The sequence below is a fragment of the candidate division KSB1 bacterium genome (genome assembly GCA_034521575.1).
Taxonomy (GTDB): domain Bacteria; phylum Zhuqueibacterota; class Zhuqueibacteria; order Residuimicrobiales; family Krinioviventaceae; genus JAXHMJ01.
Genome location: JAXHMJ010000002.1, coordinates 807,399 through 865,069, shown reverse-complemented (window position 1 = coordinate 865,069; position 57,671 = coordinate 807,399). Strand labels below are relative to the sequence as shown.

General features: G+C 44.9%; 52 protein-coding genes and 7 pseudogenes (2 of these 59 cut by a window edge). 37 read left to right on the top strand and 22 right to left on the bottom strand.

All coding sequences use genetic code 11. The features are described from left to right. The 5 genes and pseudogenes from U5R06_06870 to U5R06_06850 all read left to right on the top strand — a co-directional run. Nucleotides 1-1,012 carry the 3' portion of a sodium:solute symporter family protein gene (locus U5R06_06870; protein ID MDZ7722530.1) on the top strand. The gene continues 398 nt to the left of window position 1, outside the view, so only the last 1,012 of its 1,410 coding nucleotides appear in the window; the start codon falls outside the window, past its left edge; it ends in the stop codon at nucleotides 1,010-1,012. A 107-nt stretch (nucleotides 1,013-1,119) separates the two neighbouring features. Beyond that, nucleotides 1,120-1,869: pseudogene (ablB, locus tag U5R06_06865) on the top strand (putative beta-lysine N-acetyltransferase). An 89-nt stretch (nucleotides 1,870-1,958) separates the two neighbouring features. Then, on the top strand, nucleotides 1,959-2,831 hold the full coding sequence (locus U5R06_06860; protein ID MDZ7722529.1) for a DegT/DnrJ/EryC1/StrS family aminotransferase: 873 nt from the start codon (nucleotides 1,959-1,961) through the stop codon (nucleotides 2,829-2,831). Continuing rightward, nucleotides 2,828-3,187, top strand: coding sequence for a DegT/DnrJ/EryC1/StrS family aminotransferase (locus tag U5R06_06855; GenBank protein MDZ7722528.1), 360 nt, complete (start codon nucleotides 2,828-2,830; stop codon nucleotides 3,185-3,187). The genes U5R06_06860 and U5R06_06855 overlap by 4 nt, the downstream gene beginning before the upstream one ends. A gap of 441 nt (nucleotides 3,188-3,628) precedes the next feature. Beyond that, nucleotides 3,629-5,837, top strand: a pseudogene (locus U5R06_06850) (sodium-translocating pyrophosphatase). A gap of 66 nt (nucleotides 5,838-5,903) precedes the next feature. On the opposite strand, the gene U5R06_06845 reads toward U5R06_06850, so the two are convergent. The 5 genes from U5R06_06845 to U5R06_06825 form a co-directional block, all read right to left on the bottom strand. Further along, nucleotides 5,904-7,949: a HEAT repeat domain-containing protein gene (locus U5R06_06845; GenBank protein MDZ7722527.1), complete on the bottom strand. Its 2,046-nt coding sequence runs from the start codon at nucleotides 7,947-7,949 to the stop codon at nucleotides 5,904-5,906. A gap of 27 nt (nucleotides 7,950-7,976) precedes the next feature. Next, nucleotides 7,977-9,278, bottom strand: coding sequence for a Gfo/Idh/MocA family oxidoreductase (locus tag U5R06_06840; protein MDZ7722526.1), 1,302 nt, complete (start codon nucleotides 9,276-9,278; stop codon nucleotides 7,977-7,979). 10 nt (nucleotides 9,279-9,288) lie between these two features. Next, complete coding sequence (locus tag U5R06_06835; GenBank protein ID MDZ7722525.1) at nucleotides 9,289-10,485, bottom strand: Gfo/Idh/MocA family oxidoreductase; 1,197 nt, start codon at nucleotides 10,483-10,485, stop codon at nucleotides 9,289-9,291. A 33-nt stretch (nucleotides 10,486-10,518) separates the two neighbouring features. After that, entirely contained in the window at nucleotides 10,519-11,514 is a 996-nt protein-coding gene (locus tag U5R06_06830; protein ID MDZ7722524.1) for a sugar phosphate isomerase/epimerase family protein, read from the bottom strand. Nucleotides 11,515-11,576: 62 nt separating this feature from the next. Then, nucleotides 11,577-12,371: a ThuA domain-containing protein gene (locus U5R06_06825; GenBank protein ID MDZ7722523.1), complete on the bottom strand. Its 795-nt coding sequence runs from the start codon at nucleotides 12,369-12,371 to the stop codon at nucleotides 11,577-11,579. A 138-nt stretch (nucleotides 12,372-12,509) separates the two neighbouring features. Between U5R06_06825 and U5R06_06820 the strand changes: the two genes are divergently transcribed. After that, nucleotides 12,510-13,706, top strand: a complete 1,197-nt coding sequence (locus U5R06_06820; GenBank protein MDZ7722522.1) for a DNA-binding transcriptional regulator — start codon at nucleotides 12,510-12,512, stop codon at nucleotides 13,704-13,706. A gap of 140 nt (nucleotides 13,707-13,846) precedes the next feature. On the opposite strand, the gene U5R06_06815 is transcribed toward U5R06_06820, so the two are convergent. The 5 genes from U5R06_06815 to U5R06_06795 form a co-directional block, all read right to left on the bottom strand. Further along, the gene (locus tag U5R06_06815; GenBank protein MDZ7722521.1) at nucleotides 13,847-15,388 is read right to left on the bottom strand and encodes a DoxX family protein; all 1,542 of its coding nucleotides are present in this window, start codon (nucleotides 15,386-15,388) and stop codon (nucleotides 13,847-13,849) included. A gap of 173 nt (nucleotides 15,389-15,561) precedes the next feature. Beyond that, complete coding sequence (locus U5R06_06810; protein MDZ7722520.1) at nucleotides 15,562-16,104, bottom strand: FlgD immunoglobulin-like domain containing protein; 543 nt, start codon at nucleotides 16,102-16,104, stop codon at nucleotides 15,562-15,564. Then, nucleotides 16,043-18,610 carry a GEVED domain-containing protein gene (locus U5R06_06805; GenBank protein ID MDZ7722519.1) on the bottom strand — a complete coding sequence of 856 codons (2,568 nt, stop codon included), beginning with the start codon at nucleotides 18,608-18,610 and terminating at the stop codon, nucleotides 16,043-16,045. The genes U5R06_06810 and U5R06_06805 overlap by 62 nt, the downstream gene beginning before the upstream one ends. Before the next feature lie 101 nt (nucleotides 18,611-18,711). Continuing rightward, the gene (locus U5R06_06800; protein ID MDZ7722518.1) at nucleotides 18,712-20,214 is read right to left on the bottom strand and encodes an SdrD B-like domain-containing protein; all 1,503 of its coding nucleotides are present in this window, start codon (nucleotides 20,212-20,214) and stop codon (nucleotides 18,712-18,714) included. A 405-nt stretch (nucleotides 20,215-20,619) separates the two neighbouring features. Next, the gene (locus U5R06_06795) at nucleotides 20,620-22,053 is read right to left on the bottom strand and encodes a T9SS type A sorting domain-containing protein (protein MDZ7722517.1); all 1,434 of its coding nucleotides are present in this window, start codon (nucleotides 22,051-22,053) and stop codon (nucleotides 20,620-20,622) included. A 205-nt stretch (nucleotides 22,054-22,258) separates the two neighbouring features. Here U5R06_06795 and polA point away from each other — a divergent pair, with 205 nt between their 5' ends. The 15 genes from polA to U5R06_06720 all read left to right on the top strand — a co-directional run bounded on the left by polA (nucleotide 22,259) and on the right by U5R06_06720 (nucleotide 35,140). After that, the gene (gene polA / locus U5R06_06790; protein ID MDZ7722516.1) at nucleotides 22,259-24,967 is read left to right on the top strand and encodes a DNA polymerase I; all 2,709 of its coding nucleotides are present in this window, start codon (nucleotides 22,259-22,261) and stop codon (nucleotides 24,965-24,967) included. Between the two features lie 17 nt (nucleotides 24,968-24,984). Continuing rightward, nucleotides 24,985-25,410 (top strand): ATP-binding protein, encoded by a 426-nt coding sequence (locus U5R06_06785; GenBank protein MDZ7722515.1) that lies wholly within the window; start codon nucleotides 24,985-24,987, stop codon nucleotides 25,408-25,410. Next, the gene (locus U5R06_06780) at nucleotides 25,407-25,757 is read left to right on the top strand and encodes an STAS domain-containing protein (protein ID MDZ7722514.1); all 351 of its coding nucleotides are present in this window, start codon (nucleotides 25,407-25,409) and stop codon (nucleotides 25,755-25,757) included. The genes U5R06_06785 and U5R06_06780 overlap by 4 nt, the downstream gene beginning before the upstream one ends. Then, nucleotides 25,754-26,548 (top strand): ABC transporter permease, encoded by a 795-nt coding sequence (locus tag U5R06_06775; GenBank protein ID MDZ7722513.1) that lies wholly within the window; start codon nucleotides 25,754-25,756, stop codon nucleotides 26,546-26,548. The genes U5R06_06780 and U5R06_06775 overlap by 4 nt, the downstream gene beginning before the upstream one ends. A gap of 3 nt (nucleotides 26,549-26,551) precedes the next feature. Then, nucleotides 26,552-27,346: an ABC transporter ATP-binding protein gene (locus U5R06_06770; GenBank protein ID MDZ7722512.1), complete on the top strand. Its 795-nt coding sequence runs from the start codon at nucleotides 26,552-26,554 to the stop codon at nucleotides 27,344-27,346. Between the two features lie 18 nt (nucleotides 27,347-27,364). Next, nucleotides 27,365-28,264: an MlaD family protein gene (locus U5R06_06765; GenBank protein MDZ7722511.1), complete on the top strand. Its 900-nt coding sequence runs from the start codon at nucleotides 27,365-27,367 to the stop codon at nucleotides 28,262-28,264. Then, nucleotides 28,261-28,845 carry an ABC-type transport auxiliary lipoprotein family protein gene (locus tag U5R06_06760; protein MDZ7722510.1) on the top strand — a complete coding sequence of 195 codons (585 nt, stop codon included), beginning with the start codon at nucleotides 28,261-28,263 and terminating at the stop codon, nucleotides 28,843-28,845. The genes U5R06_06765 and U5R06_06760 overlap by 4 nt, the downstream gene beginning before the upstream one ends. A gap of 14 nt (nucleotides 28,846-28,859) precedes the next feature. Beyond that, nucleotides 28,860-29,465: a hypothetical protein gene (locus U5R06_06755; GenBank protein ID MDZ7722509.1), complete on the top strand. Its 606-nt coding sequence runs from the start codon at nucleotides 28,860-28,862 to the stop codon at nucleotides 29,463-29,465. A gap of 41 nt (nucleotides 29,466-29,506) precedes the next feature. Then, the gene (gene mutM / locus U5R06_06750; GenBank protein ID MDZ7722508.1) at nucleotides 29,507-30,328 is read left to right on the top strand and encodes a bifunctional DNA-formamidopyrimidine glycosylase/DNA-(apurinic or apyrimidinic site) lyase; all 822 of its coding nucleotides are present in this window, start codon (nucleotides 29,507-29,509) and stop codon (nucleotides 30,326-30,328) included. Nucleotides 30,329-30,345: 17 nt separating this feature from the next. Continuing rightward, nucleotides 30,346-30,939 carry a hypothetical protein gene (locus tag U5R06_06745; GenBank protein ID MDZ7722507.1) on the top strand — a complete coding sequence of 198 codons (594 nt, stop codon included), beginning with the start codon at nucleotides 30,346-30,348 and terminating at the stop codon, nucleotides 30,937-30,939. A gap of 28 nt (nucleotides 30,940-30,967) precedes the next feature. After that, nucleotides 30,968-31,969: a YitT family protein gene (locus U5R06_06740; protein MDZ7722506.1), complete on the top strand. Its 1,002-nt coding sequence runs from the start codon at nucleotides 30,968-30,970 to the stop codon at nucleotides 31,967-31,969. A 193-nt stretch (nucleotides 31,970-32,162) separates the two neighbouring features. After that, nucleotides 32,163-32,447, top strand: a complete 285-nt coding sequence (gene groES, locus U5R06_06735; GenBank protein MDZ7722505.1) for a co-chaperone GroES — start codon at nucleotides 32,163-32,165, stop codon at nucleotides 32,445-32,447. A gap of 35 nt (nucleotides 32,448-32,482) precedes the next feature. After that, nucleotides 32,483-34,129, top strand: a complete 1,647-nt coding sequence (gene groL, locus U5R06_06730) for a chaperonin GroEL (GenBank protein ID MDZ7722504.1) — start codon at nucleotides 32,483-32,485, stop codon at nucleotides 34,127-34,129. Nucleotides 34,130-34,229: 100 nt separating this feature from the next. Next, entirely contained in the window at nucleotides 34,230-34,679 is a 450-nt protein-coding gene (arfB, locus tag U5R06_06725) for an alternative ribosome rescue aminoacyl-tRNA hydrolase ArfB (GenBank protein ID MDZ7722503.1), read from the top strand. Continuing rightward, nucleotides 34,676-35,140 (top strand): QueT transporter family protein, encoded by a 465-nt coding sequence (locus U5R06_06720; protein MDZ7722502.1) that lies wholly within the window; start codon nucleotides 34,676-34,678, stop codon nucleotides 35,138-35,140. Before arfB ends, U5R06_06720 begins: the two co-directional genes overlap by 4 nt. Nucleotide 35,141: 1 nt before the next feature. On the opposite strand, the gene U5R06_06715 is transcribed toward U5R06_06720, so the two are convergent. The 6 genes from U5R06_06715 to U5R06_06690 all read right to left on the bottom strand — a co-directional run bounded on the left by U5R06_06715 (nucleotide 35,142) and on the right by U5R06_06690 (nucleotide 39,895). After that, nucleotides 35,142-35,438, bottom strand: a complete 297-nt coding sequence (locus U5R06_06715; protein MDZ7722501.1) for a hypothetical protein — start codon at nucleotides 35,436-35,438, stop codon at nucleotides 35,142-35,144. 292 nt (nucleotides 35,439-35,730) lie between these two features. Further along, complete coding sequence (gene istB / locus U5R06_06710) at nucleotides 35,731-36,471, bottom strand: IS21-like element helper ATPase IstB (protein ID MDZ7722500.1); 741 nt, start codon at nucleotides 36,469-36,471, stop codon at nucleotides 35,731-35,733. Further along, nucleotides 36,455-37,948, bottom strand: a complete 1,494-nt coding sequence (gene istA / locus U5R06_06705; GenBank protein MDZ7722499.1) for an IS21 family transposase — start codon at nucleotides 37,946-37,948, stop codon at nucleotides 36,455-36,457. The genes istB and istA overlap by 17 nt, the downstream gene beginning before the upstream one ends. Continuing rightward, nucleotides 37,938-38,369: a hypothetical protein gene (locus U5R06_06700; protein ID MDZ7722498.1), complete on the bottom strand. Its 432-nt coding sequence runs from the start codon at nucleotides 38,367-38,369 to the stop codon at nucleotides 37,938-37,940. Before U5R06_06700 ends, istA begins: the two co-directional genes overlap by 11 nt. 86 nt (nucleotides 38,370-38,455) lie before the next feature. Then, nucleotides 38,456-38,941 (bottom strand): hypothetical protein, encoded by a 486-nt coding sequence (locus U5R06_06695; protein MDZ7722497.1) that lies wholly within the window; start codon nucleotides 38,939-38,941, stop codon nucleotides 38,456-38,458. A gap of 417 nt (nucleotides 38,942-39,358) precedes the next feature. Next, entirely contained in the window at nucleotides 39,359-39,895 is a 537-nt protein-coding gene (locus U5R06_06690) for a hypothetical protein (protein ID MDZ7722496.1), read from the bottom strand. Nucleotides 39,896-40,287: 392 nt separating this feature from the next. On the opposite strand from U5R06_06690, the gene U5R06_06685 reads away from it, so the two are divergent. The 4 genes and pseudogenes from U5R06_06685 to U5R06_06670 all read left to right on the top strand — a co-directional run bounded on the left by U5R06_06685 (nucleotide 40,288) and on the right by U5R06_06670 (nucleotide 44,003). Then, the gene (locus tag U5R06_06685) at nucleotides 40,288-40,731 is read left to right on the top strand and encodes a hypothetical protein (protein MDZ7722495.1); all 444 of its coding nucleotides are present in this window, start codon (nucleotides 40,288-40,290) and stop codon (nucleotides 40,729-40,731) included. An 82-nt stretch (nucleotides 40,732-40,813) separates the two neighbouring features. Next, nucleotides 40,814-42,046 (top strand): annotated as a pseudogene (locus U5R06_06680) (S8 family serine peptidase). A gap of 102 nt (nucleotides 42,047-42,148) precedes the next feature. Next, complete coding sequence (locus U5R06_06675; GenBank protein MDZ7722494.1) at nucleotides 42,149-42,760, top strand: T9SS type A sorting domain-containing protein; 612 nt, start codon at nucleotides 42,149-42,151, stop codon at nucleotides 42,758-42,760. Between the two features lie 178 nt (nucleotides 42,761-42,938). Further along, nucleotides 42,939-44,003, top strand: a complete 1,065-nt coding sequence (locus U5R06_06670) for a glucose-1-phosphate thymidylyltransferase (protein ID MDZ7722493.1) — start codon at nucleotides 42,939-42,941, stop codon at nucleotides 44,001-44,003. On the opposite strand, the gene U5R06_06665 is transcribed toward U5R06_06670, so the two are convergent. The 4 genes and pseudogenes from U5R06_06665 to U5R06_06650 all read right to left on the bottom strand — a co-directional run bounded on the left by U5R06_06665 (nucleotide 44,004) and on the right by U5R06_06650 (nucleotide 46,625). Next, complete coding sequence (locus U5R06_06665) at nucleotides 44,004-44,882, bottom strand: FAD-binding domain-containing protein (protein MDZ7722492.1); 879 nt, start codon at nucleotides 44,880-44,882, stop codon at nucleotides 44,004-44,006. Continuing rightward, nucleotides 44,869-45,474, bottom strand: a complete 606-nt coding sequence (locus tag U5R06_06660) for a cryptochrome/photolyase family protein (GenBank protein MDZ7722491.1) — start codon at nucleotides 45,472-45,474, stop codon at nucleotides 44,869-44,871. Before U5R06_06660 ends, U5R06_06665 begins: the two co-directional genes overlap by 14 nt. Before the next feature lie 37 nt (nucleotides 45,475-45,511). Further along, nucleotides 45,512-45,998, bottom strand: a pseudogene (locus U5R06_06655) (NUDIX domain-containing protein). A gap of 228 nt (nucleotides 45,999-46,226) precedes the next feature. Continuing rightward, a pseudogene (locus U5R06_06650) lies at nucleotides 46,227-46,625 on the bottom strand (septation protein IspZ). A 172-nt stretch (nucleotides 46,626-46,797) separates the two neighbouring features. Here U5R06_06650 and U5R06_06645 point away from each other — a divergent pair. The 5 genes from U5R06_06645 to U5R06_06625 all read left to right on the top strand — a co-directional run bounded on the left by U5R06_06645 (nucleotide 46,798) and on the right by U5R06_06625 (nucleotide 49,084). Continuing rightward, nucleotides 46,798-47,319 (top strand): flavin reductase, encoded by a 522-nt coding sequence (locus U5R06_06645; protein MDZ7722490.1) that lies wholly within the window; start codon nucleotides 46,798-46,800, stop codon nucleotides 47,317-47,319. Nucleotides 47,320-47,322: 3 nt separating this feature from the next. Further along, complete coding sequence (locus U5R06_06640; protein MDZ7722489.1) at nucleotides 47,323-47,640, top strand: DUF1343 domain-containing protein; 318 nt, start codon at nucleotides 47,323-47,325, stop codon at nucleotides 47,638-47,640. Further along, nucleotides 47,603-48,565 (top strand): DUF1343 domain-containing protein, encoded by a 963-nt coding sequence (locus U5R06_06635; GenBank protein MDZ7722488.1) that lies wholly within the window; start codon nucleotides 47,603-47,605, stop codon nucleotides 48,563-48,565. The genes U5R06_06640 and U5R06_06635 overlap by 38 nt, the downstream gene beginning before the upstream one ends. Before the next feature lie 83 nt (nucleotides 48,566-48,648). Beyond that, nucleotides 48,649-48,834, top strand: a complete 186-nt coding sequence (locus tag U5R06_06630) for a hypothetical protein (GenBank protein ID MDZ7722487.1) — start codon at nucleotides 48,649-48,651, stop codon at nucleotides 48,832-48,834. A gap of 70 nt (nucleotides 48,835-48,904) precedes the next feature. Beyond that, a complete protein-coding gene (locus U5R06_06625) occupies nucleotides 48,905-49,084 on the top strand; it encodes a hypothetical protein (GenBank protein ID MDZ7722486.1) in 180 nt (59 codons plus the stop codon). Between the two features lie 505 nt (nucleotides 49,085-49,589). Here U5R06_06625 and U5R06_06620 read toward each other — a convergent pair. Both U5R06_06620 and U5R06_06615 read right to left on the bottom strand, forming a co-directional pair. Further along, nucleotides 49,590-49,721 (bottom strand): hypothetical protein, encoded by a 132-nt coding sequence (locus U5R06_06620; GenBank protein MDZ7722485.1) that lies wholly within the window; start codon nucleotides 49,719-49,721, stop codon nucleotides 49,590-49,592. 8 nt (nucleotides 49,722-49,729) lie between these two features. Further along, nucleotides 49,730-50,329 (bottom strand): family 10 glycosylhydrolase, encoded by a 600-nt coding sequence (locus U5R06_06615; protein MDZ7722484.1) that lies wholly within the window; start codon nucleotides 50,327-50,329, stop codon nucleotides 49,730-49,732. Nucleotides 50,330-50,763: 434 nt separating this feature from the next. Here U5R06_06615 and uvrB point away from each other — a divergent pair. From uvrB to U5R06_06580, 7 genes and pseudogenes are all read left to right on the top strand, one after another. After that, nucleotides 50,764-52,766 (top strand): annotated as a pseudogene (uvrB, locus tag U5R06_06610) (excinuclease ABC subunit UvrB). A gap of 54 nt (nucleotides 52,767-52,820) precedes the next feature. Beyond that, a pseudogene (purD, locus tag U5R06_06605) lies at nucleotides 52,821-54,088 on the top strand (phosphoribosylamine--glycine ligase). A gap of 11 nt (nucleotides 54,089-54,099) precedes the next feature. Further along, a complete protein-coding gene (locus U5R06_06600) occupies nucleotides 54,100-55,017 on the top strand; it encodes an NAD-dependent epimerase/dehydratase family protein (GenBank protein MDZ7722483.1) in 918 nt (305 codons plus the stop codon). A 3-nt stretch (nucleotides 55,018-55,020) separates the two neighbouring features. Continuing rightward, complete coding sequence (locus U5R06_06595; GenBank protein ID MDZ7722482.1) at nucleotides 55,021-55,314, top strand: sigma 54-interacting transcriptional regulator; 294 nt, start codon at nucleotides 55,021-55,023, stop codon at nucleotides 55,312-55,314. Further along, nucleotides 55,259-56,206, top strand: coding sequence for a sigma-54 dependent transcriptional regulator (locus tag U5R06_06590; protein ID MDZ7722481.1), 948 nt, complete (start codon nucleotides 55,259-55,261; stop codon nucleotides 56,204-56,206). The genes U5R06_06595 and U5R06_06590 overlap by 56 nt, the downstream gene beginning before the upstream one ends. Further along, nucleotides 56,193-56,609 carry an LptE family protein gene (locus U5R06_06585; GenBank protein ID MDZ7722480.1) on the top strand — a complete coding sequence of 139 codons (417 nt, stop codon included), beginning with the start codon at nucleotides 56,193-56,195 and terminating at the stop codon, nucleotides 56,607-56,609. The genes U5R06_06590 and U5R06_06585 overlap by 14 nt, the downstream gene beginning before the upstream one ends. A 163-nt stretch (nucleotides 56,610-56,772) precedes the next feature. Continuing rightward, on the top strand, nucleotides 56,773-57,671 hold the 5' portion of the coding sequence (locus tag U5R06_06580) for a tetratricopeptide repeat protein (GenBank protein ID MDZ7722479.1). It continues 526 nt past the right edge of the window; 899 of the gene's 1,425 nt are visible here — the first part of the coding sequence; it begins with the start codon at nucleotides 56,773-56,775; its stop codon lies beyond the right edge, outside the window.

Below are 57,671 nucleotides of genomic sequence, written 5' to 3'. Positions count from 1 at the left end.
GTTCACCTCGGCACAGATTCTTGCCGGGGCCAAACTGGCTGCAGGAACCGTCTTTGCGGGAGTGAATACAATAAATCCACTGGATTTGTCACTCTATATTATGACGGCGATCATTATCGTTTATACTGTAATGGGCGGACTCAAAGCGGTGATTTACACAGATACATTCCAATGGATGATTTTGTTATCCGGACTGATTCTTTTCGGGATTCCGTTCGCGTATATAAAAGTCGGCGGCTATGCAATGCTGCGGAGTGCACTGCCGGCGGAATTTTTCTCACTGACAAATCTGCATGTTTCTCAATTTATCAACTGGCTATTTACCATTGTACCGATTTGGTTTATTGCGATGACTCTGTATCAGCGTATTTACGCGTGTCGTAATGTTAAAGAAGCCCAAAAAGCCTTTTTTCTGGCGGGAATACTGGAATATCCTTTGATGGCATTCGCAGGGGTTATTTTAGGTATGATCGCCCGCATCTATTTCCCGGATGTCGATTCCGAAATTGCGATGCCCATGTTATTGAGAGAAATATTACCAATCGGTATCAAAGGGATCGTGATTGCCGCTTATTTTTCTGCTATCATGTCCACAGCTGACAGCTGTCTGATTGCTTCTTCCGGGAACTTTGTTAATGATGTTATTGAGGCCTTTTTAAATCGGCGTCTTTCACACAAGTCCATGATGCGGCTCAGTCAGGCGGTGACTCTGGTGATCGGAGTTATTACGTTTATCATTGCCAATTCTTATACCACTGTGTTGAGCATCATTTTGCATGCTTATTCATTTATGGTGGCCGGTTTGTTTATTCCGACTGTAATGGCTTATTTCAGCAAATATAAAAGTTCCCGCGCCGCATTGGTCAGTATGTTCGGAGGCGGCGGGTTTACACTGATTCTTATTTTTACATCCTTTGGAATGCCCTGGAATCTCGATGCGAGTGTGTGGGGGTTGTTGTTGTCCGCTTTTCTGTACGCCATTGTTATGTTTATAGAACTCAGGAATTCGTGAATTATTATGAAATTTGATACAATCGATAGAATCGGGAATTCTGTGATTCAACACGGAGTTTCCAACGATCGGGTGTAACCTGATGAAGCTCTGATCCCGAGAACACAAAGCAAATATTGCAACATATAGATAACCTTGCTGTTGAACAACAGTACTCTAAAATATTTGCAAAGATACCTTTTTCTGCGTCCGAGGCCTTTTTACAGGCCGGATACGAAAAAGAAGCAGAAATCCCCGGTTTTTACAAACAGAAAATGGATGCATGGTTTATGAGCCGTTTCTATACAACTGATCGTAAGAGGCTTGAACAGGAAACCAGCATCCGTATTAACCAGGTACGCCGGACCGCCATTGAAAAAACAATGTCCGATGAAAGGGCCCAGTTGCCGGATCTGTTTTCTATCCGGGAACTCTTGCCGTCGGATACCGGAGCTTTGACAGAATTGTACAAATTCGTATTTCCGAGTTACCCGTTTCCCATCTATGATCCGGACTATATAAAATCCACTATGCAAACACACGTACGCTATTACGGGGTTTTTGCAGGGGAGAGGCTGGTAGCTGCGTCATCGGCAGAAATGGATATTGAGAACGCCAATGCGGAGATGACGGATTTTGCCACGCATCCGGAGTATCGGGGCGAGGGGCTTGCTTTGTATTTACTGCGGGCGATGGAAGCCCGGATGCCGCGGTTTGAAATTTCAACCGTGTATACCATTGCCCGCGCTTTGTCCTATGGAATGAACATTACCTTTGCAAAACAGAGGTATCATTTTGGCGGGACACTGGTCAATAATACTCAAATTTCCGGGGGCTTGGAAAGCATGAACATTTGGCATAAATCTTTGATCTCTTAAACCCGCAATCATTTTTATTGAAAAGATTTGATTTTGTAAGATGATATAGCTACATTATCTGAAATTTCATTCAATAAAGGAGATCAGATATGAGTCAGTTGGCAGTACGAGGCGGGGAACCGGTTCGGACCGAGCCTTTTCCCAAGTGGCCAATATGGGGAGATGAAGAAATTGATAATTTGACTACGGTTGTAAAAAACGGACAATGGGGCTGCCTGAAAGGACAGGTTACCGAACAATTTGAACAAAAGTTTGCAAAATTTCAGGAAGCGAAATACGGTATTGCAGTGAACAGCGGCACAACGGCACTCCAGATTGCCTTGATGGCTGCTGATGTTCAACCGGGCTCGGAGGTGATTGTTCCAGCTTATACATTTATCGCTACGGCCACAGCCGTGGTCGAAATGGGAGCTGTACCCGTCTTTGTAGATATTGATCCGGAGACCTATAATATCGATCCCAACGCCATAGAAAAAGCCATTACTGAAAAAACCGGAGCCATTATGCCGGTTCATTTTGCCGGTCGTTCAGCTGATATGGACGCTATAATGGATATCGCGAAACAGCATCATCTCAAAGTCGTTGAGGACGCCGCCCAGGCATGGGGGTCGGAGTGGAAAGGACGCAGGCTGGGAGCTATTGGTGATGCCGGTTGTTTCAGTTTTCAGTCCTCTAAAAATATCAATGCCGGAGAGGGCGGAATTATTCTGACCAATGATGACACGGTAGCCAAATTTGCCCGCTCTCATTCAAATTGCGGCAGGAGCGAAGACGGTCTATGGTACGAACATTTTTATTTTGGCGGCAATACCCGAATCACAGAATTCCAGTCCGCAGTTCTCCTGGCTCAACTAGACCGCTACGAAGAGCTGATGAATATACGTCAGGAAAATATGCGCTATTTGAATACAAATCTGAAGGAAATTGATGGGTTCACCCGCTTGAGATACCGGACTCTGTGACTTCGCATTCAGTGCATTTGTATATTGTTCGATATGATCAAGACAAATTTGCAAATCTGCCTAAAACTGATTTTGTAGATGCGATGCGAAAAGAAGGTATTCCTACCAGTCCGGGCTACTCACTTCCTCTTTACAAACAGCCTGTATTTTTGAACAAATCTTTCGGCCCGCGTGGCTCCAAAGTTGATCTGCCGATAGATTACAGCGCGGTTGAATGCCCGATAACGGAACGGGCCTGTTATGAAGAGGCAATATGGTTCCCGCAATTTGTGATGTTGGGCGCTGAAAAGGATATGGATGATATTGTCGCTGCGGTTAAGAAAATATCAGAGAATGCAAACGATCTTGTTCAATAAACAGGGTCAGGTATGCTGAGAAGGGCAAAATAAAAAACGGTTGAAAAAAATCAGGAACTTTTTTCTGACTCTGATCATTAGATTTGGAAATGAAAGCACATGCAAAATGTGAACAATTGTAAAACTGGAACAAAAACATTGACTTGAAGATAAAGTTTTTGTAAATTTTTACTGTTCATTAAGAATTTAACGGCGGATGGTCTGCCTCCCCTCCGGTACCTGCTGACCCCCCCTAGGCAGGTACTTGACCATCCGCTTTTTTTATGTCCTTTCCTGAATCATATCATTGACACAGGCTGAATTCACTTTTATTTTTCAGTATGCTTTAATATTCTTGACATTATTTTAGATTTTGATTAAATTATGAGTTATTAATCTTTTTTCTGATTTCAATAAATACAATTAATCAATCAAAAATAAAACAATAACTAAGGAGAAATAATGTTAGAACCTCTATTTTGGCTGGTTCCATTCACCTCTGTAGTTGCTCTTGTTTTTGCTTATGTGTTTTTCAAAAGCATGATGAAAGAGAGCGAGGGAACTGAACGCATGGCTGAAATTGCTCAGCACGTCCGTGATGGAGCAATGGCTTATCTCAAACAGCAATACAAAGTTGTGCTTTATGTCTTTATTGTTCTCACCGCCCTTTTTGCCGTGATGGCAGTCTTTAACTATCAGAACGGCTGGGTATGGTTTGCTTTTCTGACCGGTGGTTTCTTTTCAGGCCTGGCAGGATTTTTCGGCATGAAGACAGCTACTTTTGCAGGCGCCCGAACTGCAAACGCAGCACGCCGTTCTCTGGACGGTGGTCTAAAAGTTGCTTTCCGCTCCGGCGCTGTTATGGGGTTGGTGGTCGTCGGATTGGTGCTGCTGGATATCTCGGCCTGGTTCATTGTTTTGAATCATTTTGTGGATGCTACCGGCGCACACAAAATGGCAATAATTACAACGACAATGCTGACTTTTGGTATGGGCGCTTCCACCCAGGCCTTGTTTGCTCGTGTTGGCGGTGGTATCTATACCAAAGCTGCTGATGTCGGCGCTGACCTTGTTGGTAAAGTCGAAGCCGGAATTCCCGAGGATGATCCTCGCAATCCCGCTACTATCGCTGATAATGTGGGCGATAATGTAGGCGACGTAGCCGGGATGGGCGCCGACCTTTATGAATCCTATGCAGGGTCCATACTCGCAACGGCTGCTTTGGGAGCGGCTGCTTTTACCTCGTCCGTGGGATTGCAATTCAAAGCTGTTCTCGCTCCGATGCTGATTGCCGCTGTAGGTACACTGTTATCTATTGTCGGTATTTTTGCAGTGCGCACCAAAGAAAATGCCACGCAAAAAACACTGTTAAAAGCTCTGAGCCGCGGTGTTAATCTGAGTACCTTTTTGATAATCGTTTTTTCATGGCTGATTCTCAAAGTCCTTGATTTACCCAAATATGTGGGGGATCTGGGCGGCCATTATTATCGGATTATTCACCGGCTGGATGATCGGAAAATCCACTGAATACTTTACCTCGGCTGCTTATAAACCAACACAGAATATCGCCCGTAACGCTGAAACCGGTCCCGCAACGGTGATTATCAGTGGAATCGGAACAGGTATGTTGTCCACAGCTATACCTGTGATTACGATTGTCGTTGGAACTATTCTTGCTTTTCTTTGTGCTTCAGGGTGGCCTGTAGGGAAAGAACTGATCAAACCCGAAGTGATTTCAACTGGTTTGTACGGAATCGGTATTGCTGCTGTTGGTATGCTTTCCACATTGGGTATCACTCTGGCGACAGATGCATACGGGCCCATTGCTGATAATGCAGGCGGTAATGCTGAAATGGCCGGCTTGGGTGAAGAAGTAAGAACCCGTACGGATGCACTGGATTCTCTTGGCAATACAACTGCTGCGACTGGTAAAGGCTTTGCCATCGGTTCGGCTGCATTGACGGCTCTTGCTTTATTGGCTTCCTATATCGAAGAGATTAAAATCGGTATGATTCGTCTTGGACAAACAACGTTGGAACTTTCTCAAGGCTCATCAGTCGAGACCGCGAACGCTCATTTGCGTGATTTTATGGATTATTTTAATGTCACGCTGATGAATCCCAAGGTCTTGCTCGGTATGTTTGTCGGCGCTATGATGGCATTTTTGTTCTGCGGCCTGACCATGACCGCTGTCGGACGAGTAGCCGGAAGTATGGTTGATGAAGTACGCCGCCAATTCAAGGAAATTAAGGGAATCCTGGAGGGAGAAGCCACTCCGGATTATGCGCGGTGTGTACTCATTTCAACCAAAGGCGCTCAGCGTGAGATGATGTTCCCATCTCTTTTGGCAATAGCCGCACCGATTGTCGTTGGTTTGTTTTTCGGCGTTCCCGGTGTGATGGGACTTTTGACAGGCGCATTGTCTTCAGGTTTTGTTCTGGCTATTTTTATGGCTGATGCAGGCGGCGCCTGGGACAATGCCAAAAAGTATATTGAAGGCGGTGCACACGGCGGCAAAGGCTCTGATGCCCATAAAGCTGCTGTTATCGGTGATACGGTCGGTGATCCGTTCAAGGATACCTCCGGGCCGAGTTTGAACATTTTGATCAAGCTCATGACAATGGTATCGATTGTTATGGCCGGCCTCACTGTTGCCTGGTCTTTATTATAGAAATGAAAAAAGGGGCTGTTTTACAGCCCCTTTTGGGTTTGAAAAGGGCATTGACTGCCCTTGTTTTTATTGATCCATCCGAATTAAAATGCTTTTTAAAACTTTGGTGTGGTCGGGGTTGTCTGTGATTTTTAACAGAGTATTTATCGTATCCCTGGTTAACTGTCTGTCGCTCCACCATACCTCCGGTATCATCGTCACCGCAGCGGTTATTGCCTCATCGCGCACATCCGACTCAAAGTACTCGCTAATGACCTTTAAAGAACGAGGTATAATCAGCTCTGACAAGCCGGATAATGCCAGACGTTTTTCCGCAGCTGTCGGCGCTTGATTTAGAATGAATTGATAAATGGAAACTTTGACCGGCGCCGAATATCTAGAGTCGGTTTTGGTGATTTTGTCAATTCCCCGAAGCGCAAGAATGCTCTGTTTTTGGTTCTGAGCGTTTAATGTGATGTTCATTAAATCGAAAATGGGAGCTGAATTGGGCCAGTTTGACAAGGCGCGAATCCCTGTCAGCACGATCTCGGGATCATTGTCTCGAAGCGTATTCGAAATTAGGGTATACGTATCGGGATCACCAATGCGTCCCATTAATTCCAGCAATCTAATCTTTTGATCTTTGTTTATATTTTGTTCAAAAGCAGCAAGAATGACCTGACTGCAATTGTTGTTTTCGGGTGCGCGTCGAATAATCTGTACAATCGCATTTTGAATATAATCTGCATTCGCGGTTTGGGACTGCAAGTCTAAAAAAGCTTGAATGATCTGGGGTAAATTTGACTCATCCGCTGTTTTACCAAGAGCGATCCAGGCGTCCCGCTGGATTCGCTTGTTGGTATGATCAAGATAGGACAGCAGCAGAGAATCCTGACCCTGTATTCTTCGGTTGCCGAGAGCCGTCAGCAGCAGGGACAATGACCGAGATGAAGCAGATTCCATCGCTTGAATGATTGCTTGGTCGGTCTGATTGCCCGGCAGATAGGATAATGTGTGCAGAACGGCCTCTAAATCAGATCGGGTCGTCCAGGAGCGATTGACCAACGCATCGACGGTAGACGCATTTCCAAGTTCAACAATGGCGTTAAATGCCGTCTCGCGAACCTCGTTGTTTTTTGAATCGAGTGCTGTCATGGGAACCGGTAAATACATATCATTGTTCATTTCTTGCAGTGAGGTGAGAAGAATGGTCTGATGGGCCGGTGATAACCGGCTGAAAATGGATTTCATCTCTTTCACACTGCAAGGTGATTCTGTCTCCTGAATCCATTGCAGCCCGGCAGTAACGAGTACACTGTCTTTTTGGTCGATAAATTGATTTATTCTTTCTGCAAACCGATGCGGTTCGGCATTGAGCAGGCGTCGACACGCCCCCATTTGAATGGAAATATGCTTGCTGGACAAAAGAGATTCATACTCATCCATAGATAGTTTTGGATTCCTATCTTCCAATTGGGCAGCTGCCTCCAGACGGGCGTGCTGCAGAACCGAGTTGTCAATCCGATGCTCCCGACCGGTAGCATCGGCTAATGCATTCAGGGCGGCATAGGAACCGATGTTTCCGAGCGCCGAGATTGCTGCAGAAGAAATGTCTGAATTACTGTGATTGATATATTCGGACAATAACTCGACTGAATTTTCATCGCGCCTGAACCCAAGCGTTTGGATGACTCCGATTTTAGATTTGGAAATAAGCTGCGGGCAGATCTCACGCAAAGCTGCTGATACGTCAGGATGCGGTATCCGGCTTAGAGCAAAAAGCGCCATATCATAGGTGGCGGGTTCAGACAGCATGCTTACAAGAGGTTGTACCGATTTCTCACTGCCGAGAAAGCTTAGCTTTTCACACAAAAATTGCTTAAATGCAAGCGAGTTGTCTTTTGTCAAAAAAGGCAGCAGCTGTTTTTCAATAAAAAGATTTGATTCTCCAGCATTGAGTTTGGAGACAATCATACTGTCGATTTGAGAAAGCACCAGTCTGCTGTCAGAGTATTGATAGGTTTGTGATTTTTCAAGTTTGTCCTTTAACGAGTTGGCAAAACCGGCCTGGATTTGCAAAAGCGCAAGCAGGAAAAATATCATTAGATTGAAACGCAGAGTTTTGAAATTCATTTTATCTATCCATTCTAATTAAACAGGTTATACGATTTTCCAGGGAGTACGCATAGGGCGGGAGAGCAGACGCGAGGCTTCCGGATCATTGATAATTGCTTCCGTTACGGGGTTAAATTTTATCTTTCGTTTTAGCAGCATGGCGATTTGTCCCAGGTGTCCCGGAGTTGCACTGCGGTGCGCAACTTCCGCCGGGGTTATGGTCGGACGTCTGGATTTCATACAGTCGATAAAATTTGCCCGGTGATCGTTTGACCGGTAAAGATGCACTTCGTCAGGGCCGAATGTCTCACGCACAAGAGATTCCGGATTTGTTTTGATGACGCCGCCGCGATTAACATATACCCAGCCATATTCTCCAATCCATCGAGTTCCCATGGGGATCTCCGGATATCCTCCGGCAATGATCATGGTGATATTCTCGGGATACTGCGCTTTTAAATAATAGCGGCTTGCTGCATCCCATGGCCCTGTTTTCGGATATTCTCCTTTGCCTTTTATTTCAAAAGGTCCGGTATGTTCCATACCCAATCCCCAGTGTGCGATATCGGCATGGTGTCCGATCCAGTCCAGCAGCTGTCCGCCGCCGAATGCGAGCTGCCATCGCCAATTCCAGTGCGTTTTAAACGGAATATAAGGCGTGTACGGCGCCGGTCCCAGCCATCTGTCATAATCCAGGGTTGCAGGCGGTGTCTGGATATGGTATTCTTCCGGGATGCGTCCGGAATATCCTTCCGGCAATCCGACTTGTACTGTGTGCACTTTGCCGATGCGGCCGTTTCTTACCAATTCGCAGCCGAACCGGAAATTGGACTGCGACCGCTGCCAGCTGCCGGTTTGCCATATACGTTGATTTGCTTGTACGGCATTGCAGATCGCCCGCCCTTCCGCCAAATTATGAGATAATGGTTTTTCGCCGTAAATGTCTTTTCCGTTTTCCGCGGCTTTGACTGCAATATATCCATGCCAATGATCCGGTGTGGCGAGCGAGATGGCGTCAATAGACGGGTCATGGATCAGCTTTAGGAAATCCGGGGTCGCGATGCAATTCTGGCCATGAACACTAACCATTTCCCTGGCCTTTTCAAGTCGGATTTCATCCACATCGCATACAGCCACAATTTGCGCATCGGGATTACCCAGAAATACCTGCATATTTGACGTGCCCATATTGCCCATTCCGATACACCCTATGGTTATTCGGTCGCTCGGCGCTGTCTTGCCGTTTTTGCCCAGCGCCGAACCCGGAATAATCAGGGGCGCGCCAAGGACAGCTGTAGCCTTTAATGTATGTTTAATAAAGGATCGACGGTTCACCTTTGAATTCATTCCCAACTCCTCAGTCTTTAATATCGATTTGCTTTTTCAGGTCTGCAGATTCGAGGATGGCATCGCTTATAACAGCGGCCTTGTACCCGTCATAAAATGTAGCTGCATCCGGAGAAACATTTTTGTCATTTACAATACAATCCAGAAAATGTGTCAATTCATGCACTAATGTGTGCTCCCAACCGAGCATATGTCCATGCGGCCACCAGTTTTTCAGCCAGGGATGATAAGATTCGCTGACCAGTACATTATGAAAACCCTGGGTTTCCGATGTTTCATCATCATGCCAATAAACATTCAGTTCATTCAACCGTTCCAGATTAAACATCAGACTGCCGTTTTCTCCATTGATTTCAAGTCGTTGATGATTTTTGCGCCCTGTTGCAAATCGTGAGGCTTCGAGTGTTCCCAGTGCGCCGTTATCAAATTCAACAAGAGCAGCGAACGCATCGTCCACATCAACCGGCCCGGTTCCGCTTCCGTCCGGTAGTTCGCGTTCAGGTATAAATGTTTTGGTTTTGGCCTGCACTGAAACCATCTCACCCAAAAGGAAACGGCTCAGATCAATAATATGTGTACCCAAATCGCCCAAAACACCGCTTCCGGCCTGTTCTTTGTTCATGCGCCAGAGTCGCGGTGTGTTATAAGCAGGAAGAAGCCACTCCTGCAAATAGACCGCACGAAAATGATAAATACGGCCCAGGGCGCCGGATTTGATTAAATTGCGTGCATGTACAAGCGCGGGTACAAATCGATAGTTAAAACCTGCCATATGTTTGACACCTGCATTTTCAACAGCATCAAGCATGTCCTTTGATTCCTCCGCAGTGCGTCCAAGCGGTTTTTCACAGAGAATATGTTTGCCCGCCTGTGCTGCGACGATGCTCGGTTCCGCATGCATAAAATTCGGTCCGCCGTTGCTGATTAACTGGATATCTTTATTGTCGATCATGTCACGCCAGTCGGTGTAGGCGTACTCATAGCCGTAGCGTGCTGCTGCAGATGTCACTGCGGATTTGTTACGTCCGCAAATTCCGACCAGACGGGGACGCGCCGGAGGTGTTTCAATCATATAGGGAAGTGATTTGAACGCATGCGAATGGGCTTTACCCATAAATGCATATCCCAGCATTCCGACTCCGATTTCAGGCAAATCGCCCTGTTTTTTTTCTTTGGCCAGGTGTGTGAATCCGGTTTCTTTACTCATAATAACCTCTTTTTAACGTGAATAATTTATAAATCAAGATTCAAATGCGTCGTCAAATGCCGTGTCCGGGGGTGAAAAATCCTCTCTGCGGATTATTTCCAGTGCTTCCTGTGCTCCGTGTACGCGGTTCATACCGGAATCTTCCCATTCCACGGATAACGGTCCCTTGTAACCCACGCGATTTAATGCGCGAATGATCGGATCCCATTCGACATCACCATGTCCGGGAGAGACAAAATCCCATCCCCGTCGTGAATCGCCAAAGCTGAGATGTGAGGAGAGGATGCTGTTGCGGCCGGTCAGTTGTACCCGTGAATCCTTGATGTGAACATGGTAAATACGGTCATCAAAGCTGTCAATGAATTCGACCGGATCGACAAATTGATGAACAAGATGGCTGGGATCAAAATTAAAGCCAAACGCGGGATGGTTGTTCACCGCATGTAACGTGCGTTCGGCAGTGATGATATCATAAGCGATTTCCGTGGGATGAACTTCCAGAGCAAATTTTATTTTATTTTTTTTAAACGTGTCGAGAATCGGTGTCCAACGCTCTGCAAAATCACGATATCCGGCATCAATCTCGTCTGAAGAGGTCGGGGGAAAGAAATACAGCTTGTGCCAGATGCTGCTGCCTGTAAATCCATTGACGATATCGACACCGAATTGCTTTGCAGCTATTGCTGTATCCTGTATTTCAGCCGCTGCACGCTGTCGGACTCCTTCGGCATCGCCGTCTCCCCAAATCCGTTCCGGCAATATACCTTTATGACGTTCATCAACGGGATCACAGACGCATTGTCCGACAAGGTGATTGCTGATGGCAAAGCATTTTAGATCGTACTTGGCAAGCAGATCTTTCTTGTCCCGGATATATAAATCACTTTCCAGGGCGCGGGGGACCTCAAAATGATCGCCCCAGCATGCCAGTTCCAGCCCGTCATATCCCCATTGGCTGGCAAGTTTTGCAAGTTCTTTTAGCGGCAGGTCTGCCCACTGTCCGGTAAATAAAGTTACAGGTCTGGACATAGGTACTCCTTTCGATCGTTATAATTGTATTCAACAAAACACACGCCACAGTTTATTCTTGTCTAACCATAGACCGGGCTTTTCCAGGACTCGCGCGGATGATATTTACTTTCACCGGCCCACAGAATGCCACGTTTTAAAATGCTCAATGCCTCGGGCACATCAAAATCATGTGCTTTGTGTCCCAGAGAAGAATAAAAAATCCGCCCCTCACCGAAATATTTTTTCCACACCACCGGCATGACGCATCCGTCAATCCAGTCCGCATGTTCACCGGTAAAGGTCGTGGTGGCCAGGACTTTGACATTTGGGTCCACGTGCATATAATACTGTTCCGAATGCATGGCAAAGTCATTCAGAGCTTTTGTCACCGGATCTTTGTGATTGGTGATATTTACGGTATAATCAATCACACCACCGGGATGCGCAACCCATTGACCGCCGGTCATAAACTGATATTCCACATTTTGCCGAAAGGAATCACACAATCCGCCATGCCAGCCGGCCAGGCCGATTCCGCTTTTGACTGCTTTGAGAAGACCCTGCTCCTGTTCTTTGGAGATTTCACCCATGGTCCAAACCTGGACAATCAGATCCAGGGACTGCATATATTCTTGTTCGGTATAGACATCGAGTGAATCCGATATCCGCACCTCGGCGCCATTTTCCCGCGCCCAGGGAGCCAACAGATCAATGCATTTTTTGGGTTCGTGTCCGTCCCAACCGCCCCAGACCATGAGGACTTTTTTATTGTTGAGCGTAGGTTCCTGAACAGCAGCAGTTCCCGTACTCGCCTTTAATAACCCGGCAGCTGCAGCAGAAACGGCTGTTTTTTTTAAAAAATCTCTTCTTTTCATCTGAATTTTCCTTTTTTCGGTTGAAATGATGAAATTAAATCATTATATATAAAGATAAAAAAATAATATTGATGAACAATAAATTTTTGCGTCTGTTTTGTATAATATTGTACTGTCAGTAAATGAGGTCTTTGCAGGTTGAAGAATCAGCTTTCTGCCGGACGACCGCGGGTCGGTTTGCTAATTGAAACATCGAATGCTTACTCGCGCGGGGTACTGAAAGGAATAAACGCCTATATTCACAAGCATTTTCCATGGTCACTTTATCTCGGTGAATACAGCAGAGGACTGCCGGATGTTTCCTGGCTGCTCAATTGGAACGGAGAGGGGATTATTGCCAGAATTGACAGTCCGCAAACGGCTGCAATTTTGGAAAAAATAAATATTCCTATTGTCAATGTGAGCTCTGGATATGTGATGAAAAAAATTCCATTGATTGAAACGAATGACAAAAAGATTGCTGAACTGGCAGCGAACCACTTTATAGAGTTGGGGCTTGAGCAATTTGCCTATTGCGGTGTGAATTACAACTGGTCGGATTGGCGGAAAAATCATTTTCATTATTATCTGCAGGAAAAGGGATTCAAATGCCATATCTATCCCTATGATTCGGAACCTGAGATGAATTGGGATCAGGATCGGATACGCCTGACCGAGTGGCTCTATGATCTTCCTAAACCTGCAGGTGTATTTGCCGCTTTTGACTCGCGTGCCCAAAATATTATTCAGATTTGTCAAAATGAGAATATACTTGTACCGGAAAGCCTGGCGATCATTGGAGTGGATAATGATGATTTGATATGTGAGTTTTGTGATCCGCCTCTTACCAGTGTTATACCGGATTCTTTCCGCACCGGATTTTTAGCAGCCAGGTGTCTTGACCGGATGATGCAGGGTGATTATAATTTCAAAGAACGTCAGTTTATTGAACCGCTGGGGATACAAAAACGAAAATCTACGGATATCAAGGCGATCAATGATCCGGATATTTCCAGGGCTATGCATTATATTCACAAACACGCTTGTGAAGGACTGAATGTGCAGCAGCTGCTGTCGTTTTTACCCATGTCGCGACGGGTGTTTGAGAAACGGTTCAAACGTATGATCGGTCACTCTCCTTATGAAGAAATTTTACGGATCAAAATTGTGCGTGTGAGAGAACTGCTGATAGAAACAGATCTAACACAGGGAGATATTGCACAACGAGCGGGATTCAAATATGAAAGCTATATGAACCAAAGCTTCAAACGCGTCGTTGGGCAGCCGCCGGGTGTATATCGTCAGGAACACAAAGGCATGTCCGCCGGAAACAACAGCAACACCTCTCCGTGGTAACGATCAGCCTGACCCGTCATCAGCTTTGGTGATCCGTTGTGCACCTGTGATTTCATTGTTTTGCCGTGAAATGCGCCCAATGCTGCAGATGCGCTCTTTGCCTTGGAGAAATCACATCGTTTCATTGATATTTTTGCTTTTTAGACTGCTTTCCAGTCCCGTTTGCGATTGAGTTTGTCATCATTTAAGATATCCAGTGCAATATTGCAGTCATCCACCATTTGAAAATCATACATTCCGGCACAGACAAAATCAGCGCCGTTTTCAAATGCATAGCGGAACGCGTCCTGTGGATGAATCGCGCCGGCGGCCATGGTTTTGAATGCGATAACCGGTTCCGGTCGGCTTGCAATAAAATCGATGGTTCTCTGTGGATCAAAACAGTATTTGTTGTCATGCCAGGTTTCTGCTTTTGCCGACCAATAATTATGGTGATGCAGGGTCTTCATCCAATAGTCCGGGAGCAAACCGAGCTCAACGCATTTTTCAAGCGTTTCGACCCGATGAGCGCCAATCCCCAACTGCAGGCCGTTATCGTGTATTAAATTCATGGCTTTTTCCAGATGGTCATACAAACCGTGTTGAATATAATGATCAGCTGTCTCACCCTGAATATAGCAGGAAGTGGCGCCGTAATCAATAGCGCGCTGGATTCGAGCGATATAATCTTGAAACGGTATCGCATACACTCCCTTGTCGTAATTCAATCCCGCACAGTCTGAGATGAACTGGATTTTGCCGATATTGCGTTTCCAGTATTCATCGATCAGCGTGCATAAAATCGGATTGGTGAGCAGGGTGTTGATGCCGCATTTTTCCGCTGTTAACAGCGTGGCAAATATTTTATCCTTGTTGTGATAAGCTTTGACAAGCTGGGATACATAGATCAAATCGCGCGAATGCGCCCAGCCGGACAACAGGTTGCCGCCGAGAATCAAGCGGCTGAATTCGACATTGTTGATTGTTGCTTTCGGGATTTGCCCGTTCAGATGCGTCAAACCCGCCGGATTGAAGAGTTTGGTGCTGGCGCTGGTCATAGCATCAACCAGATTTTTGTCTTCCCAGCTTTGCCATTGTTTCTTACGCGCAAACGCCCAGGCAAAAACACCGGCAGCCGGGACACCGGTCAGGGCTTTAATGACCTGCCTGCGTCCAATATTGACCTGTTCTTCCGGGTGTTTGACATCGAGTTCTTTTTCCGCTTTGGTTGTTTTGGGTTTGCGCTTTAAAAAGAAATCCAGACCGAATACTTTGCCGGTGGGGAAATAAATCAGGATACCAAGGGCGAAAAATTCTACCAGATTTTTGTTGACCACCAGATAATTACCCTCCGCGGGAACACCGAATTCGAGACCGACAAACGGCGGATTGGCAATATAGTAAAGCGCCAGCAGCGCCATGCCGCAAAAGGCAGCGAATCGTTCGAATACACCGAATATCAATGCAGCGCCGATGAGAATTAATCCCCAGATATTCAGAAAATCAACAGCTGCTAATACTTCAGGAGTTTCCGCCATCCAGTGAAACACGGGTGCAAAAATCCAGTTGGAAACACTCAAATAGCTGGCAGCGGTCCAGTCGGTCTGCAGCAGTTTGACCAGCCCTTCGTATAAAAAATGCCAGCCGATTGTAAGGCGCAGCAGAACGAGTATGAGCGATTGGGAGAAAGTACGATTTTTCATAACAGTTCCTGATGTTTTGCATAGGCCTTAAAGGTTTAAGCTAAAATAACGAAATATTATCAAGCAAGCAAGAAGATTTTTCAGCAGTGATGGGGTGGGAGGTGATATGCAAAAAAACAGCAGACTGATCGCGTCAGCCTGCTGTTTCATTCTAATGATGATTTTGAATAATATTATTTCAGCAGTAAAAGTTTCTGCGAGGTTTTATAATCACCTGCCTTGAATATGGCAAAGTAAATTCCGCCTGGCAGCAATCGACCGCTGTTGTCACAGCCATCCCAGATGACGGTATGCCGTCCGGCAGGCTGTTGTCCGGATGCGAGTGTCCGGATTTCCTGACCCCTGAGATTGTATATTGTGAGTCGGACATTGGAGGCAGCCGGTATATCATAACTCAAACGGGTGCTTGGATTAAAAGGATTCGGGATATTGGGGTGCAGTTTGTATTCAGAAGGCATTCCCTTTGAATCGTCCACACCGCTAAATGATTTAATGTCGACCCAATAATCCTGTGTTTCACCGTCCGGCGCAAATCCACAGAACCACAGTCCCGGAAGGGTGCTGAAGCGGAGTCGCAAATAAGAATCACCGGGTTCTGTGTCATCCGGCAGGTCAAATGAGAGTTTCTCAGTGCCGGACGGCAGCCACAGGTCATCAATGACATGCGAAGGCGGATCGAACCAGTGTCCGGAATGAATGAATATCCAGCCAGACATTGACATAGCCGGCACTCGACAGATCCACTTGCATCTCTACGGTTTCACCCGGTACAAAATCCGTGAGAAAGCGCACGCCGTCGGCGTCATTGAGATGGTTGGCATCATCGCCCTTGGCATCGGATTGCGGTTGACCGTCGGATTCCGCATCGATCAACTCGCCGATTTGCACATTGGGTCCACCAGATGATGAGCGCCGTTGGCCATGCGGGTTGTGGCATAGCCGGGAATCCGGAGCGTCGCCGAAATCGAGATTCCACTCATATTCCGTTGTTCCCAGTTCAAATGCCAAATCCCAGCGAGGCGCCAGGGGTTCACCGGCCTCAAATACAAACTGACCGTCTTTGGATTCAATGGAATGGAACAGCACCGCATCATCATTGAAATAATGCATGCGCGTCTTCCATCCCCAGATATGTTCTTCCGGCGGCTCTTGTTCATATACAGCGGTCACGCACAGCCAGTAAACCGTTGAATCGCCTTCCTGATAGAACCAGGTATCCTTGGGAAGATTGATATGGTACCGGAAACAGGTTTCGGGTTCATCCATGCGATCCGGGAAAAAGTCGCAGCGTACCGGCAGTTCGTTCACAGCATCGCGAGGCATGAACAATTCCCAGATCCGTTCGCCCGGATGACTGAATTCGTTTTCTTCATCACGGGGCACATCCGTCCAGATGCTCAGATGGAACATATTCGGCGCCTGTTCGGGCGGCAGGTCTTGGCGCCAGTTGGTATACGAACCCCACCAGCGGATAGATGTGACCGGCTGGGGATTAAAGCAGAACCAGTCATCCGCGGCCATGCGCTCCATAAAGATAGACGGTTCATCCCAGCCGAAATAACAGGTGGTGTCTTCCCACAGGGGATCGAACAGCGGCGGCTGCGACCATTTTAATACGCCGTCTCCCGGTCCGGGTTCTTGTTGCATATTGCCGAAATTGGCCGCCTGTACTATCTGGCCCACAGCCACCGAGACGGTATGTGTACCCGGCGCCGGCGGATAGGTTTGAGTCCAGCCGTTCTGCAGTTGTTCTCCGACAACGTACGAACCATCCGCTAAATTGCTGAACTGGTAGCGGCCGCTGGCGTCAGTTGTTGTGGTCAGATCGCCGCTGTCATACACACCGTTGCTGTTCATGTCCAGCCAGATGGTCCAGTTGGGCAACGGTGGTTCCGGTGTCGGTGCCACATCCCATATACCATTGCCGTTCAGGTCGTTCCATTTGTAGCCGAACAGCATACTTCCTTGCGGAATCGAATCGCCTTCTGATTTGACAACAACCAGATGATCTTCCACTTCGCCGCTTTTCATGTATCCATATGAGGAAAATCCCGGACCTTCAGGTCTTGCGACACGAACTCGCGCAAATGTATTTCCAAGGACAGCATATGTCGGCACTTGCGCGATCATGCCAATGACGCAATACCCCTTACCTGAACCGCTTGCATTATAGCTAAATGTTAATACAGCTTCGCCGGGATCCTCCCAATCCTTATCCTGGTTCCAGTCTATCCATAAGAAAGCCATGACAGAATCATTAGCAGGATATGTGGTAACTAATACAAAATGCATCAACTGACCCGGTACAAAATCTGAAAATTGTTGAAATCCATCTTCATCATCTCCATCACTATCCTGATCGTCTCCAAGAGCCTGAGGATGTCTCTGCATCCCTGTTTCTGCATCCGGTGCTGCGGATCCACCAATATATGCGCCAGCAATGGTGTGAGAGGCAGCCGGATAGGGAGAAGGAGCATCCCCCCAATCGAGATTTTCCTGTTCCCCCTCAATTTCAACCATATAATCCTCAACTTCACCATCACCGCCGTAATCGTACCAGATGGGGACAAACTGCACGCCCTGCTCCTGACGTCCGATAAACAGTCTGAAACGCGCATAGGTCGGGCCGGGTATTGAATTGGCCGGTACGGTAAAATTAAAGGTGTGGGAAGTGACAGAAGACGCGGTCAGGGTCAAATATTGACTGCCGATGAGTTCGGTTTGCTGAAATGAATTATCGCGGTTGAAATCGATCCAGCCGACGACGTATCCGTAATCATCCACTGCGCCCCGGTTTTCAACATCAATTTTTGCCGTACCCGGTGATCCCGGCATGAACGGAGCGGTGATCAGCACACCGTCTTCATCATTTTGGTCTGCGTTATCGTCTCCGTCCGCGGCAATAGTGGGCAGGCCGTCCGGCTCTGCATCCGTCAGTGTACCGATTGAAATATCGTGATGGACGCTATGCGAAGCGCCGTTACTAATCATGCGGGTTCGGTAGCTATCCGGTGCATCGCCGAAATCCACGCCTTCCTGTTGTTCTTCATACAGGTTTTCAAAATACACCACAATGTCCTCACCGGAATCATAATCGAGTTTCGCCTGATTCAAGGACAAGTCAATACTGGAACCGTTGTCCGTATCACCGGTGATGAAAATACTGAACAAATTCCAGCCCATGGGCGGATATTCCTGAATGATATAGTCTCCAGGTGCCATTCCAACTGCGAGAACATGCTGTTTGCTCGGATCTTGCAGAGTAAACGGACCGAGATCGCTTCCAAAATGAAACGGTGTATCATCCGCCGGAGAGGCGATTTTTACGACTGTGATGGAACCGGATGTTCCAATTTCGACGGCATAGTCCTCAATTTCTCCATGCGCAATGCCATTCGGGGGAAAGGCCCCCAGTCACTATAGATGGCGCGCATGTAGGTTTTGCCGGTGAGAGCGGTTCCCGGCACCAGAAACGGGTACGTATACGTACCCGTGGTTACATGGTCATCGACAATTTTATCATAATTATCCCAGACGTTGTTCTGATCAAAATCGATCCAGATTTCGAGCCGCGGTTCATGTTCAGCCGTGCCGTAGACCGTGGCATCCAAACTGGCATGCTGACCGGGCAGTAACGCACTGGTCAGTACAATACCGTCTTCATCATCCGAATCCGCTTTGTCGTCGCCCTGCGCATCGCTGTCCGGCTGATGCGCCAGTTCAGAATCAATGCCGCTGCCCAGGTAAAAGGACTGATGCACGGTATAGTGGGCGAACGGGTCATAGGGGGTTGGCACATCACCGAAATCAAAAAACTCGCTGGATTCGCGTTGATAATTACCGAAATCAATGCCCGTAACGACTTGTCCTGCGTGTACATTTACATAATAGGCCGAGTCAGAGGTAACAGTCCAGCCGTTTTTAGATTTTTCATAGAGAAGGCACAATGTGCTATCATTTTCCGGTTTTACGGTAAATGAATATCCACCCGTACTGTCGGTTAATGTTGATTGATCGGGTGATGAAAAGGGATGTTCATCCAATACTATTTCCCATCCCGGTATACCCGGTTCTCCTAAATCACGCTGTCCGTTTTGATTGAGATCATTAAACTTGAAGCCTTTGATCACAGCTTTATCTTGTTGAAATTCCCTGATATTGACAGAAGCGGAATCAGCATCACTCGAATTGTGGCTGTCGTAAACACGTAAATAAATGGTGCCGGAGAATAGAGAATTCCAGGTATACTGCGGTTTAGCTCCTGTGGCATCATCATACTGTCCGTCCCCGTCCAGATCCCATTGGTACTGAGTAATGGAATCGCCGACATCCGGATCCCAGGAGCCGCTGCCGTCCAGAGTCATCGAAACACCCGTGTAGCCGTTGTACGGACCGTCCGCTTCCGCCACAGGCGGATTGTTGTCCGGCTGATCTTTGGCATCCCAGAATTTGTTGCCGGTCAAGGTTTTCCCGGATAACGGATACATGTACTCGATCAGATCGGCTGTTTTTACGGCGCCGCCAACGCTGGTTGCGCCATTGGAAGAATAACCGCCGGGATTGATTTCTTTGATGGAATAAAACTCCCAGGAGCCTTCTGCTTCAAGACCGTACCACCCCTCTGAATTGGTTGTGGTTACATCAACTCTTTGATCCAGAGTTCCCTGATTGTTTGAACCCCAGAGTTCCACCGTAACCCCGTTCAGCGGATTGGCTGTCGGAGGTTCGGTCCCGGTTGCGCCCTCATAGACGCGGCCGGATAGTGTCTGGGAATGAACAGGACATAGCATCCCAGCACACAGCAACAACAGAATCAGAGTTTTCATTGCACTCCCCTCGCTGTTTAGTAAATAATGAATTTAAAAATATTATAAAGCCAAACGTTTGATGTCGCAAGTCCAATGACTCTTGTATTCTTATTTTATAAAAAGTAAGGCTGATATTGCAAAGGCAAACCGAATCTTTATTATTCCTATGGACAAAAAGTGATTCGGGTTCAGAAAAGGTTATATCTTTGTATGATTTTCAGAGTTCTTTGTCTAGGTGGGTGTATTCAGAGTCATGGTGGTTCCGGGTAGTGCCAATTTTCAACACAAGCATCAGAATGCGTTGTAGCGTTCGACGATGAATGGAATTTGCGTCTGAAAGCTAACGGTTCCGGATTGACTGTACATTTATTTAGTCATTATTTGTCAAATATGCAAGAAAAATGTGCTAAAATAATATAATATTCACTTTATCATCAACATTTTTTTAGAGTCGACTCTGTGATCCGTTTTTAGAATGTAATAATACGATCCGGAGGGCAGTGCGCTACCGTCAAAAATAACCTGGTGCGATCCTGTTGATTGCATTGAATCAACAAGCTTGTCGATCTGCTCTCCAATTGCATTGTAAACAATGAGCTGAACGTGGGAGGGATGCGAAAGCTCATATTCGATGCAGGTTACGGGGTTAAAGGGATTGGGATAATTCTGCATCAGTCTGAAATTCAAAGGCTGATTTCGGTGGTGCACCGGGGAGACAGAGGAATAGTATGCAGACAACTCACTGCAAGTGAATGAAAAATTGTGATAGGCATCCTCAAATTCGCAGGCAGCGGATCCTGATACCCATTCATAGCCGTTCCAGCCTCTGGATTCAAATAGTATCATATTTCCGGACTCGTCGTATTCATAGGTCATCATCCAGTAATCTTCCCAGCGTTGGTAGAGCGCGTTCCAGGATTGCCAGAGTCCATGCAGACGGTTGCCGTTATCATCGTATTCATAATGTACCTGCTGATCATTACGCCAATCTTGTTCATCCTCTATCCACTGTTTGTAAATTGCGTAAATTAATTGCCGGGCATTGTCATAATGGTTGGTTTGCTGCCAATTGTTGATCCATTTTCCTGAAAGGCTGTCAAGCCGATCTGCCCGGTAGTGTATTAATTTCCCTTGTGAATAGGTGTAAAATTCCCGCATTTCGTTCACCCATGTTTCGCTTTGACCGTCCCAGGTTTGCAAAAGCCCCGTGGCTTGCCGGCCTTTATCGGTATAAGTGAATGAGTAACTGCGATTATTTTTCCAGCTTCCGGAAAGGCTGTCCCAGGACTGCAGTGTTGTGCTTTGTATATTTCCGTCTTTATCCCAAGCGAAATGAACCTGTTCCGTTTTTTCCCAGCTTTGTTCCTCGCTATTCCACATTTCCTGTAGCTGTGTTGTGAGCTTGTCATCGCTGAATGCGCGTGTATTGCGGGTATCTTGAACCCACTTTGCACCTTGATTGTCCCAGAGTTGCTCCAAAGTCTCGATTCGGTTTCCCCGGGCATCATACCTATAAAGAGTCCGATACAGGTCACTCCAAATGTCCGAATCATAATCCCAGGTCTGGTATAACGTAGAGGTCCAATTGTGATCACTGTTCATGGCTCCGGTGTATTTGTAATAATAGCCCTGTCGTACGAAAATGATGCTGTCAATGACACTTTTATTTGATGTGGCTGGAAAGACTAACTGACTGACCGGAGACGCAGCTTTTTCGGATAAATGAATCACAGGAGCTGAAAACTTTGAATCCCGGTTATTTAAAGGAAGGCTTTTTGCAGCGGAATGAATGCCGCCATACAGGCCATGGGTCGTGATAAACAAAATCAAGATAGTGATGCCGGACGAAAACTTCATAAAGGACCTCTATTTGTAAAAGCAATACCTGCTACGAGTTGCCGGAGAGAAAAGGACGGACTATATCCTCTTCTCAAGAGAATATAATGGATTTTATGTACAGAGGCAAATATAAAGATTTACTGTATGGGAATTTTCCGTTGCAAAACATACATTTAACCCTTACATTAGAGTTTGTAAAGAGAATACAATATACGGAATGTTTATGAATATAAAGCCTCGTTTGTTTTTAATCGACGGAATGGCGCTGGCTTATCGGGTCTACTATGCCTTTGCGCGCAATCCTCTGACAAATTCACGCGGAGAAAATATCAGTGTTGTTTACGGATTTTCAAATACGTTATTTAATCTTTTAAAAGATGAAAATCCGGAATACCTGGCCGTTGTTTTTGATACATCTGAACCTACTTTTCGACATAAACTTTATGAAGAATACAAATCCAATCGAGAAGAGATGCCGCAGGATATGTCGGATCAGCTGCCGAGAATCACAGAACTGTTAAAAGCGCTTGATATTCCCATTGTGTTAAAGGATGGATTCGAGGCTGATGATGTCATCGGTACTCTGGCCAAACAGGCGGTGGAAAAAAATCTACAGAGCGTGATTGTCTCCGGCGACAAAGATTTGCTTCAGCTGGTTGATGATTCGATTGTGGTTCTTGATCCCGGCCGGGCCGGCAGCAAACCCCAATGGCTTGATGCGGATGGTGTAAAAGAAAAAATGGGGGTCCCGCCTGAAAAGATTAAAGATTTTTTGGCCTTGACAGGTGATACCTCGGATAATATTCCCGGCGTAAAGGGGATTGGTCCGAAAACAGCGACACGGTTATTGACGGTCTATGATTCTCTTCAAGATATATTGGCTCATCTTGATTCGATGAAAGACAATCGCACCCGGACTAAAATTGAAAAAGATCAAGAGGAGGACAATCATCTACAATTGTCCGAACAGCTCACCACCATTGATCTAAATGTTCCGCTGAACCTATCTCCGCTTGACCTGAAACGCCCGGAAATTGATTCGGAAAAAGCGTTTAAATTTTTTCAAAGTATGCAGATTCATGGCATGATGAACCGTTTCGCGCCTGAAAAACAAAAAATTGAAACTGAATACAACTGTGTTTGCGATGACGAGACGTTTGATGGTTTTATCAAAGAACTTGCGCAGCAATCTCATTTTGCCTTTGATACCGAAACAACCAGCAGTGAACCGATGCGCGCTGAGCTGGTCGGCCTCTCTTTTTCCTGGAAAAGCGGACAGGCCTGGTATTTACCGGTCAAGGGGCCGGACATGCTGACGGAGGAAGAACAGCCTTTGGATATCAAGCTGGTGCTTGCCAAACTCAAGCCGATTTTAGAGGACGAATCGATAACAAAATGTGCGCATAATGCAAAATATGACATAATAGTGCTCTGGCACTCTGGCATCTATGTCCGGGGTCTGCTGTTTGATACGATGGTGGCCAATTATCTTTTGAACCCTTCAGTCCGTCAGCATAGTTTGGACGCCTTGAGTCTGCATTATTTCGATGTCAAGAAAATTCCTATCAAGACACTGATCGGTGCGGGGAAAAAAGAAAAAACCATGGATCAAATCCCGATTAAACAGGTCAGTGATTATGCAGGTGAAGACGCAGATATGACGTGGCGATTGTGGGAACTTTTGAAACCCAAGATGCAGGAAATGAACCTTGAACGCCTGATGACCGATATCGAAGTGCCTTTGATTTATGTTCTGGCAAAGATGGAATATAACGGCGTTTCTCTTGACCTGGATTATTTGAGAACCATGTCAAAGGAATTGCAGTCTGAACTGACATCGCTGGAAAAGCGGATTTACGAATTGGCAGGTATAGAGTTCAATATCAACTCGCCCAAGCAGCTGGGCAAGATTCTGTTTGAGGAACTCGAATTGCCCGTGGTCCGGCGCACCAAAACCGGTTATTCCACTGATGTTTCTGTTCTTGAAGAATTGGCAAAATCTCACGATCTGCCCAAGAGCATATTGGATTATCGTCAACTGGCAAAGCTGAAATCAACTTATGTGGATGCTCTGCCTAAATTAATTCATCCCAAAACCGGGAAAATACACACATCATTCAATCAGACGATTGCTGCGACAGGCAGGCTGTCGTCCAGTAATCCAAATTTACAAAATATCCCCATACGCACGTCAGTCGGGCGTAAAATTCGCAACGCCTTTATTCCGCTGGCCAAGGGACATGTTCTGATTGATGCAGATTACTCTCAGATCGAATTGCGTATTATGGCGCATCTTTCCGGTGATGAGACATTGATTGAAGCATTTAGAAACGACAAAGATGTGCACACACGTACTGCCGCTCTGATCTTTGATGTAGAAGAACAAGCTGTCAGTGCGGACCAGCGTCGCAAAGCAAAAGAGGTGAACTTTGGCATCATGTACGGCATGGGCGCCTACGGGTTGGCCAATCGATTGGATATATCGCCTGAACAAGCCAACGAGTTTATTAAATCCTATTTTGCAAATTATCCGGATGTACAGAGATTTATGGTTGATATTGTACACAAAGCCCGGGAAAACGGATTTGTTACGACTCTATATGATCGCCGTCGTTACGTGCCGGAGATCAAGAGTGATAACCGGCGTGTCCGGGATTTTGCCGAGCGAACGGCAATCAATACACCGATTCAGGGAAGCGCAGCGGATTTAATCAAAATAGCAATGATTCGCATTCAAAAAAGGCTTGAAGCGGAACAACTGCAGACTCTGATGATCATTCAAGTTCATGACGAGTTGTTATTCGATTGTCCTGAATCGGAATTAAAAGATATTGAACCGCTGATACGCCAGGAAATGGAAGACGCTATTTCTCTCAATGTCCCGATTCGTGTTGACATTGGAGCAGGAGCAAGCTGGCTTGAAGCACACTGAACACCGGGTTTGCTGATATGGCTATGAAGAAACATGTGGAAATTCAATTCGCAAGTGACCCGGCTTTGCTCTGTATCGTCAGAGCAGCGGTCGGACAAATGTGTCATGTGGCCGGATTCAACAAACGGACTTGCAGCAAGATTGTTTTGGCGCTTGATGAAGCCTGTTCGAATATAATACGCCATGCCTATCATCAGGAAACAAATCACACGATACGGCTTGTTTCGGGAATTGATGACGAAAAAATAGAGTTTACGCTATTGGATACGGGAACTCCGATTGATGTTGCTAAAATAAAATCAAGGCAACTCGACGAAATTCGTCCCGGCGGCCTGGGTGTTTACCTGATTAAATCGGTTATGGATTTTACAGAATGGTCTTTTGCGGAGAAATCCGGTAACAAGTTATACATGTACAAAATAATACCACGAGGAAATAATTGAATTTAAAGATCAACGAACATGTCGATACCGCGTTTGCTTATTATGAGATCAGTGGAGAAGTTGATATGTACTCTTCACCCCTGGTCCGTAAAGCTATTATGAACGCGGCAAACAAACAGGTACAATTGATTTTGGTAAATCTGGACAATGTGAATTATATGGACAGTTCAGGGGTTGCGACGCTGATCGAAGGACTGCAGTACAGCAAAAAGTATGGCGGAAAAATTGTGCTTGCCGGTCTTCAGGAAAGTGTGCGCCAGGTTTTCGAACTCACAAAACTGGATAAAATTTTCACAATTTATAATGACATCAACACAGCAAAAAAAGAACTGGATCTGCCGTTATGAAACAGCAGGCAGGCAATACCGGACGTCGTGCTGTTTTGTTTTTGGTCTATGTGGCAAGAATTTTCAGACAAAGCGGACGGACCCTCTCGTGGATTTTTACCGGACCATGGCGGGGTAAAAAAATTCGCTGGGCATTTACCAGTACACAGGTGGTCCGAATGGGGGTGGAATCAATACCGATCGTTTCTATTATTGCATTCAGTACCGGATTGATCATTGCCATGCAGGCTGCTTATCAGCTGGAACAATTCGGAGCGCTGATCTATGTGGCCGATCTTGTGGGGGTGGCAATGTGCCGTGAGCTGGGTCCGCTGATCACCGCTATTGTGGTTTCCGGCCGCAGCGGATCAGCGATTGCAGCAGAAATCGGCACCATGAAAGTCTCCGAAGAGATTGACGCATTGCAGACAATGGCGCTGAATCCTGTCGGATTCCTGGTCGTGCCGCGCACTCTGGCCATGATGCTTGTGCTTCCCTGTTTGACGGTGGTTGCCGATTTTGTCGGGATTGCAGGCGGTTTTGTCCTGGGTGTTGCCAATCTTCAATTGACATTTGTTGCCTATTTTAATGAAACCATCAATGCTATTGTGGCAAAAGATTTTATTACCGGATTGATAAAAAGTTTCTTTTTCGCCATTATCATTGCACAGGTTGGAGCTTTTCAGGGATTTCAGGTCAAAGGCGGAGCAGAGGGGGTTGGAAAATCTACAACGGCCTCCGTGGTGACGTCAATTTTCCTGGTCGTACTTGCTGACCTTTTATTCACCATGTTGTTTTACTCTACGTTATAGATTATGGAAAAAAAAGAACCTATTATAGAAATACGCAATCTGCAGACGAGTTACGGCGGACATGTTATACTCAATGGTATCAACCTGAATATCTATCCGCACGAAACTCTGGTTATTCTCGGACGTTCCGGATGCGGCAAAAGTACGCTGCTCAGACATCTGATTGGATTGAATAAGCCGGATAAAGGCCATATCCGAATTAAAAATATCGATTTAAATGTAGCGAATGAAGCGCAGCAGGAAAAGCTGTTAAGGCGAATAGGTATGCTGTTTCAGAACGGCGCTTTGTTCAATTCGATGACCGTGGGTGAAAATGTTGCCCTTCCGCTGACCGAGCATACACCTCAGCAGTTCTCGACGATTCGAATTATCACACGTATGAAACTGGGCCTGGTGGGGTTGTCCGGATTTGAAAACTTTATGCCGGCGCAGTTGTCCGGGGGTATGAAAAAACGCGTTGCGTTGGCCCGCGCTATTGCAATGGATCCGGATATTTTGTTCTGTGATGAACCGTCTGCCGGTCTTGATCCGATCGTAGCGGCAGGTATTGATAATCTTGTCCTGAAACTCAAAAAAGCGCTGAAAATGACAATTGTCGTGGTAACCCATGAAATGGAATCCGTAAAGACGATTGCCGACCGCATTGCTCTGCTGCATGACGGGCAGATTCGCTTTTTAGGCAGTTATGAAGAAATGATTCATGATACTGATCCCTTTGTCAAGCAGTTTCTGCGGAGAGAGCCGGATCAAGAACAGCTGGATCCGGATGACTATTTAAATGAATTGGTAAGAGACTAAACAACAGGATCTATTGTTTTGGAATATCAAAAAAATGAAATCAAAGCCGGACTGTTTATATTGGCGAGTCTGGTGCTCTTGTTTGCATTCTTGTTTATCATTATGGGCGCCGGGAACTGGGGGAATAAAAAAGTCTACCGTACCCGTTTCGGATATGTGGGCGGAGTTGAGCCCGGCTCTGAAGTGCGTTTTGCAGGCATGCTGGTTGGACAGGTAAACAAGGTGCAGCTTGTCGGGAAGGAATACCCCGGTGCTGAAATAATCATTAAAGTTGAAGAGGGCACTCCTGTCCGTGAGGACAGCAAAGCCTTTTTAACCACAGTCGGGATCATGGGATCATTTTACGTCGAGATTACACCCGGTTCACCGGAATCTGATCTATTGGAACCCGGCTCTCTTATAGAGAGCGAACAGGTTACCTCTTATGCACAAATGGCCGGTGAAGCCTCACAGATGATCAATCAAATCTCAGGATTATCCGAGCGGCTGAGCAGTATGTTTACAGACGAGAATCGCGAACACTTGACCGCCACCCTGAGATCCGCCCGTAATATCGCAGAAATGACAGAAAAGGATTTAAAAGAAACACTGTCCGCTGTTCAAAGTTTATCATCGCATACAGAGCAAGTTTTGATCGATCTGGATACCATCCTTGTCAGTAAGGACTCTGCTGTGACTGAAAGTGTCAGTCGACTGAATAAGCTGCTTGCACAAAGCGGGGAAACCGTAACCCACGTTAATGAGTTGTTAACGGATCTGGATTACGGTCTCAGTGCAAATGAAGTGAATATGAAACAGATACTGGATAATCTGAATTCAATGACACGGAATCTGAACGAGTTCAGTCAAACTCTGAAAGAAAAACCCTGGAGTGCGATACGAAAAGACTATCCGCCAAAACGAAAGGCTGTACAATGAAAAACGTATTCCCTGTATTGTTGTTACTGATATTTCTTATGATGGCCTGCGGGCATGCCCCAAATATGCAATATTATCGATTTCAGGAGTGGGGACCATTGGATTATGATCCTGCTTTTAGCAAAACATTGATTGTAAAACCCTTTAATGCACATCCTCTGCTCACGCAGCAGAAAATGCTCTATTCTCTGGAACCTTTTAAATTAGACTATGATCATTATAATCAATGGGCATTGCCCCCTGCTGTAATGCTGACTGATATGACTGTCAATTTCTTTAGAAATTCCGGATTATTTCAGGATGTTCAAACGGTTGCAGCAGGCGGAGGGGATGCGATCATACTAACCGGTGTCCTGGAACATTTTGAAGACCGCAGGCGTATGGATGAAAGATATGCCCTGGTCACGCTGCGTTTCGAGTTGTACGAAATGCAGGGTGCAAAACCCTTTTGGAGCAAAACAATCAAACATCGTACTGATATTTCAGGGTCTGATACCGAGCATATTATCAAGGCGTTGCAAAAAGCTTATCGGGAAAGCGTTCGGCAGCTCGCTCATGATATGATTGATGTGATACCATAAGATGGAGTATGGCAATGTTTCAAGCATCTCAAAATCAAAAAGACAGTCGTAATTCCCTGGGAAAATCGATAAAAACCTGGGTGTATACCCCGAAAACCTCAAACCGATTTCTGTTTTATTTGATTGGTCTTTTATTACTGGCTGTGGTGTTTGTGATCCGATACGGTGAAGACTATTTACCGATGATCAAAAAAATTCCCTCTATCGTTTTATATGCGATTCCTCTGGTGATTGGTCCGGCTGTAAATTACTTTAGAACACGCGGTAAAGCTCAAGAGTGGACTCTTTACGAGCATGGGTATATCATGAAATTTATAAAGAACAACGAGTATACGGGTGAGCAAATCAGTGGGTATTGGAAGGATTTTTCACGTTGCAACTATGACGAAAAAGGAGTTAAACTGATATCATCAGGTCCAGGCCGTAAAAATTTACGCGTAAAAGCCGAGCGCAATGTCATGGAGATATTCAGTATCTGCCGTGAGCGCATTGGTATAGCAGAAGCTGAACGTTTGTCCCATTCTTCCAAAGCACCGGGAGCGCCTGATACGCCGGAACAACGCAGGGTAGCAAAAATGGAACAACGTCATCGTCATGCTCACAAACGGGACTGGAGCTAAGATGATATTTTTACTGACTCTGAAAATTAATCGATTCTGATATGCCTGAATTGCCGGAAATTGAAACGATCAAAGCAACAATGCAGTTTTTGGTCGCTGACCGAATTACTCAGTTCTCCGTTCTAAACCAGAATTTGCGCTGGACTGTACCGATACGCAAGTTGAACCAACATATTTGCGGCGCAAACATAGACCGTGTTTGGCGGCGCTCAAAATATTTGATTTGGGATATGGATAGCGGCTATTCTCTGTTTATCCATCTGGGTATGAGCGGACGACTGGGCAGATTCCGTCCGGATTACCCGCTGGAAGCTCATTCTCATGTCGTCTTTCATTTAGAGTCCGGCTGGCAAATCCGTTATCGGGATCCAAGACGGTTCGGCTTTCTGGATGTCGCGTACACTCAGAATCTTGAACAGCATCCCCGGTTTAATAAACTGGGTGTTGAACCCCTGTCTGTTGATTTTTCGCCCCATTTTTTAAAATCAACCGCTCAGCGATCAAGGCGGTCTATTAAAACTCTGATTATGGATTCCAATATTGTCGTCGGTATTGGAAATATCTATGCCAATGAAGCGCTTTTTCGGGCCAAAGTCAGACCGGAAAGAGCATCGAATAGACTTACAGATTCTGAGATAACTGAAATTGTCAGTGCCATCAAAGATATCCTGGGTGAGGCTATTCAGCGCGGAGGAACAACACTTCGAGATTATAGAAACGCACAGGGTGAACCCGGTTTTTTTCAACAGGACCTTGCTGTTTATGCCAAAAGTGGGGTGCCGTGTAAGATTTGCAAACAAGCTATAAAGCAGATCCGATTATCCGGGCGCAGTACGTTTTATTGTGAAACGTGTCAATTATAGGAACAAGGAGAATGTCCATGAAGCAACTCATATTTTTAATACTGATATTTATGATTCCGCATGGTTTCGCAACATCCCCGGGTACGTCTAATGTTTCCGCGCGTATCACGGATTTTGGCGAAGAATTCGGGTATGGTATTATGTTTTCTCCAACACAAATGTTTCTTGTTAATGTGAATGGTCATTTTAGTCACAGCACTTCTTCGATAGAATATCCGTCAACTCAACAGGATGGACCGGATACGACACACTATGCCATTCATGTTTTTCCCGAATTGCGGTTTTATAATCGTCCGAAAAGCAAAATCAGTCCGTTTTTTGGCGTCTTTACACATTTCGGTTATGGCGGAGGAGTACGTGAACTGCCGGACAATCAGGATGCCGGACTCGCACAATCACAACTGACGATTGGCGCCGGATTTTCAACCGGCGCCGAAGTTTTCTTGAGTCGTTATTTAAGTCTTGCGGTTTCCGCGCGCTGGCTGCATTATACATTTGAAAATGCATCTCAGATTCATGATACCGGATCTATGGAAATTACCACCAAACATATAAGCCATAACCTGGATTTGAAATTCAATCCCGCTGTTTATTTGCGATTGCATTTTTAATGGATAAGGCATATTATTTGAGGAATTTGTGAAGACATCAAACATTTTTAAAAAGATAACGGTTCTATTCGGAATCAAAATTGAAAAGATCATTAGTGCACTTGGGTTGCGTGAGAAGGGGATATGGCGCGATTATTTTTTCATTTTACTCGGTTCGGCTGTTATGGGATTCGGAATAGGTGTGTTTCTGGTCAATGCCAAGGTTGTTCCCGGTGGTGTAACCGGACTTTCAATGACTGTTCATTATTTGACCAATGAAAGTGTGCCGGTGGGTTTGATGATGTGGGTGTTTAATATTCCTTTGTTCGTTTGGGGTATTGCCGAACTGGGTAAACGTTTCGGGACCCGGACATTCTTTGGGTTCACGATTAGCTCGTTTTTTGTTGACTTTTTTCGGGGAGATATACCGGGATTTGAGTTTCTGCATTTGCACGACCGTGAAAGCGTGTTGAATCTGATACAGAATGATTTTTTGATGGCCGTCTTAACCGGCGGTGTGCTGGTCGGTTTGGGGCTTGGTATTATTTTCAAATTTAAAGGCACTACGGCAGGAACTGATGTGGTTGCGGCTGTGGCGAAAAAACGCTGGGGCATTAAACCCGGACAATGTTTTATGGTTGTCGATTTTCTGGTGATTGCAGTGGCCGGGCTGGTTATTTATTTTAAGGATCTGTCTCAGGAAAGACCGGCTCTTACATTGTCTCTGTATGCGGTGTTTATATTGTTTGTATCCGCCCGAATTATTGATGTCATCATTGACGGATTTGATTACGCAAGATCGGCAACGATCATTTCGTCGAAAACTGATCAAATTGCTGATATTATTACCACGCAAATGGAACGCGGAGGTACCGTAATCCGTGGAAGAGGACTATATACCAATCAGGATCGAGATATGTTTTACACCGTCCTCAGTCGACGTGAAATCGGCAAGCTTGTTGAACGTGTCAAAGCAGTGGATCCGGATGCATTTGTCATTGTCGAAAATGTGCATGAAGTGTTAGGGGAAGGATTCAGACCGAGAATATGACGTATCGGTATGGCAGAAAAACAGCAGAAGGTCTGTCGATATGGCGCACTATCATAAAATATCTGCCTTTATCTGCTAAAAAATAAAAAAATTCTTGCATTTCCAAAAAAAAGGATTATATTTACAGTGTTAATTGTTAGCACTCGGTAGTGGTGAGTGCTAAAAAAAGGAATCAAATTTTTAGGAGGAGTATATGAACATCAAACCTTTGGCAGACAGAGTTGTTGTCAAACCGCTTGAGGAGGAAGACACAACAGCAGGTAATATTATTATTCCGGATACCGCCAAAGAACGTCCCCAGCACGGTGAAGTGATGGCGGTTGGGCCTGGAAAAGCCTCGGACAGCGGAACTACAGTAGAAATGAGCGTAAAAAAGGGCGACAAGGTTTTATTTGGCAAATATTCAGGTACGGAAATCACAATCGACGGCGAAGATTATCTGATCATGCGAGAAAGCGATATCTTGGCGGTTGTCTAATTTTATAATTGAAATAAAAATGGAGGTTTTTTAATATGCCTAAACTGATTGATTTTGATGTTGATGCCAGAACATCGCTTAAACGCGGTGTGGATCAACTGTCAAATGCGGTCAAAGCCACACTGGGTCCCAAGGGACGGAATGTGGTTATTGATAAGAAATTTGGTGCACCGACTGTTACCAAAGATGGTGTAACCGTAGCAAAAGAGATTGAACTGGAAAATCCGGTGGAAAATATGGGCGCACAGATGGTTAAAGAAGTCGCTTCCAAAACCAGTGATATTGCGGGTGACGGTACAACCACTGCGACTGTTTTGGCTCAGGGTATTGTGCGTGAGGGAATAAAGAATGTAACTGCCGGTTCCAACCCCATGGACATCAAGCGAGGCATCGAAGCGGGTGTCAAGGCTATTGTTGAGGAACTGAAGAACATCAGTAAACCGCTTCCCGGTAAAAAGGAAATTGCCCAGGTCGGTATGATTTCGGCTAATAACGATGCTGAAATCGGAAGTCTGATCGCTGACGCAATGGAAAAAGTCGGTAAAGACGGCGTTATCACGGTTGAAGAAGCCAAAACTACGGAAACCAGCCTGGAAGTGGTTGAAGGTATGCAATTTGATCGTGGTTACCTGTCACCGTATTTTGTTACGGATTCCGAAACCATGGAAGCTTCTCTGGATGAGCCGTTGATTCTGATCCATGACAAAAAGATCAGCGCCATGAAAGATCTGCTTCCGGTTCTGGAAAAAGTATCACAAATGGGCAAACCGTTACTCATCATTGCCGAAGATGTAGATGGTGAAGCTCTTGCAACTCTGGTTGTCAACAAATTGCGTGGTACTCTCAAGGTTGCTGCTGTTAAAGCACCGGGATTCGGAGATCGCCGGAAAGCCATGTTGGAAGATATTGCTATTCTGACCAACGGTCGTGTCATTTCTGAAGAAGCCGGTTTCAAGCTGGAGAATGCAACGGTCTCTGATCTTGGTCAGGCCAAACGCGTATCCATTGACAAAGACAATACCACCATAGTTGAAGGATCAGGCAAATCTGAAGATATCCAGAATAGAATCGCCCAGATCAAAAAGCAAATTGAAACCTCAACCTCTGATTATGACAAAGAAAAACTGCAGGAACGTCTTGCAAAACTGGCTGGCGGTGTGGCTGTGCTTAACGTTGGCGCGTCTACTGAGGTAGAAATGAAAGAGAAAAAAGCCCGTGTCGAAGATGCTCTGCATGCTACACGCGCTGCTGTTGAAGAGGGCATTGTGCCCGGTGGTGGCGTTGCCTATATCCGCACTCTGAAAGCTTTGGACAAGTTAAAAGTCGAGGGCGATCAAGTGATTGGTATTGATATTTTGAAACGCATTTTGGAAGAGCCGGTTCGCCAGATTGCTGAAAATGCAGGCTGGGAAGGTTCTATTGTTATACAGAAAATCAAAGAAAAAGATGGCGCTTACGGATTTAACGCTGGAACTGAAAAATTCGAAGATTTGATGGAAGCCGGTGTTATCGATCCGACCAAAGTGTCCAGAATCGCCCTTGAAAACGCTTCAAGTGTCGCAGCTCTGTTGCTCACAACCGCGTGCACGATCGTCGACAAGCCTGAAGAGAAATCTGATGATGGTGGCGGTATGCCTCCTGGCGGTATGGGCGGCATGGGTGGTATGGGCGGCATGATGTAAGCTGCTTAACCAACCGAATTAAAAGCCCTGTCCTATGGACGGGGCTTTTTTTATACGTAATCCACAAATTTTGCCTGTATTATTGATTTTCAAAGGGGAATTGCTTAACTTTTCAAGTATGATACACATCAACTCTAATACAGCGATACCGGAAAATGAGCTGAATTTTACCGCGTCAACCAGCAGCGGTCCGGGCGGACAGCACGTAAATCGTACAAATACCAAAGTCACTTTGCTGTTTGATCTGGAAAACTCCCAAAGCTTGACTCGTCAGCAGAAAGATAAAATACATCGATCGCTTGCCAATCGTATTAATAATGACGGAATGTTGTCAATATCCAGTCAGGAATACAAAAGTCAGTATTCGAATAAAAAAAATGCATTGGAAAAGTTTGAATATCTTTTGCGGCAAGTGCTAAAGCCTCATAAAAAAAGAAAACATACACGGGTACCGCGATCAGAGAAACGCAAACGGCTGCAAAATAAAAAACATCGTGGTGAAAAGAAAAAGTTGCGGCATGTTGATTGGAAAAATATGAGGGATGTATGATTAAATTGAAAACACAGGATATTACAATGGCGGCTATGATCGGTGGATTGTATGCTGCGTTGACAATTCTTCTTGCGCCCTGGAGTTATGGTCCGGTACAGGTTCGACTTGCAGAGTCGTTAACCGTACTGCCAATTATTTTACCCCAGGCCATACCGGGCTTATTTGCCGGATGCATGTTAGCCAATATTTATGGAGGATATGGACCGCTGGATATTTTCGGAGGAAGTGCGATCACGCTCATTGCCGGTCTGGCGACGTATTATTTGAGACGATATAACAGAGTCTGGCTGGCCCCGATTCCTCCTATCTTGTTCAATGCGTTCGGAATCGGTTATATTCTGTATCTTGTTGCAGATGTACCGTATTGGCTGACAGCGCTGCAGGTGGGAGCAGGACAAATAATCGCCTGTGCCGGCATCGGTATTCCTTTACTCTTGCTTTTGAAAAAACGTTTCTGATTCAATTCGCTTGATTCATACTTTTGGTGATTGCCTGAACAAATTGATGATCACTGATACCGATGATGGATACCTGTTCTCTGCCAACAAGTTTACCCAGGTCTGAACGGGTCGAATAATAATGTGTGGAAACACCCGGCGAAAACTCTAACAAGCGCTCAGATGCATCTTTGGCAAGAATGATCAAGTATAGCTTGTTTTTAGAACGTAATTTCTCACAAGCTGACCTGCCGATCGCTGCTTTTCCTGCCTTGACGGCAAACTGGATAAGAGTGCCGGTTTTATCTTTGTCGGGCATTAAAGCCTATTTGTGTTTAAAATGTTTGTTGTAAACTCGTTGAATTGGAGAGTTACACTTTTTAGCAGAATCAACGGAGGGCTGGGCTGAAACAAAGTTACCCGATTGGGTAGAAGTTCTGCTGTCCAGATAAGTATTACCAACGGTTAACAAGTTTACCAAAGCCAACGGAATAATACTTTACCACCTAAAGTGGAGCACATAGATTCTCTTACAAGACTCTGTAAAAAAAACAGTTCTTTGGCATAAAATATCAATTATATTTTTATATTTTTAAAATGAAACCAGATTACTATTTATTTTTCTGTCGATAAGATGGTCCTTCCATCAGTATAATCTCCGAGTTTTTAACGAGCCGGTCTGCGATGGCTTGAGCGATTACAGCACTTTGAAAGATCTCTCCCCAGCGGCCAAAGGGCAGATTGGTGGTCACGATTGTACTCACACGTTCATGCCTGGCACTGAGCACCTGGAAAAAAAGATTTGATGACTGTTCGTCAAGCGAAAGAAAACCCAACTCGTCACAAACAAGCAGACTTGGAGTTTGATAAAATTTTAGTTTTTTTAACAACGACTGATCAGCTTGAGCGGCAATGAGGTGATTAATCATATCAATAGCTGTTGTGAAGAGTACACGTTCATTTTTCAAACAGGCTTGATAAGCTATGGTTTTTGCTAATCGGGTTTTTCCGGTTCCGGGGGCGCCAATAAAGATCACGTCTTGTTTTTTATGAATAAAATCACATTCGGACAAACGCAAAACAAGGGATCGGTTCTGTTGTCGGGAGACATGGAATTTAAAATCAAAGTCACTTGGCAAGCATTTATCAATCAAATGCGACGCTTTGATTCTGTTTTCAACAGAGCGTTTCCAGCGTGATTCGTTTTCCAGGTCAAGCAAATAATCGAGCAGCCACAGAAAGCCGTTGTTCTGCTCTTTTTCTTTTTCAAAGGCATCTTCGAGATATTCGGCCATGGTATTGAGTCGCAACTGCTGCAATTTGTGGATTGTATTTTCAATTTTTGTCATCATTGTTCCTGCTTTTTTTCAAAGTAATGGCATCATAGATTAACAGATCGGGTTCCTGTAATTGTAACTGATTGAGCGTTTCATCTTTGAGGGTAACTTTGGGGTAATATGTTTTAATATGCATTTTTTGATGCAGGATATTCTCAACATAATCGACGCCATAGGCTTTGTATTTGAGGGTTATTTCAACGGCCTCCACAACTGCTTTGGCTCCATATTGTTCTCTTAATTCCAGGAGATGACTGGATGCCCGGGAAAGGCTTTTCCCGGCCTTGGCCAAATTTTCGATGAATAGTTTGATGGGTTCACCCATTGAAAACAAGAGTTGTTCTTGTCTGGTTAACCTTGCCTTTTTACGTGTTTTCAAAAGTTCTGAAATATGGTTCGGATTTTCAATAACAGCCCGGCGTTTCCAGCTTCGCGTGTGTACAGCAACAATTTTGTTTTTATGGCCTGCCCAAATTGTATGGTTATCCGCTTTGACACTGACTGTTTTACCGGCCATCCACCAAGGCGCTGAATAATAATTTGCATCAAATTTAAACCGGCAATCGGAATGGACTTTAGCTTCTGAATGATCTCTGGTATCCGGCAATACATCCGGCAATGGACGCAGGGCTTTCGGCTGAAAACGTTCAACCGGTTTTTCATTCGTTGTTGCGTGAATACGTGTATTTGCAATGTGATCGCGCCATTTGCAGGCTTGCACATTTACATCATCCAGATCGGCAAAGGTGCGGCACGGCCAAAAGTTATAGCGAACGTAATGAACACCGCCTTTTTCTATCTTGCCTTTTGCGGATGCGTCCCTTATGCCGCACGCGTAAGGTCTGATATGAAAAGGGCGCAAGAAATGCAAATAATCTTCGTTGAACCGGATAATATCGCCGATTCGTTCAATGACCGCTGTTTTCAAATTATCGTGCACCAGTTCTTTGGGAGCGCCACCAAAGAATAAAAAAGAATTCAACAGGGTGCGCATCACAGCTTCTTTGTTTTGACTATGTGTGAACTCGATGTAGAGCATTCTGGAATGGCATTCTATCACCGTCATGCAGTACAGTTTTCTGGAGGTGTTGCCATAAATGAGACTGCCGAAATGCCCCCAATCAAACTGACATTGTTCACCAGGGCTGCTTTCAAACCGAATGTAGGCTTTGGATCGTTTCTTACCTCCTCGTTTAGCAAGGAGGTAATCGCGCAAAATCGTAATCCCTCCGGTATAGCCTTTTTCGTCGATACGTTGTTTAATAACAACAGCGCTGGCGTTCGGCCAACCTTCCAGCAGTTCATCAATATAATTATAGAACGGTTCCAATTTACCTGGCTTTGGACGTCTGGGAGGTGTGGCAATATCCGGGGAGTTGAGATATTTTTGCACAGTTGGTCTTGAAATACATAACTTTCTGGCAATTTGGCGTTGTTTCATGCCCATATCAGCCAATTTGTGAATTTCAAAGATGATTCGTTTATTCATCATGACTTTTGGCCCTTTCAAGAGATTCAGTTACAAGTTTACGGATCGTCATGGGGTCCCAGTTTTCAAAATCGGAGCGGGTAGTCAAGGGTTTTGAAGGCAGTGCAACCGGCTTTTTCGGCAAAGAAAGCACCTGAAACATAAACCCGTCAAAGGCAATCAGGGATTTTTTGATCAAAGCGTTTCTGGCAGTGATAAAATCATCAAGACTTATCCTCAGCATCGTGCAGAGCCGGTCCTGACTGTAATAAGACAGCCCGTGCCGATCTCCGACAAGCACGAGCAAAAAGTAAATCAAAAGCTCGTGTTGATTCAAACTGGTAAAAAAATGGTCTGTGATAAACCGGTGTGGAATAAAACTAAATCCCCCATCAATGTTACGCACCCGGTCGGGAATAAGGGGTTTTTTGGTGATTTTCATCATTCTGCCTCCCAATAATAGATCACGTACAAATTCAACTGAAATCTACTATACCACAAGGCAAATAGCAATAGCGTCCATTTTTACAATTAAATTCTTAAAGACAAAAAAAGGTCAATATTTTTATGTAAATCAGCCAGTTGCACGATTAACGCGTCCATTTTTACAATTTTCCCGGATGAATCAATTTTATAAGGATTCATTACACAAGTGTATAATTTTTCTGACTGCTTTTTTAACGCGTCCATTTTTACAATTTTAATCAGCTCCGCTTTTTTTGACTGGTTCGCATTGCGTTTTTTCTGAAGGTCTCGGTTTCTTTTCACATAGTCTGGATGCTTTTTACGATACTCTTTTTGATATTTATCTAATGGATAGGTCTTGCGCCATTTCTTTAAACATGCGACTTGCTGTTCGTGATACTGAGAATCCTGAATCATTTTTTGTTTTTGCCAGGCACGTTTGCGGGCTCTTTGGCAGTTGGGGGCACTGCAGTATAACTGATTGCCTTTGAGCCGGGGATTAGCAGGTTTTTGCTTACAGCAATTCTTGCAAATAATGGTTTTCTTCATCACAAGACACTCGTATTGGTGGAAGGATAGTTAGGGCTGAGAACCAACATACAGCCAAAAACAAGCCCAATAATCTAAAGTGCCATAAAAATTAATTTGTGAAAAGGGGGGAAAAAGAGAATAAAACGAATGATATGAAAATAAGAGAAAATTAGATGGAATTTTTATGAATATTTATGAAAATGAATTAAATGAAAGAAAATGTATGGTAAAGTTTTAGACCGGTGAAAATGGTAAAGAATTAAAGTGGTGGTAATAAGATAAGGGAGAATGATATCAAACACAGTACCTTTTGCTCCGGTTGAATGGAGTGCAAAATGTCCTCCATGCGCTTCAACAGTCTCTTTGCAGATCATAATTCCAAACCCATGCCCGTCGGACTTTGACGAGTAATGATCCTGAATAAAAGGATTTAGAGTATCAAAGCCCAGGCCGGGACCATTGTCTGTAATCCGTATTAATGAACATTCCGTCAGCCTTTTCCATTTCCAATTCTCTTCGCTTTCTGCGTTCCTGAATGAGGCAAAGATGTGCAACCAATGAATTTTTCAGGATATCTATGGTGTTTTGAACATCAAAAGCGCGTAAATCTTTCTCCGGATTCTGTAAACAGATCACCCCCATTATACCATAATTTGGTTTACCCAAAGTGATTAATGCCCAACCCGGTGATTGGGTGATTTTTGAAATTTCATGCCCTCTCAGATCAAACCCATCGGATTTTAATGATTTATTCAGATCAGAAATATGCTGACGGGTCAGCGAGGTAGTGTCATGTTCAAGACCCGCTGTGCACGTAAAATGAGATTGCTCTCGAACAAGAAACAGAGCGCGTTTGGATTGGGATATATCAAGAAAAAAATGCAGAGCTGTACGATAAAGTATAGATGGAGTTTTAGCGAGATCAGACTGGTTCCATTTTGACAATATTTGATTGACGTTTTCCATATAACTCATTCGCAGTTGCCTTGTTAATTGTATTCTTTACCAGCAAAAAGACACAGTTGCGTAAAAAATGGTGAGCGCTATAAGATATGAATAATCTGCTTAATGTAAAACGTAAACTTTTGAAGTGTTGTAAATTGAACACTACAATTAAATAGTGTAAAACCAATAATATCATTTATTAAAGTAATATATCCTGATAATAGGAAAATATCGCAATAATGTGTCAATAAATTGAACATAATGGGGATTTTTGTTAAAAAGCATGTTAAACAATAGGCTTTCATAAATAGTTGTTAAATATATATTAATAAGAACACAACCTTGTTTGGGAATACTTTGGCACGTTTTTGGCATGTAAAGGAATAGTATTAAAGAAAGTAGTGTGAGTGTGGAGTATTACAATGCAATCAAATAAAATTACATTATTCATCATTTTTCACATTGTCCTCATATTCCTCTCTCCTTCCATTAAGGCGGCCGGTACAAATTTAGGAGACTTGCCTGACAGTCTGGTCTCTAAATTGGGCAGCGGGCATATCTACGAACTCGTCGATCAAAAACTGAACGAATCGCGATATGTACAAAATTCCTCTCTGGCAAAATCGAACGATACCAGAATTCCGGTTGCTATCTACTTTGAACATGAGCCTGATGCAAGCCAGATTTATCAATTAAAAGCCGATGGACTTAAAGTCCTAAAAGACTCCTGGACAGGTCCCGTAGGAGCCCATCCCCTGGGATTTGTTCTGGCTCTGATGCCTCTGGATCAATTGGTACCGACTCTGAAAACACACGTTTGTACAACGTCTCGATGCGGCAGATTTAAAGCTCACATCTCAAAATAACAGTGCGGCAGTCTGGGTCGAGGCCGGCACTTATTGGCAGAACGACTATGATGGTTCCGGAAGTGCTGATGGCAGCAGCGTCCGCGTCGCAGTATTGGATGCAAGTCTTGATTTATCTCATTCCGATCTCCCGACTCCTGTTGTTGCAAAAGACTATTCCAATGCTCCGAGTTATGATGATGATATTTTGACGACCGTAAGCGGGCATGGTACCCATGTTACAGGGACCATACTGGGACGCGGGACGCAGTCTTTGTACAACACGGCCAATGGCGGGGGACCGTACCGGGGCATGGCTCCTGGCGCTGAACTGATCTTTTTGAAAATCGGTAATGATGTAAACGCCAGTGCATCAACCCTTGCCATGTATTATGCTCTTAATGATGCTGTTAAAACCTACAATGCAGACGTCATCAACCTGAGCTACGGAGGATGGGACGCTTATCATGACGGCAGCCATATTCTGAGCCAAAAAATCGATGAACTGGTGGCAAACTATGATGTACCTATTATTGTCGCTGCCGGTAATTATGGGAATGACAACCGCCATTATTCAACAACCGTTCCTGCCAATGGCGAGTCGGAGTATATTCAGGTGAATGCGTCCGTCGCTTATGACAATTATCTGAAACTTAAATTCAACACAATCTGGTATGACGGATCAAGTGAAAATCGAATTCTTTCATTACTCTATTATGACAGCAACAAAAATCCGATAGATAGTATAGCTTATAATACACAGACAGAAAGCACCAAAGGTACCGAACACCAAATTTCGTATTGGAATGAATATTTACCCACGGGAAACCAAACATATTATATCAAGGTCGTGAATCATTCCGCTTTCGATCAAGAGGTGCATATTTATGAAGATTATAATAAAGGCGGAATCACATTTGCAAATGCTGATCCACAGTATACAATCTCGAATCCGGGATGCGCTGATAATGCATTTACGGTCGGCGCAATGAAACCACGGGATGAAGTGATCAATTATTTGGGAAACACCTATTCGACAAGTAGTTCGGGTGATCTTTGCGCTTTTTCAGGACGCGGTCCGCGAGTTGACGAGTATCCCAAACCTGATATCACCGCACCGGGATACTGGGTGGTTTCGGTCCGAGATCACATCGCAAACTCAAGTCCGTCCAACAGCTGGGTGGATAATGACGGTGAAAATTTCGGAGATACGGGTGATGCGGATTACATCATCATGTCAGGAACCAGTATGGCCGCCCCCGTTGTAACCGGAGGCGCCGCACTCATTCTGGATAAAAATCCGTCTTTTTCAGCACAGCAGGTTTATGATGAATTAACTGTCTATGCGGATACAGATCCTGATATAACAACTACGCCGGATGCCTCCTGGGGGTATGGTATTCTTGATCTGGATGAAGATGATTCGTCCTATGAGGCTATGGCAGTCAATTTGACCTCTTTTACAGCAGAGTGGAAAAATCAAAGTGTTTCCCTGCAATGGGACGTTGAAAATCTGATCAATCACGCCGGTTTTAACGTGTACCGAAGCGATAACAGTGATTCCGGATATGAAAAGATAAATTCAAATTTGATTGTCGCAGGCGCCGGGCAAACCGGCACGGCAACACAATACATATTTACCGACCGCAATGCATCATCAGAAAGTATGTACAAGCTGCAGGAAGTCAGTATCAACGGAGAACACACATTTTACGGACCTGTTGCCTGCAATATGTTGGCATCCAATGTTAGAGATGACAAAAGTCACGTTTTTCAGTATCGTCTGCATGAGAATTTTCCCAATCCCTTTAATTTATCAACCACTGTCCAGTTTGAATGTGCACAAGCCGGACCTGTAAGTCTAAAGATATTTAACATGCGAGGGCAGTTGGTGAAAACACTGTTGAATCAAACCATGGGGGCAGGTGAACATTCAATCAACTGGAACGGAATGAACGAGTTTGGATTGGACCAAAGTTCAGGTGTCTACTTTGTGACCATCACCGCCGGAGAATATACAGACCGATTAAAAGTCTCTCTTGTGCGCTAAGAATGTTGCATCCCCCATACTCCCACGACGCCGGGGCAGATTTATCTGTCTCGGCGTTTTTTTTTATCCTTTAACGATCTTGTTTAAAACTTACTGTTGTATGTTTGCCTTGTTTTTTTAAATTATAGTCTGGAAACCAAAGTCTGTTCATTGACTGATTTATCTCGAGAGGATATCCATGAAAGCATTGATTACGGCAGGAGGAAAAGGAACGCGTCTGAGACCATTGACTCATACCAGTAATAAGCATCTGCTGCCCATCGCAAACAAACCCATTTTGCACTATTCACTGGAAAAAATTGCCAAAACAGGGATTAAACAAGTGGGGATCATTACCAATCAGGAAGATACAGTACTCAAGGAAGCGATTGGCAATGGTGATATCTGGGGACTGGAAATTACCTATATTCCTCAGGATGCTCCTTTGGGGCTTGCGCATGTGGTGAAAATCGCCGAGCCGTTTATCGGAGATGATTCTTTTATTTTTTACCTTGGTGATAACATGGTGGTCGGCGATCTGGATCGATTTATAAACGAGTTTGAACGCTCAGGGTCTAATTGTCATCTCACCCTGGCGCGGGTCAAAGACCCGGAGCGTTTTGGCGTCCCCTTGATTGAAAATGACCGAATAATTGCCATTGAAGAGAAACCAAAAAATCCCCGGAGCGAGTTTGCGGTCGCCGGCATCTATATTTACGACCCGAATATTTTCAAAGCGGTAAATAATATTGCGCCCAGCTGGAGAAAAGAACTGGAAATATCAGATGCGCATCAATATCTTTTGGACCATGGCTACACAATAAGCTTTTCTGAAATCACCGGATGGTGGAAAGATACAGGAAAGCCGGCTGATATTTTGGAAGCCAATCGATTGATCCTTGAACATACAATTGGCGATTTACAGGGGATGATTGACAAGGACTCGCTGGTCACGGGGAATGTCGTCCTGGAAGAAGGCGTTGAAATTATCAATAGTACAGTCCGCGGGCCTGCAGTTATCGGAGCCAATACTCGTGTCGAGAACAGCTTTATCGGTCCGTTTACGTCAATCGGTAAAGCCTGTCAAATGCGAAACAGTGAAATCGAGTTCAGTATTGTCATGGATGAATGTGAAATATGTGATGTCGATATCCGCATTGAAGGAAGTTTGCTGGGTTCAGCCGCCCGGATTAAACAGGCTGGAGGACGACCGAGATCCAACCGATTTATGGTCGGAGATCAGAGCCTGATTGAGATCCCGTGATCATAGAGTTGTCGTGCGATCAATAAATGACTCGGCTGCGGTGAAAATGGTTTGCTTATGGTTCTTGTCCAGGTTCATCAAAGCGCGGGTCATGATCCGCATACGGGGATTCGTATCGAAAAAGTCTTTATGCATTTCGATAAATCTCCAGTACAGACCGTCTGCGATATCGCACCATGTGCCTTTTTTATAGTTACTCATTTTGAGTATATAGTTTGACCCAGCGATGTAGGGTTTGGTGGCAATTTGGCCGCCGTCTGCAAACTGACTCATCCCGTATACATTGGGTGTCATCACCCAATCCGCCGAGTCCACAAACAGTTCCATAAACCAGGTGAAAACTTCTTTGGGGTGAATACCGCTCAGCAGCATCAAATTTCCGACAATCATTAAACGTTCGATGTGGTGCAGATACCCATACCGCAAAGCTTTTTGGATGCAATGATCAAGAGGAGGGATGCCGGTTGTCCCTTCATACCAGGCTTGTGTGAGTCTGCGTTTCTGCTGAAAAAAATTACCTTTCAGATTCAAAATCCGATACATTCCGTACATATATTCACGCCATCCGACAATTTGTCTGATCAGTCCTTCCAGACTGGGCAGATGAACATCGCCTGCATACATAATTGGTTCGAGTTTATCAAGAATATCCTGTGGCGTCACTAAACCAATATTCAACGCAGGAGAAATGATAGAGTGAAACAAAAAGGGATGCTCTGAATTGATTGCATCTTCATACGGGCCAAACTGTTCGAAACGGTTCTGCAGAAAATCATCGAAAAAGCTCAGCGCTTGGGTCCGGGTGGTAGGCAGGCTGAATTCTGCGATGGAACCGGGATGATCCGGAAAGGTCTTTTCTACAAAGCTACAGAATCTCACGGGTATGGTCGGTTTGAGCTGGAAAACTTGGTTTCGGTACATGAATGTTTTTCGGCAGAGCTTTGCGGTTTTCTTTGTCAAAGGACCATTTGCCGCCCACTGGTTTACCGTCTTTGATAAGCAGATTGAGCCGTTTTCTCTGTCTGATATAAAAAGACTGCATTCGTTCGGATTTAAATTCACTGTCCGGTGTGAGAAAGCCGGGTGAGTCATAAAAAGACAGTTGAACATTTAGAGACCGGCAGCAGTCTTTAAGCATCTCGCGGGGAGCCTGGTCAGGAATTTCGAAACATTTTACCTGCCGGATGTGATGGCTCTTTACCGTTGAGGATAATTTGTCTATATAGCTCATATCCCGTCCATCTTTGTCGAGACGCCAGTATTCTATATCATAACGCGTTTTCAACTTGTCACGGTATGAACGCATAGCTGATAAAATGAGTACAAGTTTTTTTTTATGATATTGGTAGCGACGACATAGATTTATATCTTCCGCCATAAAAATTAATGAATTGCCCGGTTCAAGGCCCTCAAGTGATGGATAAAGCTGGTTACCCATAATCACGACAAGACTGTCATAATTGCCGGCCATATTATGTCCTTATTGAAGTGTTTTAAATTTCCATTCATTAAATGACATGTCTGGTTTTGCGCAATAATTCAAATTCCTGTTCGAAATTCGGTGTAAGTATATTTTTCCCCAAATTTTCTTTTATTTCCTGGATCGTCCAGAAACGTCCTTGCTCAATTTCATCGTTTGGATAGCTAAAGGGACCGTTGTGAATACCACGAAAAGTATGGATCAGTTCACTCTCGATATTATTGCGCATCACATATCGAAAAAGAGGTTCATGAGCAAGCCGGTCTATACCCAGTTCTTCCTGAACCTCGCGCTGCAGTGCCTGTTTAATCGTCTCTTGATGCATGACATGTCCGCCGACAGAGGTGTCCCATTTTACCCGGCTGTATGGTTTTATCCATCGAACGTTTCTGCAGCCAGAGCTCTCCATCGCTGTTAAAGACGTGTACATGCACGACTGGATGCAGCAAATTCGGATTACCATGACAAAGTGAACGGGGTGCTTTACCGATCGTTTTGCCTTCAGGGGTGACAATATCGAACCATTCATCGTCTTTGTACTGGCGGTAGAGCTTGGATTGCCGCAGCTTTCCTTTGATGAATTGATATCCAAAGGAGATACCGAGCAAAATATACAACAATCCTCCGCTGATAAAGGCCCAGATTTCTTTGCGCTCCAAATAGCCGCTTGACTCCGGATCCCCGACATAAATAGCTGAAGCTATGATAAACCCGACGTGTAGCAGCAGCAGCCAGAACAATCCGGTCAGCATTCGCCGCATCATGCGAACCTGGTTGTCTTTTAGCTTCATGCCTGCCATGTATCGTTTGGACATGTTAATTAAAATCGGGTGTTCTGTATAAACCGTAACCGCAATCAGGATGACAAATATGGATTCGATAATGGCTGGTTTCAACAGAATAAATAGAGGGCTGTTCAGTGCATAGGAAACAGCGCCCAGCCCCAGAATCAGGGCTGAATCCATCATAACAAATTTATCCAGGCGCTTTTCCCGAACATAGATGAACAAAAACTGCAGCAGACTAACGGCAAGCGCAATCAGCAAACTGATTAAAAGTTCAAACAGTTCATCGGCAATGATAAAAACGAGTAAAGGAAAAAATCCGGCAAGCAGATTTCGAATGATCTGACGTCGATCCACGTTCGCATTCCGGTTGCTTTCTGTCTGGTGCAAATTGGCATCCTTTCATTGGTTATTCAATAAATTACAAAAAATTTGCAGGGATACAAAGTTTTTCATCAATATCATTTGATTTTAAATTGTAAAATCAATAGTTTGTCATACAAACACGAAATGAATATAAGGAGAATGCATGGATTTCAAAAATATTTCAACACATGATGTGACTGTTAATCCGTTTGATCTTTGGGATAAACAGTGGCTGCTTTTAACCTGCGGTAATTTCGAGGATGATCGGTTCAACAGCATGACGGTGGCTTGGGGAAGTTTCGGCACCATGTGGAAACGGCCGTTTGCGCAAATTGTGGTACGTCCGAACCGTTATACTTACGAATTCACAACACAGTATGATGATTTTACCTTGTGCACGTTTCCGGAATCGCATCGGGCTGCGCTAAAGTACATGGGATCACATTCCGGTCGCGACGGCGACAAGGTCGGTCCGGCCGGTATAACGCCGATTGCATCACAAAATGTCAAATCCCCTGCTTATGCGGAAGCTGAATTGATTTTTGAATGCAGAAAAATGTACTGGGATGATATGAGATCTGATAATTTTCTTTATCCGGAAATCGATAAACTGTATCCCCAAAAAGCCTACCATCGGGTTTATTTCGGTGAGGTTGTCAATGTCCTGAAAAAATCAGAGGCTTAGAATATGAAATACCTGCTGTTTGGTTTTACATGTCTGCTGCTCCTGTCCGGCTGTAATTCAGGGCCACAAATTACTGTCCAGGATAAACAGGTCCAGTCTGTTGTTCCCGGGATTGATGTGCTATTGAGAGAGGAAATGCACCGGGTTAGCGGTAAGCGGATCGGATTGATCACCAATCCGACCGGAGTGACCATGAATCTGATCTCTACCATCGATACCCTGCATCATCACCCCGAGGCTGAGCTGAAAGCCTTATTCGGGCCGGAACACGGGGTACGCGGCAATGCGCGCTGCCGGACATTTTGTCCGGGACAGGATTGATGAAAAGACCGGATGTCCGGTGTACAGTCTCTATGGAAGTTTCAGACATCCCACAGCAAAAATGCTGGAGAACCTGGATATCCTTATCTTTGATATGCAGGATATTGGATCGCGGGCATATACTTATATTACCACAATGGCCTATTGCATGCAGGCTGCAGCTGAACATGATATTCCATTTTTGCTGCTGGACCGCCCCAATCCCTTGGGAGGCACTCTAATAGAAGGTCCCATGCTTGAAAAAAGGTTTGAATCATTTATCGGGGTTTATCCTATTCCGTATATTTACGGCATGACCATCGGCGAGCTTGCGCTTTATTTTAATTCTGAATTTAACATCAACTGTGACTGTCATGTTGTGCCAATGCAGAACTGGCAGCGCTCTATGATTTTTAAAGAAACGGGGCTGCCGTGGGTGCCCACATCTCCGCATGTACCGAATCCTGAAACCGCGTTTTACCTGGCGGCTCTGGGATGTCTGGGTGAACTCCAGGTTGTAAATGAGGGCGTAGGGTACACAATGCCGTTTGAACTCATCGGCGCCTCTTTTATTAATGCCGAGTCATTTGCGGCTGATTTGAACAATATCGATTTAGCGGGTGTGCGTTTTCGCCCCGTTCATTACAGTCCTTATTATACCGACTGGAAATCAAAGTCGCTGCAGGGGGTTCAGATGCATATTTTAAATTTCAAAGAATTCCGGCCCATGCGCACTCAAATCGCGATTATGCTTTTGCTCCGGAAACAATACCCGGATTCCTTTCAGTTCAAGCCGGAACGTATCGGAATGTTCGAAAAGGCGATAGGAACCGACAGGGTACAACCCATGATAGAGGAGGGACGAAATCTGGATTTCATTTATCAGGACCTCCAGGCCTTTATGAGTTCGTTTCTTGAAACACGTGATCAGTATCTGTTGTACTAGTGTCATTTGAATGATGCCGGTAAGAGCTATGAAAATGTATTTTGATCCCGAGTATGTCTTGAATGAATGATCGAGGTGGATTAATGACAGATAAAAAACATGATTTTTATCAAAAATTAAGGCAAAAGGTCGTAAAATGGGCGGAGAGTCGTGAAGCTGAAGAACATCCCTGGAGTAAATATATCCTGTGGGCGCCTGATTTGTTTTATACTGGTGTGGAAACTTGCGTCCAGACCGCAAGTTCCGCAAGTCCGAACGTATCAAATTAATGGCTGTTATCGCCTATTTTATTTCGCCTTTGGATTTAATCCCGGAGGGCTTGTTGGGGCCGGTGGAATATTGGATGATATTGTACTGGTCGCTTTGGTGTTGAATAGCCTGATCAATAAATCAGACCCGGAACTGGTTCGTTCTTATTGGCCCGGAGATGATGATGTGCTGGATGTTGTTAAAAATATTATATCTTCAGCAGATAGAATGGTGGGACAAAAGATTCTAAACAAGTTGAAACGAAAATAAGTCATTCACACTTGGTTCTGACAGGGACTGGACGTTTATTTCAGATCAGATTGTGCATCAGCCTTGCGGGCTGCGTTAGATCAGGTGCGGAAAATTTGACATTCTGGGCTTTAATAGACCATATTTTGCTGGTATTGCGGGCACTCCAGGAGCCGGTTTCATCAAAAATAACAATACACAGTTTGATCTGCCGGGATTCAGGGAGAATGATCTGTTGGTCTGTGATAAACCATTCCGTTGAATGGGGTACGGGGCTCATATTTGCATGACGGGGAGCAGGATTCGGCAATTCATTTGCGTAGATTAAAACGAGGTTTTGGTTTTTACCTGTTGAAAGGTTCGGGAGCGCAGGGTTTGATTTGACTTTTACTGCGATGCGAAACGGTTCTCCATCGGTGAATTTTTTCCGGAATGGTTTTTATTATTGCAATGTCTGGTGTGACTTTATCTGATTTACGGTTTTTCAGATATGATGCATATACCGGGTGAACGGCGTGATGTGAACTTAAACGGCTGTACGAAAGACGGCAAAGTCCTGGCACCCGGATTTTTCGGCATAATCGACACTGTTTTCAAGAACAGCCGGCTGATACACATAAAGACCCGCGTGAACACTGCAGTTATTTCGCTTTTTCATGTAATCATTCACCAAATGTTAAAGGAACGCATATCCTGAGTGTACAGCATGGGATAAACGGCATCGAGGATCCCGCGTTTCATCCAGACCTCTGTTTCCTGCAAGAATAACGTTTTTCTGCGCTGCGGATCACCAATGACCGCAGCGCTCAGACAAATGTCGGGTTTCTGTGCATGCAGCATCGAGTGAATGGAGGCAATCAGATCGGTGATTGCATTTTGTCGCCAGTTCCGCCAGGAAAATGAAATGTTCTGAGGCAATTCTTTATAAATGGATTTGAACAAATCCACGGATTTGTCATCGTAGGAATAATTCGGCCCCGGGTAGCGACAGTAATCCAGATGAATACCATCAATATCGTAGCCACTCACCAGTTCTTTGCAGATATTGAGAATGTGTTGTTGAACCCCCGGATGGGTGGGGGAGAGCCACATATAACTGTTATTCAGTATTTGCGGGTCGCCGAATTGATCGACCACAAACCAGCTGGGATGTTTGTGATATAGCTGTTCAGGATGTTCCGGAGGTTTGCTGCCGCGCCAGCCGGGATAAACATTGAGCCAGGCATGCAGTTCAATATGATGATGATGTGCCGCGAAGGATTGCAGTCTGCAATGGATCCCACCCCGGGATCTATCTCTCCAAAACGCGAACTCCAGGGTTCATAGCGGGACGGATAACAAACAGGCGCTGTTGCCTCCAAACCTGGAATAATACCCTGTCAAATCCTAGCTCTGCTGAATTTTCAATTATTTTTTCTATATCGGAAGCTGATGCATAGTCCCAGCGGGTCACCCATATCGATCGCGTTGAGGCTAAAAGGCCGAGAGGGAGAAGAAGCAATACCATTACAGACGTTTTCATAACACCATTTCTGATTCGATGAATTTTGCGGATTAGAAAGATACATGTTTTTCTCGGGAACTCCAAGTTTTTTGTTGAGTTGCAAAAGGTGTGCCTCTATTTGACTATTGACAATTTGACAGATTGGTAGTATATTATTGTCATACATAATACGAAATCAGGGATCTCTTTCATATATATGAAAAAAACATTTTCACTGAAATCAGATTATCAACTGGAGGGGGATCAACCTCAAGCTGTCTCAGAGCTGACACGAAAGCTTGGTCAGAGGTGACCGTTTCCAACACTTAGGTGTAACCAGCAGCGGCAAGACCTTTACCATGGCCAATGTGATCGCCAATCTGAACAAGCCGACTCTGATCATGTCCCATAATAAAACCCTGGCTGCCCAGCTTTATGGAGAGATGAAGTCCTTTTTTCCTGACAATGCGGTTGAATATTTTATCAGTTATTATGACTATTATCAACCCGAAGCCTATATCGCCACAACGGATACCTATATCGAAAAAGACACCTCTATCAATGATGAAATAGACAGGCTGCGTTTAAAGGCTGCCGCTTCTCTGTTGACTCGTAACGATGTGATTATTGTCGCTTCAGTTTCCTGTATTTAGGGTTGGGGTCGCCGGAAGATTGGATGAAGATGAATCTGTTCCTGGACAAGGGACAGACCATCAATCGAGATACTATTCTTCGAAAATTGATTGATATATTGTATGTACGCAATGACATTGCGTTTGAGCGTGGTACCTTTCGGGTGCGCGGAGATATCATTGAAGTGATCCCGGCTTCTGAAACCGAAAGCCATTCGGATAGAAATGTGGGGCGATGTCATTGAACGCTTGTGCACGGTGAATGCGTTGACCGGTGACGTGATTGAAGATATGGAGCGAGTGATGATTTATCCGGCCAAGCATTTCGTCACGCCCTATGAACGGCTGGAAAGTGCGATTGTCAGCATCGAACAGGAATTGGAGGAACGGCTTGCAGAACTCCGCGAACAAAACAAACTTGTCGAAGCACAGCGACTGGAGCAGCGTACCCATTATGATCTCGAAATGATTCGGGAAATCGGGTATTGCTCGGGCGTTGAGAATTATTCGCGTCACATGTCCGGCCGCAAACCCGGTGAGCGTCCGTCTACGTTAATTGATTACTTTCCGGATGATTTTTTACTGATCATCGACGAATCGCATGTGACCGTACCGCAAATTCGCGGCATGTATTTTGGCGATCGGTCCCGAAAAGAGAATCTGGTTGAATATGGATTTCGGCTGCCCTCAGCTCTGGACAATCGGCCGCTTAATTTTAAGGAATTCGAAACGATAATTAATCTGGCTGTGTTCGTCTCGGCAACTCCGGGAGATTACGAAATCGAAAAATCAGAGGGAGTTGTGGTTGAACAGATTATCCCGTCCAACGGGATTGATGGATCCGGAGATTGTGGTGAAACCTGTAGAAGGTCAGATTGATGATCTTGTCCAGGAGATTAACCTGCGGGTTGATAAAAAAGAGCGCACGCTGGTCACCACTCTGACCAAAGCCATGTCGGAAGACCTGACCGATTATCTTGCTTCTGCTGGGATCAAGGTTCGGTATCTGCATTCGGAAATAACTTCACTTGATCGTGTAGGTATTCTCCGCGATCTGCGGTTGGCAAAATTTGATGTCCTGGTCGGCATTAATCTGCTTCGAGAAGGTCTGGATTTGCCGGAAGTATCACTGGTAGCCATTCTTGATGCGGACAAAGAGGGCTACCTGCGTTCTGAACGTTCTCTTATCCAGACTGCAGGACGCGCTGCGCGCAATGTGGGGGGGACGGTTATATTCTATGCAGACAAAGTTACAAAGTCCATGCAATATGCCATTGACGAAACCGAGCGTCGACGTAAAATACAGATGCGATACAATGAGGAACATGGCATCACACCGAAAACCATTTATAAATCCACGGATCAGGTGCTGGGGTCTACATCGGTTGCTGATGCCAAAGCAGAATACGGCAAAAAACAGTCATCTGTTGAAAAAGATATGGATATTGAAGCCTGGAAACAAATGTCTCTTGAAGAAAAGAACAAGGTACTTTCTGAACTTGAAAAGAAAATGATGGATGCTGCTTCACGCCTGGAATTTGAACAGGCGGCCAAATTGCGGGATCAGATCGATGTGCTTGCGGATTGAAAATAATGAAATTTATGCTTTTAATCATTTAATGACTTGTATGAGGGAAACATCATGAAGGTATTGGTCATTGGCAGCGGCGGACGTGAACACGCCCTGGTATGGAAACTCAATCAAAGTTCTTATGTGGAAAAGATTTATTGCACTCCCGGCAATGCCGGAATCGCAAAAGTGGCAGAATGTGAGAGTATTTCTGTCATGAATACGAAACGGCTCATTCAATATGCCTCGAAAAACAAAATTGACTTGACAATTGTTGGGCCGGAGATGCCTCTGGTCGCGGGAATTGTTGATGAATTTGAGAAAAACGGACTGAAAATATTCGGGCCTCGAAGACGTGCCGCGGAACTGGAAGGAAGCAAGGTTTTCTGCAAAGATTTTATGAAAAAATACGAGATCCCCAGCGCCCAGTATCGAACGTTTACTGATTATGACAAGGCCAGTGAATTCTTAAATTATAACAAAGGACCGATTGTTGTCAAAGCTGACGGACTGGCGGCAGGCAAGGGCGCCATCGTATGTCAGAATCTGGAGCAATCTTCAAAAGCTCTGGATTTGATCATGAAAGACCGTGCATTCGGTTCTGCTGGTGAAAAAGTGGTTATCGAAGAAATGCTGCAAGGCAGTGAAGTTTCAATCATGGCTTTGTGTGATGGTGAAAATCTGGTGTATATGCTGCCTTCACAAGATCATAAACGAATTTTTGACAATGACCAGGGACCGAATACCGGCGGTATGGGGGCATATGCCCCGACCCCGTGTATGACCGAAGAGATGCTAAAAACTATAAAAACCACCGTCATGGAACCAACGTTGAAAGGTATGCAGGCCGAGGGACGTCCTTATAAAGGTGTTTTGTATGCAGGATTGATGCTGACCGATGACGGGCCCAAAGTTCTCGAATACAACTGCCGGTTCGGTGATCCGGAAACTCAGGTTGTTCTGCCTATGGCGGAAAGTGATCTGGTAAAAGTTCTCATGGCGTCAATTGATGGGAATCTAAATGATATCGATTGGAAAAATCGCAAACGGGGCCGCAGTTTGTGTGGTTCTTGCTTCAGGCGGCTATCCCGGGCAGTATGAAAAAGGTAAGAAAATTCACGGTCTGGATCGACCGTCGGGAAGACGATGTGATGGTCTTTCATGCCGGTACTTGTAAGAGCGGCAATGATATTGTCACCAATGGTGGGCGTGTTCTGGGTGTTACTGCCGTTGACAGCACAATTTCACGTGCCATGCAAAAAGTCTATCGCAATGTAAACCTGATTGCCTTTGACGGGGCCTATTACAGAAAAGATATTGCAGCCAAAGCCTTAATATAGAGGAGAAACGTTTGAATATATTAGTGACAGGAGGAGCCGGATTTATAGGGTCTCATATAGCAGATGCTTATATTCAGGCCGGACATCAGGTAACGATTATCGACAATCTTTCGACAGGACGGCGTGAAAATATCAACCCGGATGCGGATTTTATTGAACTGGATATACAAAATTCAGAGCTGGAAAAGATATTTTCAGAAAAAAAGTTTGATATTGTCAATCATCAGGCGGCCCAGATGAATGTACGCTTGTCTGTTAAAAATCCCGTGTATGATGCAAAGGTAAATATTATCGGATTTTTGAATCTATTGGAAAATTGTGTAAACAATAATGTCCGAAAAGTAATTTTTGCTTCTTCCGGCGGTGTTATCTATGGGGAGCAAGAGTATTTTCCCGCGGATGAAGAGCACAGGCTGCAGCCTTGTTCACCCTATGGTGTGGCCAAACTTGCTGGTGAAAAATATTTGTATTATTATCATTTGACGCATGACTTGAATTATACCGCACTCCGTTACGCCAACGTGTATGGTCCCCGTCAGAATCCGCACGGAGAAGCAGGCGTGGTTGCTATTTTTCTCGAACGGATGCTGGACGGCCGGGAAGCTGTGATCAATGGTGACGGAAAACAGACAAGGGACTTTGTCTTTATCCGCGATATCGTGGATGCCAATATAAAAGCACTCGACAAGGGAGACAATGAGGCGTACAATATAGGCACAGGTCAAGAAACAGATATAAATACCATTTTTCACACTTTGAATAAACTTGCCGAGGCAGATTTAACTGAAAAACACGCAGATCCTATGCCGGGAGAACAGCGAAAAAGTGTGCTTGCCGTTATAAAGGCAGAAAATGAACTGGGCTGGAAAGCCCGATATGACCTTGAAGCCGGTCTGTCCGAAACCATTCAAGCATATAAACGGAGTTGATCATTGACTGACCAACATTATGAGTATAACCCTATGGATTCTGACGAGTGGCGCGACATTCAGAAAGATGTCGGAATATTGGGTGATTCCGAGGCAATTCGACAGCTTTTGGAAACCATTGACCAGGTAGCGCCGACTGACATTTCGGTATTGATCACCGGTGAAAGCGGCACCGGCAAGGAACTGGCTGCAAAAGCCATGCATCTGCGCAGCGAAAGAGCGCAATCACCCCCTGATCACCGTGAATTGCGGCGCGATCCCGGAAGGAATATTAGAGTCAGAGTTATTTGGACATGAAAAGGGCTCTTTTACCGGTGCGGCCAGCCAGAGAAAAGGATATTTTGAACTTGCCGACCAGGGAAGCATTTTCCTGGACGAAATCGGCGAATTGCCCACGTCTATCCAGGTTAAATTGCTCCGTGTGCTGGAAGAACGCGAATTCATGCGCGTGGGCGGGAGCAGTATGCACAAAGTGAATGTACGAGTCATTACTGCAACAAACAAAAACCTGGCTGATCTGGTCAAAGCCGGGCATTTTCGCCAGGATCTGTATTACCGGTTGAATGCTGTGCATATCCGGGTTCCCAGTCTGCGTGAACGTCAGAGCGATGTGGCGCCGCTGGCAAAAAAGTTTGCCGATGATTTTTGCAAAGAGAATCATATCGATTTTGAAGGATTTACAAAAAACGCACTTGAGACTATGCAGCATTATTCATGGCCGGGTAACATAAGAGAACTCAAAAATCTGGTTGAAAAAATTATCGTTCTGGAACGCGGCCGAAAAATTGATGACTATACGCTCAACAAATACCTGACTACGATGGAAGAGACAGGACGCAATATGCCGGTGCTGATGAACAAATCCAGAGAAGATTTGGACCAGGAATTGCTGCTGCGTGCTTTGTTGGAGATTAAAAGTGAGATTGCTCAGTTAAGAGAATTACTGCTCTCAGGACACCCGCAGCAGCCGAGTCTGGGCGCCTGGAGAGAGGAATTGCCGAATGAATATCAGAACCACTACAACGGATCAAGTGCAGAGTCTGTAACCGATATGGAAAAAGAATTGATCAATTCAGCGCTGAATAAAACCAACGGCAATAAAAGACAGGCTGCCAAAATATTAGGCATGAGCGAACGTACTCTGTACCGAAAAATTAATAAATATGGATTAAGAAATGATCAGGGCTAACTATTTATTCGTTCTCCTTCTGTCCGCTGTTCTCTGTGTCAGCTGTTCCTATTATTCCGTGAAAGGTTCACTGCCCGCTCATTTAAAAACAGTTGCTATCCCTTTGTTGGAGAACAATACTGCAGAATTTGGTGTGGTTGAGGAATTGACCGATGCTTTGATTACAGAATTTACACGTGACGGTTCTCTGCGCATTACCAACCCAGAGGCCGCTGATGTACTGATCCGTGGAACAATTACCAATATTAATGAGCGTGCAGGCGCTTTTGATCAGAACGAGACCGTAGAAGATATAAAAATCTATTTTACAGTGAATGTGACTTGTACAGATCAGGTTAAACATCAGGAAATGTGGAGCTGCGAATTACCCAGTATGGTACGTATGATCCATCGGCCGGCATGAATGCCCGTCAGGATGCTTATGAACAGGCCTTTACAAAGATTGGACAGGAAATTATCAACAAGACAGTATCCAATTGGTAAACCGAACCGGAAAATATTTGCTTGATGTATTTAAATAAAAACCGTATGTTATATACAACACTTAGAATGGGCATGAGGTTATTATGCAGTCTATGACAAATGAAATTCAGTGGTTAAAAAGCAAAGTTAAAAAATCCGAATCATCTTTTTTGATGGCTCGTCTTGCCGATCGATATCTCGAAGTGCAGGAACTGGACAAGGCGCTTGATTTCGGCCAAAAGGCTGTGGATGCAAATCCGGGCTATCCAACGGCACATTTCATTTTGGCAAAGTGCCACTATCAGCGTACAGATTATGAAAAATCCGAAAACGAAGTAAAAGAAACACTTCTCCTTGATCCCACTTTTCTGGGCGCCTTGAAACTGCAAAGTGAACTCGAAACCCGGGTCAGCAATTTTGATGCTGTGCATGACACATATTTAAGAATATTGGATTTTGATCCACTGAATACGGATATCGCAGAAAAACTTGAACTTGTCGATACCACATCTGATTCTGAAGAGCAGGATACTGCTGCGTTTGAACCTGATTCTGATTGGCTCCAGGGGAGCAAAGAATTTACAACTGAAGAAACTCGGGATACTTTTGAAGAATCAGAAGATCTATTCTCTTCATTTGGAGAACCGGAACAGTCCCCGGAAGAACCTTTCACGAGCGAAACCCTCACCAGTGAAGAAGAAAAATCGTTTGAGACGGATGAATTGACCTCTGATGATGCCTTTTCCTTGGGTCATTCCGAAAATGAGAAAGAGGAAGCGCAAAAACTTGATCTTGATCAACCGGGTTATGAAGAGGAAGAATCCCATTTTACAGAATTACTCGATGATATTTTCAGTCCGAATTTTGATGAGGAGCAAACAGACAAAAGCTCACCCGAGTTGGATCAAAAGGAAGAATCGGACGAGGCAATGGAGTTTGATCAGGATGATCTTTTTGCTGATGATTCAGAGGATGAAGATATGACTCCGGAGGAAAAAATATT

Excerpts from the sequence above, each read along its gene's own strand:
- U5R06_06745 (MDZ7722507.1), top strand. The coding sequence starts at position 30,346 with ATGAAGCAACTCATATTTTTAATACTGATATTTATGATTCCGCATGGT.
- U5R06_06845 (MDZ7722527.1), bottom strand. The coding sequence starts at position 7,949 with ATGAATTTCAAAACTCTGCGTTTCAATCTAATGATATTTTTCCTGCTT.
- U5R06_06690 (MDZ7722496.1), bottom strand. The coding sequence starts at position 39,895 with ATGAGTTATATGGAAAACGTCAATCAAATATTGTCAAAATGGAACCAG.
- U5R06_06660 (MDZ7722491.1), bottom strand. The coding sequence starts at position 45,474 with ATGGCCGGCAATTATGACAGTCTTGTCGTGATTATGGGTAACCAGCTT.
- U5R06_06675 (MDZ7722494.1), top strand. The coding sequence starts at position 42,149 with ATGGCAGTCAATTTGACCTCTTTTACAGCAGAGTGGAAAAATCAAAGT.
- U5R06_06630 (MDZ7722487.1), top strand. The coding sequence starts at position 48,649 with ATGACAGATAAAAAACATGATTTTTATCAAAAATTAAGGCAAAAGGTC.
- U5R06_06585 (MDZ7722480.1), top strand. The coding sequence starts at position 56,193 with ATGATCAGGGCTAACTATTTATTCGTTCTCCTTCTGTCCGCTGTTCTC.
- U5R06_06760 (MDZ7722510.1), top strand. The coding sequence starts at position 28,261 with ATGAAAAACGTATTCCCTGTATTGTTGTTACTGATATTTCTTATGATG.
- U5R06_06800 (MDZ7722518.1), bottom strand. The coding sequence starts at position 20,214 with ATGAAAACTCTGATTCTGTTGTTGCTGTGTGCTGGGATGCTATGTCCT.
- U5R06_06775 (MDZ7722513.1), top strand. The coding sequence starts at position 25,754 with ATGAAACAGCAGGCAGGCAATACCGGACGTCGTGCTGTTTTGTTTTTG.
- mutM (MDZ7722508.1), top strand. The coding sequence starts at position 29,507 with ATGCCTGAATTGCCGGAAATTGAAACGATCAAAGCAACAATGCAGTTT.
- U5R06_06770 (MDZ7722512.1), top strand. The coding sequence starts at position 26,552 with ATGGAAAAAAAAGAACCTATTATAGAAATACGCAATCTGCAGACGAGT.
- U5R06_06645 (MDZ7722490.1), top strand. The coding sequence starts at position 46,798 with ATGGATTTCAAAAATATTTCAACACATGATGTGACTGTTAATCCGTTT.
- U5R06_06830 (MDZ7722524.1), bottom strand. The coding sequence starts at position 11,514 with ATGTCCAGACCTGTAACTTTATTTACCGGACAGTGGGCAGACCTGCCG.
- U5R06_06815 (MDZ7722521.1), bottom strand. The coding sequence starts at position 15,388 with ATGAAAAATCGTACTTTCTCCCAATCGCTCATACTCGTTCTGCTGCGC.
- U5R06_06785 (MDZ7722515.1), top strand. The coding sequence starts at position 24,985 with ATGGCTATGAAGAAACATGTGGAAATTCAATTCGCAAGTGACCCGGCT.
- U5R06_06685 (MDZ7722495.1), top strand. The coding sequence starts at position 40,288 with ATGCAATCAAATAAAATTACATTATTCATCATTTTTCACATTGTCCTC.
- polA (MDZ7722516.1), top strand. The coding sequence starts at position 22,259 with ATGAATATAAAGCCTCGTTTGTTTTTAATCGACGGAATGGCGCTGGCT.
- U5R06_06620 (MDZ7722485.1), bottom strand. The coding sequence starts at position 49,721 with ATGAAAAAGCGAAATAACTGCAGTGTTCACGCGGGTCTTTATGTGTAT.
- istA (MDZ7722499.1), bottom strand. The coding sequence starts at position 37,948 with ATGATGAATAAACGAATCATCTTTGAAATTCACAAATTGGCTGATATG.
- groL (MDZ7722504.1), top strand. The coding sequence starts at position 32,483 with ATGCCTAAACTGATTGATTTTGATGTTGATGCCAGAACATCGCTTAAA.
- U5R06_06795 (MDZ7722517.1), bottom strand. The coding sequence starts at position 22,053 with ATGAAGTTTTCGTCCGGCATCACTATCTTGATTTTGTTTATCACGACC.
- U5R06_06755 (MDZ7722509.1), top strand. The coding sequence starts at position 28,860 with ATGTTTCAAGCATCTCAAAATCAAAAAGACAGTCGTAATTCCCTGGGA.
- U5R06_06640 (MDZ7722489.1), top strand. The coding sequence starts at position 47,323 with ATGAAATACCTGCTGTTTGGTTTTACATGTCTGCTGCTCCTGTCCGGC.
- U5R06_06715 (MDZ7722501.1), bottom strand. The coding sequence starts at position 35,438 with ATGCCCGACAAAGATAAAACCGGCACTCTTATCCAGTTTGCCGTCAAG.
- U5R06_06825 (MDZ7722523.1), bottom strand. The coding sequence starts at position 12,371 with ATGAAAAGAAGAGATTTTTTAAAAAAAACAGCCGTTTCTGCTGCAGCT.
- U5R06_06700 (MDZ7722498.1), bottom strand. The coding sequence starts at position 38,369 with ATGATGAAAATCACCAAAAAACCCCTTATTCCCGACCGGGTGCGTAAC.
- U5R06_06835 (MDZ7722525.1), bottom strand. The coding sequence starts at position 10,485 with ATGAGTAAAGAAACCGGATTCACACACCTGGCCAAAGAAAAAAAACAG.
- U5R06_06810 (MDZ7722520.1), bottom strand. The coding sequence starts at position 16,104 with ATGTCTGGCTGGATATTCATTCATTCCGGACACTGGTTCGATCCGCCT.
- U5R06_06720 (MDZ7722502.1), top strand. The coding sequence starts at position 34,676 with ATGATTAAATTGAAAACACAGGATATTACAATGGCGGCTATGATCGGT.
- U5R06_06860 (MDZ7722529.1), top strand. The coding sequence starts at position 1,959 with ATGAGTCAGTTGGCAGTACGAGGCGGGGAACCGGTTCGGACCGAGCCT.
- U5R06_06635 (MDZ7722488.1), top strand. The coding sequence starts at position 47,603 with ATGCGCGCTGCCGGACATTTTGTCCGGGACAGGATTGATGAAAAGACC.
- istB (MDZ7722500.1), bottom strand. The coding sequence starts at position 36,471 with ATGATGACAAAAATTGAAAATACAATCCACAAATTGCAGCAGTTGCGA.
- U5R06_06805 (MDZ7722519.1), bottom strand. The coding sequence starts at position 18,610 with ATGGCACCTGGAGACTATATCATTCAGGAATATCCGCCCATGGGCTGG.
- groES (MDZ7722505.1), top strand. The coding sequence starts at position 32,163 with ATGAACATCAAACCTTTGGCAGACAGAGTTGTTGTCAAACCGCTTGAG.
- U5R06_06670 (MDZ7722493.1), top strand. The coding sequence starts at position 42,939 with ATGAAAGCATTGATTACGGCAGGAGGAAAAGGAACGCGTCTGAGACCA.
- U5R06_06840 (MDZ7722526.1), bottom strand. The coding sequence starts at position 9,278 with ATGAATTCAAAGGTGAACCGTCGATCCTTTATTAAACATACATTAAAG.